Consider the following 57,671-nt stretch of genomic DNA (forward strand, 5'->3'; position numbering starts at 1 on the left):
GCAGCGGTGCCGGATCGTCCCCGTCGCGGTCGTGCGGGAGTGCTCAGTCCTCGGGGTCGTCCACCAGCCAGGTGTCGCCACCGTTGACGAGGTCCTGGAGGGCCGCGTCGTCGTTCGCGCGGCCATCGGTCGCCAGGGCGACCTGCTCGCGGGCGAGGTCGTCGTACGCGGGGGCCTCGACGGAGCGGAAGATCCCGATCGGCGCGCGGTGCAGGACGCCGGAGTCGGTCAGCCGCGAGAGGCCGAAGGCGTACGACGGGTCGGAGATGTGCGCGTCGTGCACGACGAGCGCGTCCACGCCCACCGCGTCCACCTCGACGACCGAGAACTCGCCCGTCCGCGGGTCGCGCACGACGCCGAGACGCTGGCCCTCGCCGAAGCGGATCGGCTCGCCGTGGGTCAGCGGGATGATCGCGTCGGCCGAGGTCTCGCGGTCCTTGACGGCCTCGAAGGCGTTGTCGTTGAAGATCGGGCAGTTCTGGTAGATCTCCACGAACGACGTCCCGCGGTGCGCGGCGGCGGCCGTGAGCACCGAGGTGAGGTGCTTGCGGTCGGAGTCGATCGTGCGCGCGACGAACGTGGCCTCCGCGCCGATGGCGAGCGACACCGGGTTGAAGGGGTTGTCCAGCGAGCCGAACGGCGTGGTCTTGGTGACCTTGCCGAGCTCGGAGGTGGGGGAGTACTGCCCCTTGGTGAGGCCGTAGATCCGGTTGTTGAACAGCAGGATCGTCACGTTGACGTTGCGGCGCAGGATGTGGATCAGGTGGTTGCCACCGATCGACAGCGCGTCGCCGTCACCCGTGATCACGAACACGGCGGCGTCCGGCCGCGCGGTCGCGACGCCGGTGGCGATGGCCGTGGCGCGCCCGTGGATCGAGTGCATGCCGAAGGAGTCGACGTAGTACGGGAACCGGCTCGAGCAGCCGATGCCCGACACGATGACCGTGTTCTCCTTCTTGATGCCGAGGTCCGGCATGAAGCCCTGGAACGCGGCGAGCACGGCGTAGTCGCCGCAGCCGGGGCACCAGCGGACCTCCTGGTCGGAGGTGAAGTCCTTGCGGGTCAGCGGCTCCAGCGACAGCGGGACGCCGGCGAGACCCCCGCTGGTGATGGTCGGTCGGTCGATCGTGGTCACGCGAACGCTCCTTCGAAGGGTGCGGGCTCGGGCAGGGCGTCGATCTCGAGCTCGAGGTCGCGAGCGAGCTCGCTGAGCGAGATCGGGAGGCCGCGCACGCGGGAGTAGCTGTGCACGTCGACCAGGTACTTCCCGCGCAGCAGGAGCGCGAGCTGGCCGAGGTTCATCTCGGGGACGACCACGCGGTCGTAGCTGCGCAGCACCTCCCCGAGGTTGGCGGGGAACGGGTTCAGGTGGCGGAGGTGGGCCTGCGCGACCTGGCGGCCCGAGTTCCGGACGCGGCGGACGGCCGCGGCGATGGGCCCGTACGTCGAGCCCCAGCCGAGCACGAGCGTGCGCGCACGGCTGCCGTCCGGCCCGGTCGGGTCGTCGACCACGACGTCGGGGATGTCGCGGACGATGCCGTCGATCTTGGCCTGGCGGGTCCGGACCATCTCGTCGTGGTTGGCCGGGTCGTACGAGACGGCGCCGGTGTCGCGCGCCTTCTCGATGCCGCCGATCCGGTGCTGCAGGCCCTCGGTGCCGGGGATCGCCCACGGACGCGCGAGGGTCTCCTCGTCGCGCAGGTAGGGCAGGAACAGCGGTTTGCCGGCGGCGTCGGTCGCGTTCGCCTCCGTCGCGAACTGCGGGTCGATCGGCGGGATGGCAGCGACGTCGGGCACCTGCCACGGCTCGGCGCCGTTGGCGATGTAGCCGTCGGACAGCACGATCACCGGCGTGCGGTACTTGATCGCGATCCGCACGGCCTCGATCGCCGTGTCGAAGCAGTCGGCCGGCGTCGAGGCGGCGATGACGGGCACCGGCGACTCGCCGTTGCGCCCGAACATCACCTGCAGCAGGTCGGCCTGCTCGGTCTTGGTCGGCATGCCCGTGCTGGGACCGGCGCGCTGGACGTCGATGATCACGAGCGGCAGCTCGGTCATCACGCCGAGCCCGATCGTCTCGGCCTTGAGCGCCATGCCCGGGCCGGACGTCGTGGTGACGCCGATGTGGCCGGCGAAGCTCGCGCCGAGCGCGGCGCCGACACCGGCGATCTCGTCCTCGGCCTGGAACGTCGTGATGCCGAACCGCTTGTGCTTGCTCAGCTCGTGGAGGATGTCCGACGCCGGCGTGATCGGGTAGCTGCCGAGGAACATCGGCAGCCCCGACTTGCGGGCGGCCGCGACGAGCCCGAGCGACAGGGCCAGGTTGCCCGAGATCTGCCGGTAGCGGCCCGACGGCATCGGGGCGGGGGCGACCTCGTACGAGACCGCGAACACCTCGGTGGTCTCGCCGAACGCGTAGCCGGTCTTGAAAGCGGTGACGTTCGCGTCGCGGATCGCCGGCTTGCTCGCGAACTTCGTCGTGAGGAAGGCCAGCGTGCCCTCGGTCGGGCGGTGGTAGAGCCAGGACAGCAGGCCCAGCGCGAACATGTTCTTGGCCCGGGAGGCGTCCTTGCGGGACAGCCCGAACTCCTTGACGGCGGCGACGGTCATGCCGGTCAGGTCGAGGGCGTGCAGCTGGTAGTCGGCCAGCGAGCCGTCCTCGAGCGGGTTGGCCGCGTAGCCGACCTTGGCCAGGTTGCGGGTGGTGAAGTCGGCGGTGTCGGCGATCACCAGGCCGCCGCGGGGCACGTCGGCGATGTTGGCCTTGAGCGCGGCCGGGTTCATCGCGACCAGCACGTCGGGCCGGTCGCCCGGCGTCATGATGTCGTAGTTGGCGAAGTGGAGCTGGAAGCTCGACACCCCGGGCAGCGTGCCCGCAGGGGCCCGGATCTCGGCGGGGAAGTTCGGCAGGGTCGAGATGTCGTTGCCGAAGACCGCGGAGTCGGCGGTGAACCGGTCGCCGGTGAGCTGCATGCCGTCGCCGGAGTCACCCGCGAAGCGGATGACCACGCGGTCGAGCGTGCGGACCTCAGTCATGCGGTGCAGCCTTCTTCCTTCTAGCGTTCGGGACGCCCGTGCTTCGGGGCCCGCGCGGTCCTTGGATGTCGAGGTGGGCGCCGCGTGTGCCGCGGCGTCGTCCAGGCCGCCGGTCGGGCGCGGGCTCCTGGCGAAGGACCGTCGTCCATGATAAGGGCGCCCTTACCGAGAACCAGGCCCGTTCACGCGCTGAGAGCGGGTGGAGGGCAACGTCACACGCGCGCCGCGCTGCCGGGCCCTCCGCTCGCGCCGAACCACGACCACCCAACCCCCCGCAAGCGGTACGCCTTCCCGGTCGCAGGCCCCCGTGCACCGGGAAGCGGTACCGCTCGCGGGCGTCGCAGGAGGAGATGGAGCCGAGGGCGTTCCTGTGGCGGGTGATGCCATAGCGCTCCTATGGGGCCTCGCGTCAAAAAGCAACGGGACGCGACCTCTAGGCAAGGCCGCCTGAACGTCCTTAGAGTCGAGCTGCCGCCTCTTCAGGATCCCCTCCGCCCCGACGGGACCGACGAGAGCGAGCTCCCCCCGAAGGTGCACCGATGCCGAACCCTCGCCCCCTCCGCGCCCGGACCACACCGTCCCGGCTGATCGCGACGGTCGCCGCCCTCGCCACCGGTCTGGGGGGTCTGGTCGCGCTCGCTCCCGGCGCCGAAGCCGCGCCGCAGGCCGTCCCGTCGGCCTCGCCGACGCCCGCGCCGAGCGCGTCGCCGACCCCGGCCGAGTCTCCGACGCCGTCCCCGACGCCGTCCGCAGCCCCGACGCCCCGGCCGTCGGCCTCGCCCTCGGCGGCGACGTCGGGCTCGCCGACGCCCGAGGCCGACCCTCGGGCCGCCGCGGAGGTCGCTGCTGCCGCCGCCGCACCGGTGCTGTCCGTCCAGCTGGGCGTGGCCCCCGCGACGATCACACGGACGGGTCGGACGCTCACGTACACCGTCACCGTCAGGAACACCGGGAACGGGGCGCTGCGCGACCTGGCCGTCAGCGCCGTCGCGCCGGGCCTCCCGACGCTGGTCTGCGCCCCCGTCGCCCTGGGCGCCACGCTCTACACGTCGACCACCACGACCTGCACCGCCACGCGGACCTCGACGGCGGACGACCTGCGGAGCGCAGGTCAGGACGTCAGCGCGAGCGCGGCCGGGTTCGCCACGGACGGGACGGCGGTCACCGCCAGCGCCTCGGCCCGGACCGCGGTCGCGACCCTCGCGCCCAGGGCCTCGGACGACACCGTCACGGTGCTCTCGAACACCGGTCCGGTGGTCCTGCCGGGCAGCACGAACGACAGCCCCGGCGAGACGGGCGGGCCGGCCGTCGACGGCTCGCGCACCGACCTGCCCCCGGCGTCCGGGACCGGGCCCGCGACCCGGTCCAGGGCCACCGGGCACGGGACCTTCCTGGTCCTCGGGGACGGGTCGCTCCGGTACGCGATCACGCCTCCCGGCTACGACCCGTACACCTCGGGCTGGACCGACACCGTGACCTACCGGACGTACGACCTCGCCGGGAAGAGCTCGACCGCCGTCGCCACGGTGGTCGTGCGCCGACCGCCGGTCGCCGCCCAGGACCCGGTCGCGATCGGCGGCGACCAGCGCGGGACGGTCGACCCCCTGGCCAACGACCGGGCCGGCCAGCGGCTGGACGGCACCGACGCCAGCCTCGACGCCAGCTCGCTCCGCTTCACGGCGAACCCGTCCGGACGGGGGACGACCTCGGCCGACGGCCTCACCCGGACGGTCCCGAACGCCGGCGTCTTCACGCTGGCGGACGGCCTGGTGACCTTCACGCAGACCTTCGAGAACGTCGACCCCGTCAGCGCGCAGTACGCCGTGACCGACACGAGCGGGGTCACCGTCACGGGCAGCGTCGTGGCCGCGGCGTTCGGCGGTGCGCCGGGACCCACCGTCACCCACGACGTGGCCACGACGACCTTCGCCACCCCGGTGCAGCTGCCCGGCGTCCTCGACGACAGCCCGGCGGCGCCCGGCAGCACCGTCTCCTTCGGCGGCTTCATCGGCTCCGACCACGGGACGAACCTCGGGAACACCGTCACCACCCCCCGGGGGACCTGGTCGCTCGTGCCCGACGGGCACGTCCTCTTCACGCCGGCCTGGGGCTTCACGGGTGCGTTCGTGCAGTACTACCTGGCGCGGGACAGCGGGGGCGGCGAGACCGTGTCGGCCCTGACCGCCAAGGTCCAGCCCGGCCCGGTGGCGCGGCCGGACACCCTGGCCACCCGGGTCGGGGCCGACGGCAGCACCGACCCGGCGGCCAACGACACGCCGGGGCTGCGGGTCGACGGGACACCCGGCACGTTCGACCCGCGCTGGGCGGTGTTCCCCGCGAACGGCCAGCCGGTCGGGGCCGTCGTCTCGGGCAACGGCAAGACGCTGACCCTGCCCGGGCGGGGGACGCTGTGGTTCACGAACGGGACCGTCGTGTTCCGTCCGCAGGCCGGCTTCCGCGGGTTCGCCGGAACGGTCGCGTACCAGGTCGAGGACACGTCGCGTCCCGGGGCGCAGCGGGGCATCGCGGTCGTGGGTCGGCTGAGCGTGCTCGTCACCTCCGACGCGCTGACCGCGACCGACGACAGCGCGACGACGGTGCTCAACCAGCCCGTCGTGCTGGCCGCCGCGACGAACGACGACCCGGGATCGACGACCACCGCGCTGCGCCCGACCTTCCCGGCCGAGGGCCAGCCGAACGGCAGCACGCGGTCCACCGACGGGCTCACCCTGACGGTGCCCGGCCAGGGCGTCTGGACGGCGACGTCCACGGCGGCCGCCGTCACCTTCACGCCGGCCGTCAAGTACGCGGGGACGACGGCCCCCGTGACCTACGAGATCAGCGGCGCGGGCGGGGCGACCGCCAGGGCGTCGCTGCAGGTCGGCGTCGCGGCCGGACCCGTCGCGGTGCCGGACGTGGCGACCCGGCTCGAGGGTGACCCCGCGGCCGACGGCTCCATCTCGGTGGACCTGGTGCTCAACGACAACCCCGGGCGGTCGGCGGACGGCCGGCTCGGGACGATCGTCGCGGGCTCGGTGCTGTTCCCGACGACCGGGCAGCCGACGGGGGCGACGATCGGGGACGGTGGCCGCGACCTGCACGTCCCGGCGTCCGGGTCACGGCCGGGCTTCGACGTCGGCAGCGGCACGAACAGCGGCCTGGTCGTCGTCAGGCTCGACAAGAGCTTCCACGGGACCCTCCCGACGATCGCCTACTCGGTCCTCAGCGACGTGGTCGACGCCACCGGCGTCTCCCGCCGGCTCTACACGCGGTCGACGCTGCAGCTCACGATCGTCGGCGGCGACATCGTCACCACCGACGACCACGTCACCGTGCGCTCGGGCCGGACCGCTTCGGTCCCCGGAGCCTCCAACGACAACCCCGCGCCGGGCTTCTTCCCCTTCTCCTTCGACGAGATGAGCTTCTCCGCGACCGGGCAGCCGCCGGGGAGCCAGGTCGTCGACGAGGAGCACGGCCACGACCACGAGTACTCGCTGGTCGTGCCCGACGAGGGGGTCTGGCGGATCAACGGGGGCGGGTACCTGTCGTTCAAGCCCGACGCCGGGTTCGTCGGGACCACGTCGCCCGTGCGCTACACGATCTTCGACTTCGCGTTCCTCCACTTCGGCGAGGGCGCCGAGACCGTGACCGTGCTGCCGCCGGCGGTGCCGAAGGCCGACACCGCCTACACGCCGCAGGGCGTGCCGGTCGTCGTGCGCACCCTGGCCAACGACACCCCGGAGCTCGACCCGGCCGGTCGGCCGTACGACGTCACGGGCACGGTCGCCTTCGACCCGGCCCGCCGACCGAGCGGCTCCACCCTCACCGCCGGCAGCGGGAACACCCAGCTGGTGGTGCCCGGGCAGGGCACCTACACGGTCGACCAGGGGACCGGGGACGTCCGGTTCGTGCCCGACCCGACCTTCCGCGGCAGCGCGACCGCCTTCTACCTCACGGTCCCGGGCGGGGCGTCGAGGTTCCAGGTGATCCTCGCCGACGTGGACCCGAGGTTGAACGCCGACTCCGCCACGACGACGCCGGGGACGAGCAAGCGGGTCCGGGTGCTGCAGAACGACCAGCCGGGTGTGCCGGAGCGACCGCTGGTGCCCGGCAGCGTCCGGATGGCGCCCGGCCCGCTGACGACGCCGCCGAGCACGACGACGGCCGACGGCCAGATCGCGATCCTCCCCGGTCGTGGGCTGTACGCGGTGGCGGGGGACGGCAACATCACCTTCTACCCGCTCGCCGGCGTGACGGGCCCGGCCTTCACCAGCTACACCGTGCTCGACGCCAACGGGACCAAGGAGTTCGCGGGCCTGTCCGTCCGCGTCTCCTGACCCGTCCGCAGCAGGATCCGCACCACCACCCCCAGGAGACACGACATGGTCCCGCTCGCCAGTGCCACGGCCCTCCGCCGGAAGGCCCGTCAGCTCCTGGTCGTGGCGGTCGCCCTCGCCCTGGGGGCGGGGGTCCAGCTCGCCCACCCGTCGACCGCCTCCGCGGCCACGGGGCCGACCGTCGTCGACGGCGGCGGCACCGTCTCGGTGAGCACCTTCGAGGTGCTGCTCCCCGGCGCGCGCGACGACAAGGCCGGTTCGTCCGCGATCAGCTACGGGCTGACGGCGTTCACCGCCACCCAGCCGGCCCCTCTGCCGACGGGCAGCTCGGTCGCCGACAAGGTCGTCTACGACGCGGGCTTCGGCACCTGGAAGATCGGCGGTGACGGACGGATGACGTTCGACACCGCCGGCGTCACGGGGACCCGGTCGGTCCGCTACCGCATCACCGACGCGAGCGGGTTGACGGCCGAGGGGCTGCAGACCGTGGTGGTCACGGCCGGCGCCGGGAACGACAGCTTCGAGACGACGCAGGGCACGCCCGTCACCCTGGACCTGCTCGCGAACGACAGGCCGGGACGCAACGCCGACGGCTCGCTCGGCACCTTCGACCGCTCGTCGCTGCGGTGGCGGCCAACGCAGGGCGCCCCGGTGACGGTGTCGGCGGACGGCCTCGTCGTCACGTTCCCCAAGTTCGGCGTGTTCACGATCGACGCGACGACCCGGCTCGCGACCTTCGCCCCCGACCTCGCGTACGTGACGATCAACGACAGCTACGCGCTCTACTACACGGTGCAGGACACGACCCGGGCCGCGGACGGCAGCGTCCGCCACCAGCCGGTCCAGGGCTTCGTGCGGTGGACCGTCACCGCCGACCGGCTCTCGATCGAGGAGACGGTGAGCCCGGACCTCTTCTTCCACGTCGGCGACACGCTCACCTGGACCACGACCATCACGAACGCCGGGGCGACGCCGCTCGCCGGGCTCAGGCTCACCCACTCGCTCGGCGCCCGCATCCTGACCGAGACCTGCACCCCGGTGGCGCCGGGCGGAAGCCTCCCGGCCCGCACGTCGACGACCTGCACGGCGACCTCGAGGGTCCGGCAGCAGGACTTCGACGCCGACGAGGCCGGCGTGGGCGACCTCGTGGTCGCGACCGCCACCACGACGCAGGGCGGCCAGACCCTCCCGCTCCGGGCCCAGAACGGCACCTCCGCCGGGACGCGGATCACGCAGGGGATGACGGTGACGGGGACGGCCAGCCCCACGACGGTCACCTCGGTCGGCCAGCGGGTCGACTACACCTTCGTCGTGCGGAACAAGGGCAACCGGAGCCTCGTCGACCTGGTCGTCGGCGCCAGCTCCCCGGGCGTCTCGGCCCTCGTCTGCTCCCCGTCCGCGCTGGGCGGCTCGCTCGGTGACAACCGGACGACGACGTGCACGGCGACCCGGACCGTCACCGCCCAGGACCTGAGGGCCACGTCGCTGAGCGCGACGGCGAAGGCGACGGCCGTGCCCGTGACGGGCTTCCCGTACCACGCGGTGGCCGCCAACGCCGCGGCCACGGTCAGCGTCAGGGTCCAGGCCGTCCCGCCCGTCGTCCCACCGTCCTCGACCGGCAGCGGCCCCGTCGCCGCGCCCGACGCCGCCGGCGCCACCGTCGGCCACCCGGTGGTCGTGGACGTCCTGGTCAACGACCGGCCCGGCGCCGCGACCCGTCCGCTCGACGGGTCGAGCGTGCGGCTCCGGACGACGCCGGACCTCCCGTCGGGGTCCGTGCTCTACGGCGACGCCAAGACGCTCAAGGTCGCGGGCCGGGGCGTGTTCCTCGTCTCCGGCACCGGGCAGATCACCTTCGTGCCGCTCGGCAGGGCGACGGGCCCGGTGCCGACCATCGGCTACCAGGTCGCCGACGTCAACGGCCTCACGGCACGGTCGACCCTCTCCGTGACGGTCGGCTGACGTGGAGGACACGACGTCGCGCCGGGCGATGCGCCGGCTGCTCGGCCGGCCGGCCGACCTCACCCTGGCGACGCTGGTCGTGCTGGCCACTGCCGTGGGTCTGCAGGTCGGTCAGGCGCCCACGGCGTCGGCCGCGCCGGCCGCCGCGGGTGACGGTCTGTCCCTGTCGGCCTCGGCCGGCCCGACGACGGTGTCGCGGGTCGGCCAGGCGGTCGCGTACGCGGTGGTGGTCACGAACCGCGGCACGTCCAGCCTCACGAACCTGCTGGTCTCCGACCCGACGTCGGGCCTGTCGGCGCTCGTCTGCTCGCCGGTCGCGCAGGGCGGGACCCTCGCGGGGGGTGCCTCCACGACCTGCCGGGCGACGCGGACGACGACGGCGGCCGACCTGGCCGGCGCCTCGCTGACCGACACGGTCAGGGCGAGCGCGAAGGCGGCCGGGGGTGCCGTCAACGCGGCGACCTCGGTGAGCGTGGCGACCGGTGCTCTCCCGCCGAAGGCGACCGACGACACGGTGGGCGCCGTTGACGGCGGACCGGACGTGCTCCTGGCCGGGGCCTCGAACGACCAGCCCGGTGAGGCGGGCGGTCCGGCGGTCGACCCCTCGCGCACCGTCTTCACCGGTGTGCCGGTCAACGCCGGCGACGACGGCCGGCAGGCCGCCGACGACGGGGGCACCTGGTCGACCCTGCCCGACGGACGCGTCCGGATGACCCCCGGCTACAAGCGCGGCGGCCGGGACTCCACGATCGCCTACACCGTCTACGACGTCGCCGGGCACAGCAGCGTCGGGCACCTGCGGGTCCACGTGCGGCCGGGCCCCGCCCCGGTCGACAACCGGGCGACCACCCCCCAGGGCAAGCCCGTGACCGTCGCCGTGCTGGGCAACGACGACCCGGGCCAGAACGTCGACGGGACGCGCAGCGCGTACGACCCGACCTCGCTCCGGATGTCCGGCTCGGGGCTCCCCGACTACCCGACGACCCTCGACCCGGAGGGGAGGAGCCTGGACCTCGCGGGTGCCGGTCGCTTCGCCGTGGTGGACGGTGCCGTGGTCTTCACCCCGGTGACCGGGTTCGTGGGGACGGCGACGGCGTTCTACGGCGCCCGCACCACCTCCGGGATCCGCGTCGACGCCAAGGTCGTCGTGGACGTGCAGGCCGTCGCCGGGGGGCCCGCTCCCGTCCGGCCCACGCAGCCCGTCGCGACCGACGACCACGTCGTCACCACGACGCAGCTCGCCACGGCCCTGCCCGCGCAGCGCAACGACGTCCCGGGCCCGGACCCCTTCGTCAACTCCAAGCTCACGTTCCCGGGTGACCAGCTGGCCTCGCTCCCCACGGGCAGCACGATCGTCTACTCCGACGGCGTCAGGCTGACGGTGCCCGGGCAGGGCACCTACCTGGCGCGGTTCGGCACCCAGGACGTCCTCTTCACCCCCGCGAAGGGGTTCATCGGTGACGCGGCACCGGTCGACTACCGCGTCACCGACACGGCCGGGCGCACGGCGAGGGCCACGCTCTCGGTCACGGTCCTCCCGGGCATCACGGCCCGGTGGGACTACGCGAAGACCCGGCAGGGCCACCGCGTCCTGACCGACGTCAGGGCCAACGACGACCAGGGGGTCAGCCCGACCACCTGGACCGCCCTGCCCGTCTCGACCCCGCGCCTGACCGCCCGCGGCAACCCGGGCGCGGTCCTGTCCGGGACGTACCAGCAGAAGCTCGTGGTCCCGGGCCAGGGCGTCTTCATGGTCAGCCCCGGGAACGGCGTGGTCACCTTCGACCCCGAGCCCCGGTTCGTCGGGACGTCGGTGGTCACCCTCGGCGTCCAGTACCAGGTGCAGCGACCCGTCGTCGGCACGGAGACCCTGGCCTTCGAGACGAAGCTGTCCGTCACGGTGCTGGCCAGCACGCCGGTCGCCCGCACGGACAGCGCCTCGACCGCCTCCGGCCGGCCGGTCGTGGTGCCGGTCCTGACGAACGACAGCCCCGGCTCCCCGGTGGTGCCGCTCGTCGGCTCGAGCGTCCGGCTCCGGCTGACCGCGGGGCTGCCGACCGGGTCGACGCTCGCCGGCGACGCGAAGACCCTCGTCGTCGCCGGACGGGGGACGTTCCTCGTGGCCGGGACCGGGGACGTCACCTTCGTGCCGCTGGGCGCCTCCACCGGGAAGGTGCCGACTGTCGGCTACCAGGTGGCCGACGCCAACGGCACGACCGCACGCTCGAGCATCACCGTGACGGTCGGCTGACCGTCCCCGTCCGTGGCGGGCGAGGGTCGTCGGAGCGGTCCCGCCCGCGTACGGTGACCCCGTGCGCTGGGTGGACTGGTACGGCGACGGGACGCTGCACGTCCTGGACGTGGCCCTGGCCTGCTGCTCGCTGGAGTTCGACGCGGCGGTGCCGGCGCCGGGCGCGGCGACCGCCTCCCCGGTCGAGCCGCCCGTCGACGGCCGGACCGCGGTCGTGGTCTCCGGGACCGTCACCGACCGGCTCGCGCCCGCCGTCGCGTCCGTGGTCGACGCCGTCCGCGACCGGCAGTCCGTACCCCCGGTCGTCGTCGCGTTCGGGGTCTGCGCCTGCTCCGGCGGGCCCTACTGGGACTCGTACGCCGTGACGAAGGGGGTCGACGCCCTCGTCCCCGTCGACGTCTACGTGCCCGGCTGCCCGCCAACGCCCGCCGCCCTGCGCGAGGTGCTCGACGGGCTCGTCGTGCGGGCCGCGTCGTGAGGGAGGTCCCGCCGGCCCAGTGGCACGACGCCGTGGCCGCGGCGCAGGCGGACGGGCACGACTGGTTCGACTGGCTGGGCTGCGTGGACGAGATCGGGGTCGCCGACGAGCTGCGGGTCGTGCTCTCGCTGCGCCGCCTCGACGACCCCGGGGCGACCGAGCTGCTGCTGGCCTGCCGGGTCCCGCGGGACCGGCCGGAGCTGGCGAGCGTGCGCGACCTGTACGCCGGCGCGGCCTGGCACGAGCGGGAGGCGGCCGAGGAGCTCGGGGTCGTGTTCCTCGGCGGCGACCAGCGCCGGCTGCTGCTCGACGTGGGGGCCGCGGCCACGCCGCTGCGCAAGGACCAGGTCCTCGGCGCGCGCACCGCGGAGCCGTGGCCGGGGGCGAAGGAGCCGGGGGAGGGCGACGCCGGCGTCGGTACGACGGGCGCGGCCTCGCCGAGCCGACGACGGATGGTCCCGCCGGGGGTGCCCGCGCCCGAGGTCTGGGGCGACCGCGACCCGGCGGAGCCGCCCGCGACCGCGGCCGAGGTCGCCGCGGCCGTCACCGGCGGGCGCGTCCGCAGGAGAGGGCGGTGAGCGCCGTGGACGGGTCCGGCCACGGCCGGATCCGCCTGATCGAGCCGGCCTGCACCTCGTGCATGCTCTGCGTCCGCGAGTGCCCGGTCTGGTGCATCAGCCTCGACTCCCACACCGAGCCCGACCCGGACGTCGCGCCCGGCGCACGCGTCCGGCTGGTCAACGTGCTCGACCGGTTCGTCATCGACTGGAACCTCTGCATGTACTGCGGCATCTGCGTCGAGGAGTGCCCGTTCGACGCGCTCGAGTGGGACACCGCCCACCCCGCGGCGGGGACGCGCTCCGACGACCTCCGGCACGGCGTCGCCGACCTGGCCTAGCGGCCCGGGACGCCGTCGTCGGGAGGCCGTCGACGGGTCAGCGGGGCGAGAGGCCCGTGACGAGACCGACGTAGAGGACCACGGCGGCGAAGGGCACCAGCGCCGCCAGCAGCACGTGCGACCCGGCCCGGTCCGTCCGCCGCAGCAGGCTCGCGCTGCCCATGGCGCTCGCGACCGCGAGCAGGCCGCCGAACGCGCCGCCGAGGCCGACGCCGACGACGAGGAGCACCAGGTAGCCCACCCGCACCCAGGCCGGAAGCGGGCGGCCCAGCAGGACGTCCGTGTCACCGACCCGCAGCCGCGGGCCGAACTGGCGCCAGTCGAAGGACGCCTCGACCCGGCGGACGCGGCCGCTGCGGTCCCGGAGCTCGTAACGGCCCTGGGCGTCCTTCGGCAGCTCCTGCCCGCGCACGCTCACGTGGGGTCGACGGGCCCAGAGGCGCGTCACGGCCAGCTCGACACCGTCCACCTGCGCGGTCATGGGCACGGGGGAAGGCTAGGTCATACCCGAGCCTCGACGGTTTGAGGCGTCAGCGCACGAGGTGGGCGTACGGGTCGGGCCGGTCAAGCTCACTACGCAGCACGCAGAGCTCGTTGCCCTCGGGGTCGGCGAGCGTCACCCAGCCGCCGCCGTCGGGCCGCCGGTGGTCGGCGAGCTGCGTCGCGCCCAGGCCCAGGAGCCGCTCGACCTCGGCCTCGCGCGAGGTGTCGGTCGGGACGAGGTCGAGGTGCAGCCGGTTCTTCACGGTCTTGTCCTCGGGTACCTCGATGAACAGCAGCCGCTGGCGTCCGTCCGGCGCGAAGATCATGCACTCCTCGTGGCCGGGCAGGTTGGGGTCCTCGGGGTCCTCCGACCAGCCCAGGGCCGCGGACCACCAGTGCGACTGGGCGTAGGCGTCGTGGCTGTCGACGGTCAGGTGGCTGATGCGGAGGGCCATGGCGTCAGGCGACCAGGTCGGGCCCGAGCTCGTCAAGGGATGCCGCGCCGAGGGAGTGCAGGACCCGCTCGAGCTGGGTGTCGAAGCCGGAGAGCAGCCGCTCGACGCGGGCGTCGCCGCCGGTGGCCAGCGCCCAGAGGACCGGCCGGCCCAGGAACACGGCCCGCGCGCCCAGGCACAGCGCCGCGGCCACGTGCTCCGGCGTGCGCAGGCCGCTGTCGACGTAGACCTCGGCGCGGTCGCCGACCGCCGACGCGACCTCGGGGAGCGCGTCGGCCGAGGTCGTCGACTGCGTGAGGCAGCGACCCCCGTGCGTGGAGACGATCACGCCCGCGGCTCCCGCGTCGACGCACATGACGGCGTCGTCGGCGCGCAGCACGCCCTTGACGACGACAGGGAGCCCGATCAGCCCGCTCAGCCAGCCGATGTCGTCGAGGGACAGGCTCCGGGTCGCGGTGACGAGGTTGCGCCCGGTGTCGTCGCGGAGGTTCGCCTGCATGCCGTAGCGCTCGCTCCACGTCCGCGGCTCGTGCTGCGGCTGGCTCGGGTCGGTGCCGGGCGCGTCGACGGTGAGGATCAGGGCGGAGGCGCCCGCGGCGGCGGCCCGCTGCACGACGTCCGTGGTGATGGTCCGGTCGTCCATGACGTAGACCTGGAACCACCACGGGGCACCGACGGCGGCGATGTCCGCGAACGGGACGCCCGTGTTCGTCGACACCCCCAGGAGGGTGCCGCGACGACTGACGGCCTTTGCGGTCGCGACCTCGCCGTCCGGGTGCGCCGCCCGCTGCTGCGCCATCGGCGCGACCAGCACGGGGCTCGCCACCGGCGTCCCCAGCACGGTGGTCGCCAGGCTCAGGTCACGGGTGTTCCGCAGGACGTGCGGACGGAACCGCACCTGCGACCACCGCTCGGCCTCGGTCGGGATCCCGTACGCCCCGGTCGGGCCGCGGAAGTAGCCGAGGACGTGCGCGGGCAGGACCTCGGCGGCCTCCGCCTCCAGCCCCGCGACGTCGGGCAGCGGCCGGTCGAGGGGCCGCGTGCCGCCCGCCGGTTCGTCGGTCCGCACGCCGGTCAGGCTGACGCGTCCCGCTCGGTCGAGGTCGTTCCGACGGCCTCGGCCACGTCCTGGGGGTCGAGGCCGGCTGCGGCCAGCTCGTCGCCGATGGTCTCGGTCAGGGGCTCGTCGTACGGGTCCACGTCGGTCTCGACGGCCGGCCCGTCGGTGGTGCCGGTCGGGTCGTCCGCGGCCGGTCCGTCCGCCGGGTCCACGTCGTCGGCGTCGACCACCTCGGCGTCGACCACCTCCGCATCGACCTCCTCGGCGTCGAGGTCGACCGGGTCCAGCTCGGCGGCCGCGGGGGGCACGACGTCGCTCGCCCCCGCCGGCTCGGCGACGAGCACCTCCTCCTCGGCGACGTCGGAGTCGTCCGAGTCGTCCTCGGACACCTCGTCCAGGGAGGTCTCGTCGGAGTCCTCGCTGGCGTCGTCCTCGGCCGTCACGTAGCCCGGCTGCACGGCGTCGGTGGTCGAGGAGTCCGGGCCGACGTCGGAGCTCTCGGTCAGCGGAGGCGTCTCGTCGTCGTGCCCGAAGCGCTCCTTGGCGTCGTCGAGGAGGTCGCCGGCCTTGTCGCGGGCGTCGTCGAGGAGGTCGCCGGCCTTGTCACGGGCCTCGTCCAGACCCCCCTTCGCCTTATCGCCCAGCTTTTCGACCTGGTGCTTGAGGTTGTCGAGGATCCCCATGGCTGTTGCTCCCGTGTCTCGTTGGCTCAGCGGTAGTTGGTGAACTGCACGGCGAAGTCGTAGTCGGCGTTCTTGACCAGGGCCTGCGCCGCCTGCAGGTCGTCACGGCTCTTGCTGCTGACGCGCAGCTCCTCGCCCTGGATCTGGGTCTTCACGGTCTTCGGGCCCTCGTCGCGGATCAGCTTGGCGACCTTCTTGGCGTTCTCGGTGCTGATGCCCTCGGTGGTCGTCGCCGTGATCTTGTAGAGCTTGCCCGAGGAGCGCGGCTCGCCGGCGTCCAGCGCCTTGAGGCTCACGCCGCGGCGGACGAGCTTGGACTCGAACACGTCGAGGACCGCCTTCACGCGCTCCTCCGAGACCGCCTCCATCTCGATGGCCTCGCCGGACCACGCGATGGACGCCTCGGTGTTCTTGAAGTCGAACCGTTGCCGGATCTCCTTCGCCGCCTGGTTGAGGGCGTTGTCGACCTCCTGGCGGTCGACCTTGCTGACGATGTCGAACGAGCTCTCCGAAGCCACGCGCCCATCTTGCCGCAACGCCGTCCGGCGTCGGTGGCGCGGGGCCCGTCAGGCCCGGGCGGGCCGGACGACGAGCATCGTGCCCCGCACGTCGCCCCGGGCGATCAGCCGGCCGATGCGTCCCGACTGCCGTTCCGCGGTCCGGAACCGTTCGTCGGAGCCGTGCCGACGCTCGAGCTCGGCCTCGACCGCGGCCGCCTGCTCCTGCCAGAGCGGCGGGGTCCCCGCGAAGTCGGCCAGCTGCCCGCTCTGCTCGACGACGAGACCCGCGTCCGCCAGGAGGCGGCCGAGGCTCTCGGCGGTGGGGAAGTGGTTCCCCTCCGGGGCGTCGCGGACGTCGTCCTGCCCGGCCACGTAGACCAGCAGCCCGAGGCGTCCGTCCGGAGCGAGCACCCGGCGCAGCTCGCGGACGAGGGCGGGCTGGTCCTCGACCGTGCAGAGCACCCCGAGGCACCAGCCCGAGGTGACGGCCGCGTCGCGCACGGGCAGCGCGCTCGCCGCCCGTACGACCGGCAGGTCGAAGAGGCGCCGCGCGGCCCGGCACGCGCCGGCCTGGGGTTCCGTCAGGACGGGACGGACGCCGGCCTCCCGCGCCGCGAAGGCCGCCGGGCCGCCGACGCCGGCGCCCACGTCCAGGAACGTGCTGCCCGGGGCCGGTCGCAGGTGGTCCAGGAACCAGTGCAGGGCCGCCGGACCACCGCTCCCGCGGCACCCCGCGGGCACGTGGTGGTCGGGGCCGAGGGCGAGCGCGACGTCGGCCGTCCAGGCGGCGACGGTGTCGAACTCGGCCGCCATGGCGTCCCCGCGAACGTCGTCGCCAGCGCCGCTGGCGTCGTCAGGGGCGTTGCCGGCTGCCTCGGTCACGACCGCGTCTTACCCGGCCGACCCGTTCGCGGACGGCGCGGCCGGTCGCGGCCTGGACCTCGGCCGCGTCGAGCACGCCGCGGGCCGAGGCCATCCCGGACAGGTTCACGCCGACCACGCCCTCGACGTCGAGCAGCCGTTCCGCCTCGTCCACCGCGGACGCGATGCCCGCCGCCACGGGGTCGTCGGCCGTCACGACCGCCTCGACGCGGGCCGGGTCGATCTCGAGGCCCGGCAGCGCCGAGAGCGCGGCCGCCGACCGGGCGTCCGTGAAGACCGGGACCGAGGCGACGACCGGGACGGTGAGGCCGAGGGCGCGGGCGGCGGTGACGAAGGTACGGACGTCCTCGACGCGGGGCACGTGGTTCAGCACCGCCGCGCCCGCGCCGGCCCGCTGCTTGTGCACGAGCCGCTGCGGCCGCAGCGCGACCGGGCGCGCGGTCGGGGTCTCCGCGACGGCCACGGGCAGCCCGAGCCCGGCGGCGAGCGCGGTGAGGCGGGTGCCGTCGAGGTCGAACACCTGCGTGACGTCGGGACGGACGTCGTACGCACGCCCGTCGCCGGTGACGCACAGCACGGTCGCGAGCCCGTCGAGCGCGAGGGCCCGCAGCTCCTGCTCGAGCGTGACCCGGTTGCGGTCGCGGCAGGCCAGCGTGACCCAGGGGACGCCGCCGGCGGCGTCGATCAGCCGGGCGAGGGTGCTCGGCGGGAAGTCGGGCCGGTCCTGGTGGTCGCCCACGAGCACGGCGTCGCAGGTGGGGGCGAGCAGCTCGACGACCCGGCGCAGGGTGGCGGCGTCGCCCGGCGGGGTGCTGAGGTCCGTCAGCACCAGCGGCACGCGTACAGGGGCTGAGGGCGGGACCGGTTCCGGCGCGGCGGGCCACGACGGCGGGTCCAGGAAGACGCAGGAGGAGGCGACCATCTCGCAGCCGCCGTCGTCGCGCACGCCCCCGCAGGGGCCGTGCACCATGCGCTTCGGGCACCCCTCGCGGGGTCGCTCCTGCACCGTCACCACCGCTTCATGCTCGCAGGCGGCGGGCCGGGTGTCTCAGCGGTTCGCCCTGCCCGTGCGCGCTTGGTAGGGTTTCGCTCCGCCGGGTTCGCCCGGCATGGCAGGTTGCCCGAGTGGCCAAAGGGAGCAGACTGTAAATCTGCCGGCATCGCCTACGTTGGTTCGAACCCAACACCTGCCACCAGCACGACCCGGAGCGACACGAGGCCCGACCGCAGCGGTCGGAAGAACCGCGTCGCTCCGGACAGATCGATCCGGCCCGGTCTCCTCCACGGCCCCCCGCGGGCCTGACCTGGCCCCTTCCTGGCCGAGAACGGCGTGATCGCTGGCCGACGCGGGCCGGGCCCGTTCTGCTGCCGGCCGACGACCCTGCGCCGCCCTCACTCCCGCGCACCACCCCAGCACCCAGCTCCGCTGTCGACCTCGAGCCGTTCAGAACGAAGCGCTCGATGCGGAGAAGGGCGGGTCGACGCCCGGAAACAGCCATCGAGCGCTGCGGATCGAGCGGAGCGCCCGCGCCGACGGGTCGAGGGCCACCCGACCAGCGTCAGGAGCGGCCGCGGAGGAACGAGACCGCCTCGACCAGGGCCCGGTCGGTGAGCTCGGGGTCGTGCCGGGGGCCGACATCGCGCATGAAGGCGTGCTCACCGCCCTCGAAGACGTGCAGCTCGAGGTCCTCGTGCCCCGCCGCGTAGAGGGCCTCGAGCGTGCGGAGCCGCGCCGCCGCCGGCACGTGCGGGTCGGCGCTGCCGAAGATCACCATCAGCCGGCCCTCGATCTCGCCCGCCCGGTCCAGGGAGTCGGCCACGTCGGCCCCGAGCGCGCCGTCGTGCAGCCCGGTGGGGTAGAAGCACACGGTGGCGGACACCCGGGGGTCGAACGCGGCGCGGAAGGCGAGGTGCCCGCCCAGGCAGAACCCGACCGCGGTGATCGTGTCGAGGTCGTCGCGGGCGGCGAGGTACGCCAGCACGGCGGCACGGTCCGCGTCGAACTCCGCGGTGCTGGTGTGCGCCGCCCCCGCGAGGCCCGCCTGCTTCCCGGCGTCGTCGAACTCGAGCGCGACCCCGGCGAGCTCGCGCGGGTAGATCTCCGGCAGGCAGACCAGGAACCCCTCCGCCGCCAGCCGCCGCGCGGTCCGCAGCGTCGACTCCGTGATCTGGAAGATGTCGGTGTAGTAGAGGACGCCGCACCGGGCCGGGGTCCCGACCGGTTCGATGACCACCGCCTGGATCTCGCCGCCCGCCCCCGGGATCGTCACCCGCTGCTCCGTGGTCTTCACGCGCACACGATAGGGCGGACGCGCCGGTCCCTGCCGCACGAGCCGTACGGCCCCGAGGGTGGTCCGTCGTCCGCGGAACCTTTCGGTTCGCCCTGACCCGGGGGTCCCGTGTATCTTTGTGCGCCGGTGCAGGCCCCTCGGGGCAGAGCGCCGGAAGGCCCCTATAGCTCAGTAGGTAGAGCGTCTCCATGGTAAGGAGAAGGTCTGCGGTTCGAATCCGCATGGGGGCTCGGTCTACAGGCTCCGGTGCACACGCGCCGGCGGAACAGCCGCCACCACGTCGGCGTTGTCCGACCGGGCAGCCGGTGGCTGACCACGGCGGGATAGCTCAGGTGGTAGAGCAAGCGGCTCATAATCGCTGTGTCGCGGGTTCAAGTCCCGCTCCCGCTACGCGCAAGACCCGCCTCGCGAGAGGCGGCCAGGGCTCGGGCATCACCCAGTCGGTCCGAGCAACCTCCAGGAAGAAGCACCACCATGGCCAAGTCCTCGGACGTCCGTCCCAAGATCACGCTCGCGTGCACGGAGTGCAAGGAGCGGAACTACATCACCAAGAAGAACCGGCGTAACGACCCCGACCGGCTCGAGCTGAAGAAGTTCTGCCCGCGCGACCGTCGCCACACGATCCACCGCGAGACCCGCTGACCTCGGTCTGATCCGAGCAGCAGCATGAGCAACCCGAACGAGCCGTCCGCCAGCGCGGGCGGCTCGTCCGTCTCCGGGGCCGGTCAGGCGGGCGTGCCCGTCATCGGTCTCGCCCACGGCAGCCGTCACCCGCGCGGGGCCGACGCGATCGAGGCGCTGATGATCGCCGTCGGCGCGGCCGCCGGGGTGCCCGCTCGCGCGGCCTACCTGGACCTCGCGGAGCCCGACCTGGCCGCGGTCGTCGCCGACCTCGCGGCCGAGGGCCACCGCCGCGCCGTGGTGGTCCCGCTCCTCTTCACCGTCGCGTTCCACGCCACGGTCGACGTCCCCGAGGCCGTGACCGAGGCCGCGGAGGCGAGCTGCGTCGAGCTCGTCGTCGCCGACATCATCGGCACGGGCGACGACGTCGCCGCCGTGCTGCGTGGCGCGCTGGACGGCGCCGGCGTGCACGGGGACACCGACGCGGTGCTCTTCGCCGTCGGGTCGTCGCGACCCGAGGCCAACGACGCCGTCGCCGACCTGGCCGCCCGCCTGGCCGACGGGCGCCGGGGCGAGGTGCGGGCCGCGTTCGGCACCTGTGCCCCGCGCGTCAAGGAGGTCGTCGCCGACCTCGACGGGCCCGTGGCCGTCTGGCCCCTGTTCCTGGCCGACGGGCTGCTGCTCGACCCCGTGCGCCGCCTCGCCGACGAGCGTGGCTGGAGCGTCGTCGAACCGCTCGGCGCCCAGGCCGCGCCGCTGGTGCTCTCCCGCTACGCCGCCGCCCGTGACGCCGACCTCGCGCCCCTAGGCTGACCGTCGTGCCGATCACCCCCGACCACGCCGGCAAGTCGTACGCCCCCACGCGTGCGTACGAGGTGACCCACGGCAAGCTCGCGGAGTTCGCGGCCGCGCTGGGCGACCCGCTGGTCGAGGGGAGCGGGCCGGTCGTGGCGCCGCCCACCTTCGGTGCCGTGGTGACCGGGCCCGCCTGGGACGTGCTGTTCACCGACCCCGAGCTCGGGCTGACGCTCAGCCGCGTCGTGCACGCCGACCAGCAGTTCCGCTACCACCGCCCGCTCGAGCCGGGCGACGTCGTCACCGCGACCCTCAGCATCACCAAGGTGCGGGTCCGCGGGACCACCGAGATCATCACGACGTCCGTCGAGGTCCGCGACGCGGTCGAGCAGCCCGTGCTCGTCGCCGACGCCACCTTCGTGCACAGCCGGGAGGAGGCGGCGTGAGCGTCTCCGCCGCGGAGGTCGGGACCACCCTGCCGCCGCTCACCGTCCGGGTCACCCGCGAGACGCTCGTCCGCTACGCCGGCGCCTCGGGCGACTTCAACCCGATCCACTGGTCCGACCACGCCGCCCGGGCGCTCGGGCTGCCCGGCGTCATCGCGCACGGGATGCTCACCATGGGCCTGGCCGCCCGCGCGGTGACGGCCTGGGCCGGTCCCGGTGCGCGGCTCGTCTCGTACGGCGTCCGCTTCACCCGCCCGGTCCCGGTGCCCGACGACGGCGTCGGGGCGGAGCTGCTGGTCGCCGGGGCCGTCACGGCCGTCGACGCGGGCACGGTCACGGTGACCCTCGACGTCACCCGCGACGGCGAGAAGGTGCTGGGCGCCGCCAGGGTCGTGCTCGCGGCGGGCGCGGCGTGAGCGCCCCCGTCCTCGGCGGCCTCCCCGCCCGTCACGACGTGCCGGTCGCGGGCTTCACGACCCTGCGCGTCGGCGGCCCGGCCCGGGACCTCGTCGAGGTCAGGTCCACCAACGAGCTGGTGGAGGTCGTGCGCGCGCTCGACGCGGCGCACGAGCCGGTGCTCGTGCTCGGCGGCGGGTCGAACGTGCTCGTCGGCGACGCGGGCTTCGACGGCACGGTGGTCGTCGTGGCCACGCGCGGCGTGGACCAGGACGTCGCGTCGTGCTCGGGTGCCGTGGTGAACGTCGCCGCCGGCGAGCCCTGGGACCCGTTCGTCGCCCTGACGGTGCAGAACGGCTGGAGCGGCATGGAGGCCCTCTCGGGCATCCCCGGCTCGGTCGGCGCCACCCCGATCCAGAACGTGGGGGCGTACGGCGCCGAGGTCGGCCAGCACGTCACCACCGTCCGCACGCTCGACCGCAGCACCGGCAAGGTCCGGACGCTGTTCGCGGTCGAGTGCGGCTTCGGCTACCGCACCTCGGTCTTCAAGACCCAGCCCGGCCGGTTCGTCGTGCTGGACGTGACCTTCCAGCTGCGGCTCGGGTCGCTGTCGGCACCCGTCCGCTACGCCGAGCTCGCCCGCGTCCTGGGCGTCGAGGTCGGCGCCCGCGTCCCGGCCGTCGAGGTCCGCGAGGCGGTCCTCGCCCTGCGCGGCTCGAAGGGCATGGTGCTGGACGACGACGACCCGGACACCTGGAGCGCCGGCTCCTTCTTCACCAACCCCGTGCTCGACGCCACGGCCGCCGCCACGCTGCCGGAGGGCGCGCCCCGCTACGCCCAGCCCGACGGCCGGGTCAAGACGAGCGCCGCCTGGCTCATCGAGCACGCCGGCATCGGTCGCGGCTGGGGCGACGGGCCGGCCCGGGTGTCGACCAAGCACACCCTGGCGCTGACCAACCGCGGCTCGGCCACCGCCGCCGACGTCCTCGCGCTGGCCCGCTCGGTGCGTAGCGCGGTGCAGCAGACGTTCGGCATCACCCTCGAGCCGGAGCCCGTGCTCGTCGGCTGCGCGCTCTAGCCCCTGCCGACCCCGCAAGACCTGCTCCCCTTCGGGGAAGATCACCGGTACCGTCAGCGCCGTCAACGCCGCCGCCCTGACCAGCATGATCCGTTCCTGACCAGGAGTTACGACGCCGTGAGCATCCCTCAGTTCGCCGTCTGGGCACCCGTGCCCAGCGCGGTGACCCTGCACGTCCGCCCCGTCGGCGGCACCGCCACCACGGTGCCGATGACCCGCGACGAGGAGGGCTGGTGGACCGTCGACGGCCCGCTGCCGTCCGGTCCGTCGGGCGAGCCCGGCGTGGGGGAGTTCGACTACGGCTACGAGCTCGACGGCTCCGGCGAGGTGCGGCCCGACCCGCGCTCCCGGCGCCAGCCCGAGGGCGTCCACGGCTGGTCGCGCACGTACGACCCCTTCGCCTTCGCGTGGACCGACGAGCGCTGGACCGGCCGGCAGCTGCCCGGCGGCGTGATCTACGAGATGCACGTCGGCACGTTCACCGAGGCCGGCACCTTCGACGCGGCGATCGACAAGCTCGACCACCTCGTCGGGCTGGGCATCGACTTCGTCGAGATCATGCCGGTGAACGACTTCAACGGCACCTGGAACTGGGGCTACGACGGCGTCCTGTGGTTCGCCGTGCACGAGGCGTACGGCGGCCCCGAGGGCTACCAGCGCTTCGTCGACGCCTGCCACCACCACGACCTGGGCGTCATCCAGGACGTCGTCTACAACCACATGGGCCCGAGCGGGAACTACCTGCCCGAGTTCGGCCCGTACCTCAACTCCGGCGGCGTGAACACGTGGGGCGAGTCGCCGAACCTCGACGGCGAGGACTCCGACGAGGTCCGCGCGTACATCGTCGACAACGTGCACCAGTGGCTGCGCGACTACCACGTCGACGGCCTGCGGCTGGACGCCGTGCACGCCCTGCACGACACCCGGGCGACGCACATCCTCGAGGAGCTGTCGATCGAGGCCGAGGTGCTCAGCGCCTTCGTCGGCCGTCCGCTCACGCTGATCGCCGAGTCCGACCTCAACGACCCGCGCCTCATCACCTCGCGCGAGGGCGGCGGCTACGGCCTCACCGGTCAGTGGAGCGACGACTTCCACCACGCCCTCTACGTGAGCCTGACCGGCGACACGAGCGGCTACTACGCCGACTTCGACTCCCTCGAGGCGCTGGGCAAGGTGACCGAGGCGGGCTTCTTCCACACGGGCACGCGCAGCACGTTCCGCGGCCGCAGCCACGGCAGCCCGATCGACACCCTCCGTACGCCGACCTGGCGCCTGGTCGTCTGCTCCGACAACCACGACCAGATCGGCAACCGGGCGACCGGCGAGCGGCTCTCGGCGCGGCTCAACGCGGACCAGCTCGCCATCGCCGCGCTCGTGACGCTGCTCAGCCCGTTCACGCCGATGGTCTTCATGGGCGAGGAGTGGGGCGCGAGCACGCCCTGGCGCTTCTTCACCTCGCACCCGGAGCCTGCGCTCGCCGATGCCGTCCGCGAGGGCCGCAAGGAGGAGTTCAAGGCGATGGCCTGGGGCGACGTCGAGGTCCCGGACCCGCAGGACCCGGCCACCTTCACGTCCTCCAAGCTCGACTGGGCCGAGCCCGAGGAGCCGGCCCACGCCGCGCTGCTCGCGCTCTACCGGCAGCTGCTGGAGATCCGGCGGACCGTCCCCGCGTTCACCGACCCGCGCTTCGACACGGGCCACGCCCGTTCCGACGACGACGAGCACTGGCTGGTCCTGACCCGCGACGACGCGGCCATCGTGGTGAACTTCGGCTCCGAGCCCGCCGAGGTGCACCTCGAGCAGAGCGCGACGACCAGCCTGCTCCAGGTCGGTCAGGTCGAGGTCGCCGCCGACGGCACCACCGTCCGGCTCGGCCCGACCAGCGCCCTCGTGACCCACGTCGAGCTCCCGAACCTCCCCACCTCGTTCACCCCGGGCAGCTGAGCCCGTACGCCCTCTGACGCTCGTCGGAGGGCCGCACTGCTACGCCCCCTGAGCTTGTCGAAGGGCCCGGAACGGGTTGGCTCTGCGCGCGCCCTAGGTGCGAGCCGACCTCTTCGAGGCCCTTCGACAGGCTCAGGGGGCGTTCCGGTGCCGACCTCTTCGAGGCCCTTCGGCGGGCTCAGGGGGGGGCGTTCCGGTGCCGACCTCTTCGAGGCCCTTCGACAAGCTCAGGGGGCGTGGTCGCTCAGGCGGTCAGGTGGATCTCGCGCTTGAGGATCTTGCCGGTCGGGCCCTTGGGCACGGCGCCGAAGCGGATGACCCGCGGGTACTTGAACGCGGCGATGCGCTGCGCCACGAAGTCGCGGAGCTCCTCCTCGGTCGCCTCCGCGCCCTCGCGCAGCTGGACGAGGGCGCCGACCTCCTCGCCGCGGAGGGGGTCGGGCACGCCGACGACCGCCGCCTCGGCGACGGCCGGGTGGGCGTACAGGACCTCCTCGACCTCGCGGGGGTAGACGTTGAACCCGTTGCGGATGATCAGGTCCTTGACGCGGTCGACGATGAAGAAGAAGCCGTCGGCGTCGCGCCGGGCGAGGTCGCCGGTGTGGAACCAGCCGCCGCGCACGGCCTCGGCGGTGGCCCCCGGGTCGCCCCAGTAGCCGAGCATCACGTTGTCGCCGCGGACCAGGATCTCCCCGATCGCGTCGGGGTCCTCGTCGAGCAGGTCGACGCTCCCGCGGTCCGTCCCGTCGCCGTCGTCCTCCTGCGGCGGCCGGCCCAGGGCGAGCTCGACGCCGCGGATGGCGATCCCCACCGAACCCGGCTTGCTCGGCCGGTCCGGGTGGTTGAACGACGCCACGGGCGAGGTCTCCGACAGCCCGTAGCCCTCGAGCAGCCGCATCCCGAACGCCTCCTCGACACCGCGGAGGACCTCGACCGGCAGGGACGAGCCGCCGGAGACGCCGAAGCGGACGGAACCGGCCTTCGCCGCCATCGCCGCGTCCTTCTGGACCACCGCGAGCAGGGCCATGTACATGGTCGGCACACCGAGGAAGACGGTCACGCCGTCCCGCGCGACGACCTCGAGCGCCTCGCGCGGGTCGAACTTCGGCAGCAGCGTGAGGGTGGAGCCGCCGGCGACGGAGGCGTTCAGCGCGCAGGTCTGCCCGAAGGAGTGGAAGAGCGGCAGCCCCCCGAACAGCACGTCGTCCGGCCCGTTGAGGAAGAGGGTCTCGACGCAGGCGAGGGTGTTGCTGCGGAGGTTGGCGAAGCTGAGCTCGGCGCCCTTCGGCCGACCCGTGGTGCCCGACGTGTAGAGGATGACGGCGGTGTCGGACGCGTCCCGCTCGAAGATCCCGAGGTCCACGTCGGCAGCGTCGGCCGCGTCGTCGGGCGCACCCGCGTCGTCGGGCCCGACCACCACGACCTGCGTCCCGGTGGTCTCCGCGGCGCTCCGCGCGGTCTCGGCGAACAGCGCGAACACGACGGCCACGCGCGCCCCGCAGTCCTCCCACGTGTACGCGACCTCGCCCGCCTTGAGCAGCGGGTTCATGGGGACCACGACGGCCCCGAGCCGCAGGATCGCGTAGTAGGCGACCGGGAACGCCACCACGTTGGGCGCGACGAGGGCGACCCGGTCGCCCGGGCCGACGCCGAGCCCCCGCAGCCGCGCGGCGAAGGCGGCCGAGGCCGCGTCGAGGTCGGCGTAGGTGAGGGCGACGTCGCCCTGCCGCACCGCGACCGTGTCGGGGCTGGCGGTGGCCCGGTCGTGGACCCAGTGCGCCAGGTTCACCTGCTCGCCGGTCGCCGTTCGGTCGGAGGTCGTCGTCACGGGCCAAGAATGGCAGGGGGACGCCTGCTCCGGCTCGATAGGCTGACCGGCATGCGTCTTGCTGACCTGTCCCACGACGAGCTGCTCGCCCTGCACGCGGAGCAGACGACCGCGTACGAGGCCCTGGTGGCCCGCGGGCTCAAGCTCGACCTGACGCGCGGCAAGCCGTCGTCGGCCCAGCTCGACCTGTCGAACGCGCTGCTCTCCCTGCCGGGGGAGGGGCGCTACACCGACGCGGCCGGTGTCGACTGCCGCAACTACGGCGGCACCCAGGGCCTGGTCGAGATCCGCGAGATCTTCGCCCCGCTGCTCGGCGTGCCCGTGGCCCAGCTCGTCGCCGGCGACAACGCCAGCCTGTCGATCATGCACGACACCCTGGTGTTCAGCCTGCTCAAGGGCACGACCGACGGGCCGCGGTGGGTCGACTCCCCGGTGAAGTTCCTGTGCCCGGTGCCCGGGTACGACCGGCACTTCGCGCTCTGCGAGCAGTTCGGCATCGAGATGGTGCCCGTGCCCCTCGGCGTCGACGGCCCGGACCTCGACGAGGTCCGCCGCCTCGTCGCCGACGACCCGAGCGTCAAGGGCATGTGGGTCGTGCCGACCTACGCCAACCCCGACGGCGCCGTCTACTCCGAGGCCGTCACGAAGGCGCTGGTCGAGATGGAGACCGCGGCGCCCGACTTCCGGATCTTCTGGGACAACGCGTACGCGGTCCACCACCTCACCGAGGACGAGCGTCCCCCGGTCGACGTGCTCGGACTCGCGGCGGAGGCCGGCCACCCCGACCGGGTGTTCGTCTTCGCCTCCAGCTCGAAGATCACCCTGGCCGGCGCGGGCGTGTCCTTCTTCGGCAGCAGCCCGGCGAACGTCGCCTGGTACCTCGAGCACCTGAGCAAGCGGACCATCGGCCCGGACAAGCTGAACCACCTGCGCCACGCGCTGTACCTGCGCGACGCCGAGGGCGTGCGCGAGCTCATGCGCGCCCACCGCGCGATCCTGCGGCCGAAGTTCGACCAGGTCGCCGAGATCCTCACCAAGCGGCTCGGCGAGCTCGACCTGGCCAGCTGGACCGAGCCCGAGGGCGGCTACTTCATCAGCCTCGACGTCCCCGACGGCACCGCCAGCCGCGTCGTCGCGCTGGCCAAGGGCGCCGGGATCGCGATGACGGGCGCGGGAGCCGCGTTCCCGTACGGGCGCGACCCGCGGGACCGCAACATCCGCATCGCCCCCTCGATGCCCGCCCCCTCCGACGTGGCGGACGCCATCGACGGGCTCGCCACGTGCGTCCTCCTCGCCGCGGCCGAGCAGAAGCTGGGCACCGGCCCCGGCAGCAGCACCCGCTGACCCGGTCGGGTCGTCGTCCGACGGCAGTTCGCTCGGGCTGCCGGCCTGGACTACACTCGACCTCTTGGTGGCAGGACCCCTGCTCCGCTGTGCCCGAGATCAAGGGTGCTGCGGCGCGGAGCCGGTCACCGGAGGGCAATAGCTCAACTGGCAGAGCATCGGTCTCCAAAACCGAAGGTTGGGGGTTCAAGTCCCTCTTGCCCTGCACGACGACGGACGACGACCGGGAGGACACGTGGCAGACAAGGACGAGGTGACGCCCTCGGACGCCGACCTCCCTCCCGAGCTCGCTGACGCCGAGCCGACCGACGCCGAGCGCACCGACGGCGAGCCGGCCCCGGCCGAGCTCGAGACCGCCGGTGTCGCCGCCGGCACCCGCGGGACGGGTCGCCCCGCCGCGCGCAAGGCCCCGGTTCCCAAGGGGACGCCGACGGCCAAGCGGGACGTGGAGGACGCCGAGAAGCGCACCACGCCCGTCGCGTTCGTCCAGCAGTCCGTCGGCGAGCTGCGGAAGGTCGTCTACCCGACCGGCCAGCAGCTCGGTAACTACTTCGTGGTCGTGCTCGTCTTCGTGCTGTTCATCATCGCGCTCGTGAGCCTGCTCGACCTGGGCATCGGCAAGCTGGTCTTCGCGATCTTCAGCTGAGCCCCACCCCGACCTCGATAGACCTGGAGAACCCTGACGTGCCCGACACCTTCGACGACGACTCGCGCCCTGAGGCGGGGTCGACGGAAGGCTCCGCCCCCACCTCCGACCCGAGCCCCTCGACGAACGACGCCGACTTCGACATCGACCTGGACTTCGGTGGCTCCAGCACCACGGCCGCCGAGTCCGACGACATCGACCTCGACTTCGGCGGCACGGCCGCTGCGGAGGCCGACGCCCCCGCCGACGACATCGATCTGAACTTCGGTGCGGCGGAGGAGGACGAGGAGGAGGACGACGAGGTCGCCGACGACGAGTCGGACGCCGGTGCGGCCGCGCTCGAGACCTTCCGCACCGAGCTGCGCTCGAAGTTCGGCGACTGGTACGTCATCCACACCTACTCCGGCATGGAGAACAGGGTGCTGCAGAACCTCGAGAACCGCGTGACCTCCCTCAACATGGAGGACTACATCTTCGAGATCGTGGTCCCCACCGAAGAGGTCACCGAGATCCGCAACGGGCAGCGCAAGCAGATCCGTCGCACCGTGCTCCCCGGCTACGTCCTGGTCCGGATGGACCTGACCGACGAGTCCTGGTCGACCGTGCGGCACACGCCTTCGGTGACGGGCTTCGTCGGCCACTCGAACTCGCCGGTGCCGCTCAGCCTCGACGAGGTCGAGAAGATGCTCGCCCCGGCCGTCGTGGCCGCGGCCACCGCCGGTTCGGACACGCCGTCGAAGCGGAAGAAGAAGATCGAGGTCGCCGACTTCGAGGTCGGGGACTCGGTCATGGTCGTGGACGGTCCGTTCGCCGGCGTGCACGCGACCATCACGGAGATCAACGTCAACAACCAGCGCCTCAAGGCCCTGGTCGAGATCCTCGGTCGCGAGACCCCGGTCGACCTGACCTTCCCCCAGATCCAGAAGACGTAGCCGTCCCGCCCACGCACCCCGGGTTCCCGGGGCCGCGTGGTCGGACCGAAGCACCAACCCACTACGAAGGACCCAACCGCAATGCCTCCCAAGAAGAAGGTCGCCGCGCTCGTCAAGGTCGCGCTCAACGCCGGCTCCGCGACGCCCGCCCCGCCCGTCGGTACGGCCCTCGGCCCGCACGGCGTGAACATCATGGAGTTCGTCAAGGCGTACAACGCCGCGACGGACGCCCAGCGTGGCACCGTGATCCCGGTCGAGATCACGATCTACGAGGACCGCTCGTTCACGTTCATCACGAAGACCCCGCCGGCCGCCGAGCTGATCAAGAAGGCCGCCGGCATCGCCAAGGGGTCGGGCGTCCCGCAGACCACCAAGGTCGGTCGCCTGACGCGCAACCAGGTGCGTGAGATCGCCGAGACGAAGCTCCCGGACCTCAACGCGAACGACGTCGACGCCGCGATGAAGATCGTCGAGGGCACCGCCCGTTCGATGGGCGTCACCGTCGACAGCTAGTCTGCGCCCGCTCGCAGGCTCGCGGATCGCGCTCGGACCGCCTGTCCCGCCCTGTCTTCGGAGCTCGCGGTGAACGAAGAACGTGTTCACCCCTCGCTCCTCCAGACACGGCGGGCGGTCCTCGGTGCGGCTCGCGGATGAACGAAGCCCCCGCGGGGGTTGAGCACGACACACATATACGTGGGGGAGCCGGCGCGGCTCTGACCACAACTGGTGAGAGGAACCAGACATGAAGCGCAGCAAGGCTTACAACGAGGTCGCCCAGAAGGTCGACGCCGACAAGCTGTACGGCCCGGTCGAGGCGCTGGAGTTCGCGAAGGCGAACGCCAAGGCCAAGTTCGACGAGACGGTCGACGTCTCGATGCGGCTCGGGATCGACACCCGCAAGGCCGACCAGATGGTGCGCGGCACCGTCAACCTGCCGAACGGCACCGGCAAGACCGCCCGCGTGCTCGTGTTCGCCACGGGCGACCGGGCGCAGCAGGCGCTCGACGCGGGTGCCGACGAGGTCGGCTCGGACGAGCTCATCGCCAAGGTCGCCGGCGGCTACCTCGACTTCGACGCCGTCGTCGCCACCCCGGACCTCATGGGCAAGGTCGGCCGGCTCGGCCGCGTCCTCGGCCCGCGCGGCCTGATGCCGAACCCGAAGACCGGGACCGTGACCGTCGACGTGGCCAAGGCCGTGACCGACATCAAGGGCGGCAAGATCGAGTTCCGGGCCGACCGGCACTCCAACCTCCACTTCATCATCGGCAAGGCGTCCTTCACGCAGGAGCAGCTGCAGGAGAACTACTTCGCCGCGCTCGACGAGGTGCTCCGGCTCAAGCCGAGCGCGTCCAAGGGCCGCTACATCCGCAAGATCACCTTCTCCACGACGATGGGCCCGGGCGTCCCGGTCGACCCCGCCAAGGTGAAGGTGGACGCCGAGCTGTAGGTCCTCCGGACCCACGCACATCACGACGACGAAGGCCGCACCCTGCTCGCGCTGAGCTGGGTCGCGGCCTTCGTCGCTTGTCTGGGGTACGGGGTCGGCTCCGTCCTCCAGTCGGTCGGCGCCCGGCAGACCGCGGAGGTCACCGGCCTCGGCGGGGTCACGCGGATCCTGCGGCAGGTCCCGTACCTCGTCGGCCTGTCCCTGGACGGCGTCGGCTTCCTCGGGAACGTCGTCGCCCTGCAGCGGCTGCCGTTGTTCCTGGTCCAGTCGGTGCTGGTCGGCAGCGTCGGCGTGACCGCCGTGATCGCGGCCCTGCGCGGCCAGCGGCTCGGACGGCGTGACTGGCTCTCGCTCGCGGCGCTCGGCGCCGGCCTGGTGCTGCTCTGCGTGACCGCCGACCCGCGTCCGGCCGCGCCCCTGCTGCCGGCGGGCCAGTGGTGGCTCCTCGTCGCCACAGTGGTCCCGGTCGCCCTCGGCCTCGCCGGCCTGCGGCTGCGCGGGCGTACGTCGGCGGTCGTCCTGGCCGCCTCGGCCGGGCTGGCCTGGACCGGCGTCGCCCTCGCGTCCCGCGCGTTCTCGGCCGAGCCGCTGGCCTGGTCGGCCCTGGTCCACCCCCTCGTCTGGACGGTCGTCGTCCAGGGCGTCCTCGGCACCGTCTTCTTCGCGCTCGCCCTCCAGCGCGGGGCAGTCACGACGGTCACCGCGGTCACGTTCGTCCTCGAGCTTGTCGTGCCGTCGCTGCTCGGGCTCTGGCTCTTCGGCGACGGCGTCCTGCCGGGCCAGGCCCCGCTCGCGGTGCTCGGCTTCGTGCTGGCGGTGGGCGGTACGGTCTCCCTCGTCCGGTTCGCGGAGTAGGACCGGCCCAGGGAGGGTGGAGCAGTGGCGGCAGCCGTCCGGCTCGGCACGACGCAGGGCCGCTGGGTCCTGGCCGCCACGATCGCCGGCTCCGGCATGGCCTTCCTCGACTCGACGGTCGTCAACGTCGCCCTCGCGCAGATCGGCGACGACTTCGACGCCGGCTTCACCGCGCTGCAGTGGATCGTCAACGCCTACACGCTGAGCCTCGCCGCGCTGATCCTGCTCGGCGGCGTGCTCGGCGACCGGCTCGGCCGGCGCCGCGTCTTCCTCGTCGGCGTCGTCTGGTTCGCCGTGGCCTCAGCGCTGTGCGCGCTCAGCCCGTCCGCCGGGTTCCTGATCGCCGCCCGCGCGCTCCAGGGCGTCGGCGGCGCGCTGCTGACCCCGGGCAGCCTCGCCATCATCTCGTCGGCCTTCGCCGCCGAGGACCAGCCGAAGGCCGTGGGCATGTGGGCCGGACTGAGCGGGCTCTCCGGCGCGGTCGGCCCGTTCCTCGGGGGCTGGCTGGTGGCGCTCGACTGGCGGCTCGTGTTCCTGGTGAACCTGCCGATCGCCGCCGTCGTGCTCCTGGGCACGCTCCGCCACGTCCCGGAGACGCGCGACACCCTGGACGCCGAGCGGCGGCTGGACCTGGTGGGGACCGTGGCGATCGTCGCGACCCTGACCGGGCTGACCTGGTCGTTGACCGAGGCCGGTTCCCGCGGCTGGAGCCTCCCGGTGGTCCTCGCGGGGGTCGGCGGGCTGGCGGCGGGCGTCGTCTTCGTGCTGGTGGAGCAGCGGAGCAGCCACCCGCTCGTGCCGCTGCAGATCTTCGCCGACCGGGTGTTCTCCGCGACGAACCTCGCCACGTTCTTCATCTACGGCGCGCTCGGCGTCTACGGCTTCCTGGTCGTGCTCCAGCTCCAGGTGGTCGCGCGCTGGTCACCGCTGGCCGCCGGGACCGCGATGCTGCCGGCGACCGTCCTCATGCTGCTGCTGTCGTCCCGCGTCGGCGCCCTCGCCGTCCGTACGGGCCCGCGCGTCCTGATGACGACCGGCGCCCTCCTGTCGGCGGCCGCCTTCGCGCTGGCCACGCGGATCGGCCCGGACGCCCGCTGGCTCACCGACCTCGCCCCGTCGGCCGTCCTGCTCGGGCTCGGGCTGGCCGCGGCCGTGGCGCCGCTGACCGCGACCGTCCTCGCGGCCGCCCCGGAGCAGCTGTCCGGCGCCGCCTCCGGGGTGAACAACGCCGTGGCCCGGACCGCCGGCCTGCTGTCCGTCGCCGTGATCCCGTCGCTCGCCGGCCTGTCGCGGGCGAGCACCACCGACCCCTCCGCGCTCCAGGACGGCTTCCCGACCGCGATGGTGATCGGTGCGGTGGCCCTGCTCGCGGGCGCGGCCGTCAGCTGGTTCGGGCTGGGGCGCGGGGCCCGGGTTCAGCGCGCGAGCGACGCCAGCGCCGAGCCGGTCAGCCGGTAGGTCGTCCACTCGTCCATCGGGACGGCGCCGATCCGGCGGTAGAAGCCGATCGCCGGCTCGTTCCAGTTGAGCACCGACCACTCCATCCGGGCGTAGCCGCGCTCCTGCGCGATCCGGGCGAGCGCGGTCAGCAGGGCGCGTCCCGCGCCGCTCCCGCGGTGCTGGGGCCGGACGTACAGGTCCTCGAGGTAGATCCCGTGGACGCCCTCCCACGTGGAGAAGTTCAGGAACCACAGCGCGAAGCCCACCGGCTCGTCGCCCTCCTCGGCCACCAGCAGGTAGGCGGCCGGGTGCCCGCCCGGGGCCGCGCCGCCGAACAGGGCCCGGTGCAGCTGGTCGGGCGTGACGCGCACCTGGTCGGCCGCCCGCTCGTACTCCGCGAGCTCGTTGACCATGGCCACGACGAGCTCGACGTCGGCCTCCCGTCCCTCGCGGACGGTGGCGGAGGGGGCGGGGGACGGGTCCGGCGGTGCGCTGCTCACGCCGCTACTGTGCCCGATCCCGCCCCCGTACGCCGGTCCGCGCTGCGCGCGTGCGGTCTACGGGACTTTCACGTAAACGTGAAAGTCCCGTACTGACCACGGCAGATCTGCCGTGGTCAGTACCGGTGTTTCACGTAAACGTGAAAGACCAGTGGCGCGAGGGACGCATCAGCCGGGGCGGCGGGCGCCCTTCCAGGGCATGTACGAGACCTTGGAGTACTCGACGGTCTTGCCCGGCTTGGGCGCGTGGATGATCTTCCCGTCGCCGACGTAGATCGCGACGTGCGAGGGGCCGGAGTAGAAGAAGACGAGGTCTCCGGGGCGGAGGTCCGCCTTCTTGACCTTCTTGCCGATCTTGTACTGCGCGGAGGAGCTGTGCGGCAGCTTCACGCCCGCCTCCGCCCAGGCCTTCATGGTGAGACCCGAGCAGTCCCACTTGCTGGGGCCGGCGGCGCCGTACTTGTACTTCTCGCCGAGCTGCTCCTTGGCGAACGCCAGCGCCACCTCGCCCTTCGTCGCGGCGGGGGTCTCGTCGCCGCCCCCGGAACCGCCGGAGCCCGGTGCCGGCGCTGCGCCACCCGCCTGCAGCGCCGCCCACTCGACGGCGGTCGTCGTCCCCGTGACGGCGAGCCCGGCCTTCGCCTGGAAGTCCTCGACGGCGGCGCGGGTGAGGTCGCCGTACAGCGTGGTGCCGGGCAGCTCGTCGTGGCCGAGGGCCCGCAGCGCCAGCTGCAACCGGCGCACGCTCGTCCCGGTGTCGCCGTGCTCGAGGGTGGGCGTGGAGCCCTGGGCGATCAGTGCGGCCCAGGTCGGCCCGGTGGTCTTCCCGGTGCCCGCGAGCCCGTGCTTCGTCTGGAAGGCCTTGAGCTTCTTGGCGTCCGACGTGGAGAAGGAGCGGTTCTGGCTGGTGGCGTAGCCGGCCTGGTGCAGCAGGCACTCGACCGCGCCGGCCTTGCTGCCCGTCTTGCCGGCCTTGACCGTGGAGTACGTCCCGAACTTCGTCGTGCACCCGGCCGCCGAGGCGGGCGCGGTCGTGCCGACCAGGAAGCCGAGCGACACGGCCGCGGCAGCGGCTCCCACCGCCACACGCGTGAGCAGAACTCTCATCCTTCACTCTTTTCAAGCCGACAGGCCGGGACGTTATCAACGTGAGACCAAGCTGTGAAGAGCCCCGAGAGAGATCACGACGTCGTGATCAAGTCGACACGCCGTGCACATCGCAGAAATCGCCACGGATGTGACAGTCGGGCGGCGGAGATTTGGGCGGCCTCGGGTGGTCCGGGTACTGTGGCCGGTACCGAAGACCGCTGGTCGACGCCTCCTCACCCGGAGGCGTCCGAAGTCCCGCTGAGCCGGGGACCCGCGCAGGTGAGTTCGACAAGCTGGCACGGAGCGTGACGCACCCTGGTGCGACCGCCCGCCTCCCGCTTCCGTGCTTCCTGCGCGTGCCTCCTCCGCGCCGGGCGCGGCCTTCGGAGCGCTGCAGCCGCAGCGCGTGACGAAGGAGAGGAGACCCATGGCGAGGCCTGACAAGGCAGCCGCGGTCGCCGAGCTCACGGACAAGTTCTCGAGCTCCTCGGGCGCCGTGCTCACCGAGTACCGCGGGCTCACCGTGAAGGCGCTGAAGGACCTGCGCCGTTCGCTCGGTGACGACGCCACCTACGCCGTGTCGAAGAACACGCTCACCACGATCGCCGCTCGGCAGGCAGGGGTCCCCGGCGTCGAGCCGCACCTCAGCGGGCCGACCGCGATCGCCTTCATCGAGGGCGACGCCGTCGCCGTCGCGAAGGGGCTGCGCGACTTCGCACGGGCCAACCCGCTCCTGATCATCAAGGGCGGCGTCCTGGACGGCAAGGCCATGTCGGCGGACGAGTTCCGCCAGCTGGCCGACCTGGAGTCCCGCGAGGTGCTCCTGGCCAAGGCCGTCGGTGCGATGCAGGGAGTCCTGCAGAACGCCGTCAGCCTGGTCGCCGCACCGCTCGCCCAGACGGCCCGCCTGCTGGCCGCGCTGGAGCAGGCCGCCACCGAGGACCCGGCGCTCATCGCCGGGGCCGGCACGCCTGCGCCGAGCACCGATCCGGAGCCCGACACCACGGAGGCCGCACCCGCGGCCGACACCGCAGCAGCCGCTGCACCCCAGGCGGACGACTCCGCCGAGACCACGGCAGCTCCCGCTGCGGACGAAAACTAAGAGAGGACTGCCACCATGGCGAAGCTCAGCACCTCCGAGCTCCTGGACGCGTTCAAGGAGCTCACCCTCATCGAGCTCAGCGAGTTCGTGAAGGAGTTCGAGACCACGTTCAACGTGACCGCGGCCGCTCCGGTCGCCGCTGCGGCCCCGGCCGCCGGCGGCGGCGGCGCTGCTGCCGAGGAGGAGGAGGCCTCTGACGAGGTCGACGTCATCCTCGAGGCGGCCGGCGACAAGAAGATCCAGGTCATCAAGGAGGTGCGCACCCTCACCAGCCTCGGTCTCAAGGAGGCCAAGGACCTGGTCGAGGCCGCGCCGAAGGCCGTCCTGGAGAAGGTCACCAAGGAGACCGCGGACAAGGCCAAGGCTGCCCTCGAGGCTGCCGGCGCCACCGTCTCCTACAAGTGATCTGAGCCCCCGGTCCGCCGGGGGTCGCAGCACACGCGCACCGAGGCCCGGTCCCTCCACCCGGAGGGGCCGGGCCTCGGCGCGTCCGGGCCGGTGGTCCCTCCCTCCCCGTCGCGCACGCACGTGGTGAACCGCTGACGCCGGGCCGTGCGGACGCCCGGAATTTGTGTCGGGAGACAGCGTTTTCCGCCTCGTACGGGCGCTCCGGCAGCCGCCCGGACGTCTTTCGCGTGGCTCCTTGTCAGACCCCTCCCGACAGGTATGCTCTTGCCCGAGCCGCGCAGGATTTGTGCGGTTCGGCTTGGCCTGCTCCCGTACCTTGACTTGGTCGGTCGTAGCGGCTATCGTCGGTGTTTGCCCTCGCCATCTCCTTCGACCCGGTTCGGTTTGACTCGGGTCCGTTGGCATGCGCGCGAGGGCGTACCGCTCACACCGAGAGCACTCGGAAGGACATAGCAGTTGGCCGCCTCGCGCAACGCCTCGCAGAACTCGATCAACCCGGTCATCTCGACCACAGGCCGGATCTCCTTCGCGAAGATCGCCGAACCCATGGAAGTCCCCGACCTGCTGGACCTGCAGGTCGACTCGTTCGACTGGCTCGTCGGGAACGGTGACTGGCGCGCGCGCGTCGAGTCCGCCCTCGACGAGGGTCGGACCGACATCAACACCAAGTCCGGGCTGGAGGAGATCTTCGAGGAGATCTCCCCGATCGAGGACTTCAGCGGCACGATGTCGCTGTCCTTCCGCGACCACCGCTTCGAGCCGCCGAAGAACTCGGTCGACGAGTGCAAGGAGCGCGACGTCACGTACGCCGCCCCGCTCTTCGTCACCGCCGAGTTCATGAACAACGAGACCGGCGAGATCAAGAGCCAGACCGTCTTCATGGGCGACTTCCCGCTCATGACCGACAAGGGCACCTTCGTCATCAACGGCACCGAGCGCGTCGTCGTGTCGCAGCTCGTCCGTTCGCCGGGTGTCTACTTCGAGCAGACGACCGACAAGACCTCGGACAAGGACATCTTCACCTGCAAGATGATCCCGAGCCGTGGCGCGTGGCTCGAGTTCGAGATCGACAAGCGCGACATGGTCGGCGTCCGCCTGGACCGCAAGCGCAAGCAGAACGTCACCGTCCTGCTGAAGGCGCTCGGCTGGACCGACGCGCAGATCCTCGAGGAGTTCGGCCAGTACGAGTCCATGCGGCTCACCCTGGAGAAGGACCACGTCACCACCCAGGACGAGGCGCTCCTCGACATCTACCGCAAGCTGCGCCCCGGCGAGCCGCCGACGCGCGAGGCCGCGCAGGCGCTGCTGGAGAACTACTACTTCAACCCGAAGCGCTACGACCTGGCGAAGGTCGGTCGGTACAAGATCAACAAGAAGCTCGGCCTCGACGCGCCGTTCGACCAGCAGGTCCTGCGCACCGAGGACATCGTCGCCGCGATCCGCTACATCGTCGCGCTGCACGACGGCAAGGAGGAGCTCGACTCCCCGCGCGGTGACCTCCTGGTCGAAGAGGACGACATCGACCACTTCGGCAACCGCCGGCTGCGCACCGTGGGCGAGCTGATCCAGAACCAGCTCCGCACGGGTCTCGGCCGCATGGAGCGCGTGGTCCGCGACCGGATGACGACCCAGGACGTCGAGGCCATCACGCCGCAGACCCTGATCAACATCCGGCCGGTCGTCGCGGCGCTGAAGGAGTTCTTCGGTACCTCGCAGCTGAGCCAGTTCATGGACCAGACGAACCCCGTCGCGGGCCTGACGCACAAGCGGCGTCTGAACGCCCTCGGCCCGGGTGGTCTGTCCCGTGACCGCGCCGGCATGGAGGTCCGTGACGTCCACCCGTCGCACTACGGCCGCATGTGCCCGATCGAGACGCCGGAGGGCCCGAACATCGGCCTGATCGGCTCGCTCGCGAGCTTCGCCCGGGTGAACGCGTTCGGCTTCGTCGAGACGCCGTACCGCAAGGTCGTGGACGGCCAGGTGACCGACCAGATCGACTACCTGACCGCCGACGTCGAGGACCGCTACACGATCGCCCAGGCGAACGCGAAGCTGACCGAGGACGGGCACTTCGCGGAGGAGCGCGTGCTCGCGCGCCGTCGCAAGGCCGACCCGGACACCGTGCCGGCGAACGACATCCAGTACATGGACGTCTCGCCGCGCCAGATGGTCTCCGTCGCCACCGCGATGATCCCGTTCCTCGAGCACGACGACGCGTCGCGTGCCCTCATGGGCGCGAACATGCAGCGCCAGGCCGTGCCGCTGCTCCGCTCCGAGGCCCCCTTCGTGGGCACCGGCATGGAGTACCGCGGGGCCGTCGACGCCGGTGACGTGACCGTGGCCAAGAAGCCCGGTGTCGTCACGTCGGTGTCGGGCGACCTGGTCGAGATCGCCGAGGACGAGGGCACGTACACCACGTACCGCCTCTCGAAGTTCAAGCGCTCCAACCAGGGCACCTGCATCAACCAGCGTCCGCTGGTGCGCGAGGGCCAGCGGGTCGAGAAGGGTTCGCCGCTCGCCGACGGCCCCTGCACCGACAACGCCGAGATGGCGCTCGGGCGCAACATGCTGGTCGCGTTCATGCCCTGGGAGGGGCACAACTACGAGGACGCGATCATCCTCAGCCAGCGGATCGTGCAGGACGACATCCTGACCTCGATCCACATCGAGGAGCACGAGGTCGACGCGCGTGACACCAAGCTCGGGGCGGAGGAGATCACCCGCGACATCCCGAACGTCAGCGAGGAGATGCTCGCCGACCTGGACGAGCGCGGCATCATCCGCATCGGCGCCGAGGTCTCCCCGGGCGACATCCTCGTCGGCAAGGTCACGCCCAAGGGCGAGACCGAGCTGACGCCGGAGGAGCGGCTGCTCCGCGCGATCTTCGGTGAGAAGGCGCGCGAGGTCCGCGACACGTCGCTCAAGGTGCCCCACGGCGAGTCCGGCACCGTCATCGGCGTCCGGGTCTTCGACCGCGACTCCGACGACGAGCTGGCCCCCGGGGTCAACCAGCTGGTCCGCGTCTACGTCGCCCAGAAGCGCAAGGTGCAGGACGGCGACAAGCTCGCCGGCCGCCACGGCAACAAGGGCGTCATCAGCAAGATCCTGCCGGTCGAGGACATGCCGTTCATGGAGGACGGCACCCCGGTCGACATCGTCCTCAACCCGCTCGGCGTGCCGAGCCGGATGAACATCGGCCAGGTCCTGGAGACCCACCTCGGGTGGCTCGGCAAGACCGGCTGGGACGTCACGGGTGTGGACGCCGAGTGGGCCGAGCGCCTGCGCGACGTCGGCATCGGCCAGGTCGCCCACGACACCCGCCTCGCCACGCCGGTCTTCGACGGCGCGACGGAGGAGGAGATCACGGGTCTGCTCAGCCACACGCTGCCCAGCCGCGACGGCAACCGCCTGGTCGACGGCAACGGCAAGTCCCGGCTCTTCGACGGCCGCTCCGGCGAGCCGTTCCCCGAGCCGGTGGGCGTGGGCTACATCTACATGCTCAAGCTGCACCACCTGGTCGACGACAAGATCCACGCGCGTTCGACCGGTCCGTACTCGATGATCACGCAGCAGCCGCTGGGTGGTAAGGCGCAGTTCGGTGGTCAGCGGTTCGGTGAGATGGAGGTGTGGGCGCTCGAGGCGTACGGCGCGGCCTGGGCCCTGCAGGAGCTCCTGACCATCAAGTCCGACGACGTGCCCGGCCGCGTGAAGGTGTACGAGGCCATCGTCAAGGGCGAGAACATCCCCGAGCCCGGGATCCCGGAGTCGTTTAAGGTGCTCGTGAAGGAGATGAAGTCCCTCTGCCTGAACGTGGAGGTGCTCTCCTCCGACGGCACCGAGGTCGAGCTCCGCGACTCCGAGGACGACTACCGCAGCAGCGAGGACTTCGGGATCGACCTGTCCCGCCGTCCGGGTGAGGGCTTCGGGGCCGTCGAAGAAGTCTGACCCGCCGAGCCTGTCGGAGCGCCACGGCGCTCCGGCAGGCTCCCGGCACGGTCGGTCCGCACAGCTTGTGAACAACGCGCGTAACGAAAGAAGAGAGACAACAACGTGCTCGATGTGAACTTCTTCGACGAGATCCGTATCGGCCTCGCCACCGCCGACGAGATCCGTCAGTGGTCGCACGGCGAGGTGAAGAAGCCCGAGACCATCAACTACCGCACGCTCAAGCCTGAGCGTGACGGTCTGTTCTGCGAGAAGATCTTCGGTCCCACCCGGGACTGGGAGTGCTACTGCGGCAAGTACAAGCGCGTGCGCTTCAAGGGCATCATCTGCGAGCGCTGCGGCGTCGAGGTGACCCGGAGCAAGGTGCGTCGCGAGCGGATGGGCCACATCGAGCTCGCCGCCCCCGTGACCCACATCTGGTACTTCAAGGGCGTCCCGTCGCGCCTGGGCTACCTGCTCGACATCGCCCCGAAGGACCTGGAGAAGGTCATCTACTTCGCGGCGTACATGATCACGTCCGTCGACGCCGACGCGCGCCACCGCGACCTGTCCTCGCTCGAGGCCAAGATCGACGTGGAGCGCAAGCAGCTCGAGGGTCGCCGGGACTCCGACATCGAGAACCGGATGAAGAAGCTCGAGGAGGACACCGCCGCGCTCGAGGCCGAGGGCGCCAAGTCCGACGCCAAGCGCAAGGTCCGCGAGGGCGCCGAGCGTGAGGTCAAGCAGCTGCGCGACCGTGCGCAGCGCGAGCTCGACCGCCTCGACGCCGTCTGGTCGCGCTTCAAGAACCTCAAGGTCCAGGACCTCGAGGGCGACGAGATCCTCTACCGCGAGATGAAGAACCGCTTCGGGCGGTACTTCGAGGGCTCGATGGGCGCCGACGCGATCCAGAAGCGCCTCGACAGCTTCGACCTCGAGGCCGAGGCCGTGGAGCTGCGCGACACGATCGTGACCGGCAAGGGCCAGCGCAAGACCCGCGCCCTGAAGCGGCTCAAGGTCGTCTCGGCGTTCCTGTCGACCAAGAACAGCCCGACCTGCATGGTGCTGGACGCCGTCCCGGTCATCCCGCCGGACCTGCGCCCGATGGTGCAGCTCGACGGTGGCCGTTTCGCGACGTCCGACCTGAACGACCTGTACCGCCGCGTCATCAACCGGAACAACCGCCTCAAGCGGCTGCTCGACCTGGGCGCGCCCGAGATCATCGTCAACAACGAGAAGCGGATGCTCCAGGAGGCCGTCGACTCGCTGTTCGACAACGGCCGTCGTGGGCGTCCGGTCACCGGCCCGGGCAACCGGCCGCTGAAGTCGATCTCGGACATGCTGAAGGGCAAGCAGGGCCGGTTCCGTCAGAACCTGCTCGGCAAGCGCGTCGACTACTCCGGCCGTTCGGTCATCGTCGTCGGCCCGCAGCTCAAGCTGCACCAGTGCGGCCTGCCCAAGGCGATGGCGCTCGAGCTGTTCAAGCCCTTCGTCATGAAGCGGCTCGACGACCTCAACCACGCGCAGAACATCAAGTCGGCCAAGCGCATGGTCGAGCGTCAGCGTCCCGTCGTCTGGGACGTGCTCGAAGAGGTCATCAGCGAGCACCCGGTGCTGCTGAACCGCGCACCGACCCTGCACCGCCTCGGCATCCAGGCCTTCGAGCCCCAGCTGATCGAGGGCAAGGCCATCCAGATCCACCCGCTCGTCTGCACCGCGTTCAACGCGGACTTCGACGGTGACCAGATGGCCGTGCACCTCCCGCTGTCGGCCGAGGCGCAGGCCGAGGCCCGCATCCTGATGCTGTCGACCAACAACATCCTCAAGCCGGCCGACGGCCGGCCGGTGACCATGCCCACCCAGGACATGATCATCGGGATGTACTACCTGACGATGCAGAACGACGGCGTCGCGGGCGAGGGTCGGGCGTTCGGCTCGGTGTCCGAGGCCGTCATGGCCTTCGACCGCGGCGAGCTGAGCGTGCAGGCGAAGATCAAGCTGCGTCTGACCGGCATCGTGCCCCCCGCGGGCTTCGAGCTGAACGAGCGCGGCGGGATCACGCTGGAGACGACGCTGGGTCGCGCCCTCTTCAACGAGGCGCTGCCGAGCGACTACCCGTTCACCGACTACGAGGTGGGCAAGAAGCAGCTCGGGCAGATCGTCAACGACCTGGCCGAGCGGTACCCCAAGGTCCAGGTGGCCAACTGCCTCGACGCCCTGAAGGACCTCGGTTTCCACTGGGCCACGCGCTCCGGTGTGACCGTGTCCATCGGTGACGTCGAGACCCCGCCGAACAAGGCGGAGCTGCTGGCCGGCTACGAGGACCGCGCGAGCAAGATCGACCGTCAGTACGAGCGCGGTCTGATCACCGAGGACGAGCGTCGCCAGGAGCTCATCGAGATCTGGACCGACGCCACGTCGCGGCTCGGTGCGGCCATGGAGGCGAACTTCTCCAAGACCAACCCGATCTACATGATGGTCCACTCGGGTGCCCGCGGGAACATGGTGCAGATGCGCCAGATCGCCGCCATGCGTGGCCTCGTGGTGAACCCGAAGGGCGAGATCATCGCCCGCCCGATCAAGTCGAACTTCCGTGAGGGCCTCTCGGTCCTGGAGTACTTCATCTCCACGCACGGTGGTCGAAAGGGTCAGGCGGACACCGCCCTCCGTACGGCCGACTCCGGCTACCTGACGCGTCGTCTGGTGGACGTGAGCCAGGACGTCATCGTCCGCGAGGAGGACTGCGGGACCGAGCGGGGTCTGACCAAGGTCATCGGGCAGCAGTCCGACGACGGGGTCGTCCTCGACGAGCACGTGGAGGCGGCGGTCTACGCCCGCACCCTGGCCACCGACGTCCTGGACGCCGACGGCAACGTGCTGCTCCCGGGCGGGGTCGACCTGGGCGACGTCAACATCGGCATCCTGGTCAGCCACGGCGTGACCAAGGTGCGCGTGCGCAGCGTCCTCACCTGCGAGGCCGTCACCGGCACGTGCGCCATGTGCTACGGCCGTTCGCTCGCGACGGGCAAGATCGTCGACGTGGGCGAGGCCGTCGGCATCGTGGCCGCGCAGTCGATCGGCGAGCCCGGCACCCAGCTCACGATGCGTACCTTCCACACCGGTGGTGTGGCGGGTGACGACATCACGCAGGGTCTGCCGCGTGTGGTCGAGCTCTTCGAGGCCCGCCAGCCCAAGGGCAAGGCGCCGATCTCGGAGGCCGCGGGTCGCGTGGCCGTCGAGGACGCGGACCGTTCGCGCAAGATCGTCGTCACCCCCGACGACGGTTCCGAGCCGGCCGAGTTCGTGGTGAGCCGTCGTTCGCGGCTGCTCGTCGAGGACGGCGACCACGTCGAGGTGGGCCAGCAGCTCACCGCCGGCACCCCGGACCCGCAGGACGTCCTGCGGATCCTCGGTGTCCGTCGGGTGCAGGAGCACCTGGTCGACGAGGTCCAGCAGGTCTACCGGACCCAGGGCGCGCCGATCCACGACAAGCACATCGAGATCATCATCCGGCAGATGCTGCGCCGGGTGACGGTCATCGAGTCGGGCGACTCCAACCTGCTCACGGGTGACCTGGTCGACCGCCGCGCGTACGAGGCGGCGAACCGTCAGGTCGTGGCCGAGGGCGGCACGCCGGCCTCGGGTCGTCCGGTGCTGATGGGGATCACGAAGGCCTCGCTGGCCACGGACTCGTGGCTCTCGGCCGCCTCCTTCCAGGAGACGACCAAGGTGCTGACGGACGCGGCCATCAACGGCAAGTCCGACAGCCTCCTGGGGCTGAAGGAGAACGTGATCCTCGGCAAGCTGATCCCGGCCGGCACCGGCCTGGACCGCTACCGCAACATCCGGGTCGAGGCCACGGAGGAGGCGAAGGCGCAGGCGTACTCGATGGTCGGGTACGACACCTTCGACTACGACTTCGGCCAGGCCTCGGGTGCGGCTGTGCCGCTCGAGGAGTTCGACCTCGGTGACTACCGCTAGCCGGTAGGCGCCACCGCACGACTGATCCACCGCGAAGGGCGGGTCCGGCTCCGGCCGGGCCCGCCCTTCGGGCGTTCGCGGGACTCGCCCCGGACACGGCGCCCGGGGGAGCGGGCGGCCGGGGCAGGGGAGGGCGCTAGCGTCGTGGGCGTGAGCCTCGCGGAACGGTTCTGGGACCTGCTGGGGAACTGGTCGGGCGTCGAGGAGCAGGCCGCGTCGCCCTGGGCGCCTGCAGCGGGTGCGCGGGCCGCGCTGACCTTCAAGCTCGACCTCGCCGGGACGGCCGTGCTGCAGGACTACCGTCAGGTCCGCGACGACGGCGGCGAGCTCCTCGCGCACGGCGTCTTCCTGGCCGACGAGGACGACCCCGGCACGGAGCTCTGGTGGCTGTTCGACTCGGTCGACCACGCACCGGAACCGGCGCACGGCGCCTGGTCGGGCCGCACCCTCTCGCTGGTCCGCAGGACCCTGCGGGGGACCGCCTGGCACCGCTTCGACCTCGGGGACGACCGGCTCGCGTACGCGATCGACGTCGCCCTCGGCGATCAGGACCCGGCCCCGTTCCTCCGCGGCCGTTACGAGCGCGTCAGCGGTCACTGAGTCGTCCTTGCGCCCGACCCGAGGGCCCAGCGCAAGCCAGACCTACCGGCTGGCCGCGCGCCGGTACTGGAGGTTCGTCAGGGGCACGAAGACGGCCAGGATGATGACGACCCAGATCAGGGTGTAGACGACGGGGTGCTGCAGCGGCCAGGCGTCGCTGGGGGCGACCAGGGCCGTGTTCCCGAACAGCTCCCGCGCGGCCTGGGTGATCGCGGAGACCGGGTTCCACGCCGCGAACGTCTCCAGCGGGCCGGGCAGCGACTCCAGCGGCACGAAGGTGTTCGCGAGGAAGGTCAGCGGGAAGATGACGATGAACGACGCCTGGTTGAGCACCTCGACGCTCGGGATCAGCAGGCCGACCCACGCCATCACCCAGGAGATGGCGTACGCGAAGAGGAGCAGCAGCAGGTAGCCGCCCAGCGCCTCGGCGACCGACGTGCGGATCCGCCAGCCCACGATCAGCCCCGTCAGCGACATCACGACGAGCACGATCACGTTGTTCACCACGTCGGAGACCGTCCGCCCGGTCAGCACGGCCGACGGCGCCATCGGCAGCGACCGGAACCGATCGATGATGCCCTTCTGCACGTCGTCGGCCAGGCCCGCGCCGGTGGTCGTGGCGCCGAAGATGCCCGTCTGGGCGAAGATCCCGGCCATCAGGAACTCCCGGTACTGCTGGGGGTCGCCACCCGCGATCGCGCCGCCGAAGACGTACGCGAACAGCAGCACGAACATGATGGGCGAGAGCGTGGTGAACACCAGCAGCTCGGGCACCCGGCGGATCTTGATCAGGTTGCGCTTCGCGACGATCAGCCCGTCGGTCAGCGTGGTGGCAGCACTCATGCCGGCGTCTCCTCCGTCTGCTCGCTCGCGTGACCGGTGAGGGTCAGGAACACCTCGTCCAGCGTCGGGCGGCGCAGCCCGACGTCCTCCAGCCCCACACCCGCGTCCGCGAGCCGGCGCAGCGCCTCGGACAGGGCGCCCGCGCCACCCGTGACGGGCACGATCAGCGACCGCGACGCCCGGTCGACGGTCGGCTCGCCGGAGGCGAGGTCGGCGAGCACGGCCAGGGCCGGCTCGAGCTGGTCGCGGTCGAGGACCGTGAGCTCCACCCGCTCGCCGCCGACCTGGGACTTCAGCTCGCCGGCGGTGCCGCGGGCGATGACCTTCCCGTGGTCGATCACCACGATCTCGTCGGCCAGCCGGTCGGCCTCCTCCAGGTACTGCGTGGTCAGCAGCAGGGTCGTCCCCCCGGCCACCAGCGACGCGATGACCTCCCACATGTCCAGGCGGGCCTTGGGGTCGAGCCCGGTCGTCGGCTCGTCGAGGAAGATGACCTCCGGGTCGGCCACGAGGGCGCCCGCCAGGTCCAGGCGCCGGCGCATGCCGCCCGAGTAGGTCTTCGCCGGCCGGTTGGCGGCGTCGCCCAGCCCGAACTGCTCCAGGAGCTCGAGCGCCCGCTCCCGGCTGCGCCGCCGGCCGAGGTGGTAGAGCCGTCCGACCATCTCGAGGTTCTCGTAGCCGGTCAGGTACTCGTCGACGGCTGCGTACTGCCCGGACAGCCCGATGCGGCTCCGCACCCCCGCGGGGTCGGCGAGCACGTCGACGCCCGCGACCCGGGCGCTCCCGCCGTCCGGGACCAGCAGCGTGGTCAGGACCCGCACGGTGGTGGTCTTGCCCGCCCCGTTCGGCCCGAGCAGCCCCAGGACCGTGCCCCGCGGAACGCTGAGGTCGACACCGGCCAGCGCCACCACGTCCTTGTAGCGCTTGGTCAGTCCCTGCGCCTCGATCGCCAGTGCCATGGCCACGACGGTACGGATCCCCTCTGACGGTTCCGGGCCCCCGGCGGGACCGGCAGTCCTCTGGACCGCGACCGGCCCCCGAACTCATCGCCCTCAGCGCGACAGGGCGGCGACCTCGCGGGTGGCCCGGCCCAGGGCGCGGTGCGCGCCCACGAGGAACGCCTGGGTCAGGTGCAGGCGCAGGGTGACGGGGGCCTGCGCGAGAGCGGCCGCGGGGACGGCCAGGCAGCGCACGGCGGTCGTGGCCTGCACGCGGGCCGTGTGCAGCCCTCCCACGGTGAGGGCGGCCTCGCCCAGGCTGGTGCCGGGGGAGAGGGTGGCGAGCCGGCGGCGGTCCCCGCCGCTCGTCGCGGTGGACACCTCGACGTCGCCGGCCAGGAGCAGGAAGACCTGCAGCGCCGGCTCGCCCGCCTCGACCAGCACGTCGCCCGGCCCGAGCTCCAGGGGCCGGGCCAGCGCGGCCAGCGCGGCCAGGTCGTCGGGGTCGAGGCCGGCGCACACGGGGTGGTCGGCGAGCTCCAGGCCGCCGGCCTCCGCGGCCGGGGCGCCGCCCAGCAGCCGGTCCTCGCACCACTCGCGGGCCGCGTCGGGGGAGGCGAGGTGACGTACGCCCACGGCCGTGGCCGTCACCTCGTTCGCCCCCGCCAGGACCAGCTCGTCGCCCGTCCGCGCCAGGCTGCGGGCCAGGCCCGCCAGGATCCGGGCGGCCGCCGGGTCGACGGTCGTCGAGCGGCTCAGGTCCACCAGCACGTAGCGGTGCGGCTCGGCCAGCGCCAGGCGGCTGAGCGCCTCCGCCCCGGCGAAGAGCACGTCCCCCGTGGTCTCGAGCACCAGGCAGCGGTCCGCCCGGGCGTCCAGCCGGTCACGGTCGGCGGGCGGCCGGGAACGCGTCGAGGGCGATTCGCCGAGGGTGCGTCCCACCACGGCGGCGCGGGCGGTGCGGGGCGTGTGCACGAAGTGCAGCCGGAGGTCCTTCGACAGCTGCCGGAACACCGCCACCCCGCGGGTGCTGTTGCCCACGGGGTCCAGCCGGGGCGAGAAGACCGCGATCCCCAGCTGCCCCGGCAGCACGCCGATGACGGCGCCGCTCACCCCGCTCTTGGCCGGGATGCCCACGCCGACCAGCCACTCGCCCGCCGCGTCGTACATCCCGCAGGTCGTCATCACCGAGAGGACCTGGTTGACCGAGGCGTCGCCCAGCGCCTGCTCCCCGGTCAGCGGGTTCAGCCCGCGCGCGGCGAGGGTCGCCGCCATGACGGCCAGGTCGGAGCAGGTGACGGCGACCGAGCACTGCCGGAAGTAGACGTCGAGCGCCCGCTCGGGGTCGCCGTCCAGGCTGCCCACGGCGCGGAGCATGTGGCCGATGGCCCGGTTGCGGTGGCCGGTCTCGCGCTCGGCGGCGTAGACCTCCTCGTCGACCTCCAGCGGCCGGCCCGCCCAGCGCCCGTACGAGGCCAGCACCCGCGCGAAGGGGTCGTCGCCCTCGACGAGGCCGGCGGCCGCGATGGCACCCGCGTTGATCATCGGGTTCTTCGGGCGGCCGGCGGCGTCGAGGCTGATCGAGTTGAACGCGTCCCCGCTGGGCTCGACCCCGATCCGGGCCCGCACCTCCGCGAGGCCGCGGTCCTCGAGGGCGAGCCCGTAGGTGAACGGCTTGGAGACGGACTGGAGGGTGAAGGCGTTCCCCACGTCCCCCACGCCGTAGACCTGGCCGTCCGTGGTCGCGACGGCGATCGCGAACTGCTCGGGGTCGACCGCGCCGAGCGGGGGGATGTAGTCGGCGACGGCCCCGTCCCGCAGGCCGAGGAAGCGGCGGTGCACGCCGTCCAGGTAGTCCTCGACGGGGAGCCGGCCGGCTCGGGAGGGGTGCATCGGCGCTCCGGGGCTCGAAGGGGCACCAGCGTCCCACAGGCCCCGACGCACCGGCGCACGCGCGGAGACGCGGCGACGGGGTCGTCGAGCACTACCCTGGTCGCGTGTCCCAGGTGCTCTCGGTCAACGTCGGTGCCGGTGCGGACAAGCCGTACGCCAAGGTCCGCCTGACGGGCATCGACAAGCGCCCCGCCGACGGCCCCGTGGCCGTCCGGGCGCCGGGTCCCAAGCGGGGCGTGAGCGGCGTCGCGGGCGACTTCATCGGCGACGAGCGGCACCACGGCGGCGACCGGCAGGCGGTGTACGCGTTCCAGCGCGAGGACCTCGACCGCTGGCAGGGCGAGCTGGGCCGCGACCTGCCGAACGGCTGCTTCGGGGAGAACCTCACCACGGTCGGCATCGACCTCGAGCAGGTCCTGGTGGGGGAGCGCTGGACGGTGGGCGACCCCGCGGACGGGGAGGCGCTCGAGCTGGAGGTCACCGACCCGCGGATCCCGTGCCGGACGTTCTCGGGCTTCCTGGCCGAGCGCGGCTGGGTGAAGCGCTTCACCGCGGACGCCCGCCCCGGCACCTACCTCTCGGTCGTGCGCCCCGGGCAGGTGCGGGCCGGCGACGAGGTCCGCCGCACGTTCGTGCCCGACCACGACGTCACCATCGGCCTGCTGTTCCGGGCCACGACCACGCAGCGCGAGCTGCTGCCGCGGCTGCTGGTCGCGCGCGACTACCTGGACGCGGAGACCCGGAGCCTCGTCGAGCGTCGCGAGACGTTCACGCTCGACGACGCCTGAGCGCCCTCACGGACCCTCCCCGGACCCCGGTCCGGAGGGGCGGCCGAGGTCGTCCTTTTGACCGCCTTGCCCAGGCGACGTAATCTGATTCCTTGTGTGTTCGGGCGTGCCCGACCTCTTGCGCGAGCTCTGTGTCTGCGACTCCCGCTCCGACGTCCCTCAGGGGCCGTCCGGGGCGGTCGAGCAGGGCAGGTGGTCGCACACCTGCACCAACGGCGAGAGCCCGCTGGTGCGCGAGGAGCACAGACCACTTCGCTGGACAGAAAGAGAATTGACGCGGTGCCCACCATTCAGCAGCTCGTCCGCAAGGGCCGGCAGGACAAGGTCTCCAAGACCAAGACGCCGGCCCTCAAGGGTTCGCCCCAGCGCCGGGGCGTGTGCACCCGGGTGTACACGACGACCCCGAAGAAGCCGAACTCGGCGCTTCGGAAGGTCGCCCGTGTCCGGCTGAGCTCGGGGGTCGAGGTCACCGCCTACATCCCCGGTGTCGGCCACAACCTGCAGGAGCACTCGATGGTGCTCGTGCGCGGCGGCCGTGTGAAGGACCTGCCGGGCGTTCGCTACAAGATCATCCGCGGCACGCTCGACACCCAGGGTGTCAAGAACCGCAAGCAGGCCCGCAGCCGCTACGGCGCCAAGAAGGAGAAGTAACATGCCCCGCAAGGGTCCCGCCCCGAAGCGGCCGCTCCCGGCCGACCCGGTCTACGGCTCCCCGCTGGTCAGCCAGCTGGTGAGCAAGATCCTGCTCGACGGCAAGAAGACCGTCGCGCAGGGCATCGTCTACACCGCCATGGAAGGCACCCGCACCAAGACGGGTATCGACCCGGTGCAGACCCTGAAGCGTGCGCTCGACAACGTCCGCCCCGCGCTGGAGGTCAAGAGCCGCCGCGTCGGTGGAGCGACCTACCAGGTCCCGATCGAGGTCAAGCCGGCCCGCGCCACCACGCTGGCCATGCGCTGGCTCGTCAGCTTCTCCCGCGCACGTCGCGAGAAGACGATGGCCGAGCGCCTCATGAACGAGATCCTCGACGCCTCGAACGGTCTGGGTGCCGCGGTCAAGCGCCGCGAGGACACCCACAAGATGGCCGAGGCCAACAAGGCGTTCGCGCACTACCGCTGGTAGTCCGCCCCGCGTCCGTACGCCCCCCTTTTTACGTGGTGGAGGGAATCAGCAGCGCTTCTGCGTTGCTGATTCCCTGTATCCACGCACACGAGCACACGAGAGGTTGAGTAGCCACCTTCATGGCTGTCGACATCAAGACCGACCTGTCCAAGGTCCGCAACATCGGGATCATGGCGCACATCGACGCGGGCAAGACCACGACGACCGAGCGCATCCTCTTCTACACCGGCATCAACTACAAGATCGGTGAGGTCCACGAGGGCGCCGCCACGATGGACTGGATGGAGCAGGAGCAGGAGCGCGGCATCACCATCACATCCGCCGCGACGACCTGCCACTGGCACGACCACCAGATCAACATCATCGACACCCCGGGCCACGTCGACTTCACGGTCGAGGTGGAGCGCTCGCTGCGCGTCCTCGACGGTGCCGTCGCCGTCTTCGACGGTGTCGCCGGCGTCGAGCCGCAGAGCCAGACCGTGTGGCGCCAGGCCGACCGCTACGGCGTGCCGCGCATCTGCTTCGTCAATAAGCTGGACCGCACCGGCGCGAGCTTCGACTTCTGCGTCTCCACGATCAAGCAGCGCCTGAACGCGGTCCCCGCGGTCCTGCAGCTGCCGATCGGTTCCGAGGGCGGGTTCCTCGGTGTGGTCGACCTCGTCACCATGAAGGCGCTCACCTGGCGTGGCGAGACCACGATCGGCGAGGACTACGCGGTCGAGGACATCCCGGCCGACATGGTCGACGCCGCCGACGAGGCGCGTCGCGAGCTCGTCGAGCTCATCTCCGACCACGACGACGCGCTGGCCGAGGCCTACCTCGAGGACGCGATCACCCCCGAGCTCCTGCAGGCCGCGATCCGTCGTGGCGTGCTGGCGGCCAAGTTCACCGCCGTGCTCTGCGGCAGCGCGTTCAAGAACAAGGGCGTCCAGCCCCTGCTCGACGCGGTCATCGCCTACCTGCCGTCGCCCCTCGACGTCCCGGCCATCAACGGGTTCAAGCCCGGCGACGAGTCGGTCGTCATCGAGCGTCACCCGGACAGCAGCGACCCGTTCTCTGCGCTCGCGTTCAAGATCGCGGCCGACCCGCACCTGGGTCGCCTCACCTACATCCGGCTCTACTCGGGCAAGCTCGAGGCCGGTTCGACGGTGCTGAACTCGACCAAGGGCCGCAAGGAGCGGATCGGCAAGATCTACCAGATGCACGCGAACAAGCGTGAGGAGATCGCGTCGGTCGGCGCCGGGCAGATCGTCGCCGTGATGGGTCTGAAGGACACCACCACCGGCGAGACGCTGTCCGACCAGGCGAGCCCGGTGCAGCTGGAGTCCATGGACTTCCCGGCGCCGGTCATCGAGCAGGCCATCGAGCCCAAGACGAAGTCCGACCAGGAGAAGCTCGGCACCGCCATCCAGCGGCTCGCCGAGGAGGACCCCACCTTCCGCGTCCACACGGACGAGGAGACCGGTCAGACGATCATCGCGGGCATGGGCGAGCTGCACCTCGAGGTGCTGATCGACCGGATGAAGCGCGAGTTCCGCGTCGAGGCCAACATCGGCAAGCCGCAGGTGGCCTACCGCGAGACGCTGCGTCGCCCGGTCGACAAGGTCGAGTACACCCACAAGAAGCAGTCGGGTGGCTCGGGCCAGTACGCCCGCGTGATCATCAGCCTGGAGCCGCAGGAGGCGGGCTCGGGCTACGAGTTCGTCAACGCGGTCACCGGCGGTCGCATCCCCCGCGAGTACATCCCCGCGGTGGACGAGGGCATTCAGGACGCCATGCAGTTCGGTGTGCTGGCGGGCTACTCGGTCGAGGACATCAAGGTGACCCTGACCGACGGTGCGTACCACGACGTCGACTCCTCGGAGCTGGCGTTCAAGATCGCCGGCTCGATGGTCTTCAAGGAGGCCGCCCGTCGCGCCGACCCGGCTCTGCTCGAGCCGGTCATGGCGGTCGAGGTCACCACGCCCGAGGACTACCTCGGCACGGTGATCGGCGACCTGAACGCCCGTCGCGGTCAGATCCAGTCCATGAACGACATGCACGGCAACAAGGTCGTCGAGGCCCTGGTGCCGCTGTCGGAGATGTTCGGCTACGTCGGCGACCTGCGGTCGAAGACGTCCGGGCAGGCGTCGTACTCGATGGAGTTCCACTCCTACGCCGAGACGCCGAAGTCGATCTCCGACGAGATCATCCAGAAGGCCCGCGGCGAGTGATCGCGCGGCGTCCTTAAGTTGACGCCACCCGCTCCGTACGGCTCGGTTTGACCTGAGCCGTACGGGCGGGAAAACTTGACAGCCGGGTCACCGGCAACCAGTCCGTAACCCAGAAAGCGCCGCGCGAACGCGTGGCGGATCCCAGAAGGAGCCCCAGCAGTGGCCAAGGCCAAGTTCGAGCGGACCAAGCCGCACGTCAACATCGGCACCATCGGGCACATCGACCACGGCAAGACCACGCTGACCGCGGCGATCACGAAGGTGCTGCACGACAAGTACCCGACCCTGAACCAGGCGTCGGCGTTCGACCAGATCGACAAGGCGCCCGAAGAGCGTCAGCGCGGCATCACGATCTCGATCGCGCACGTCGAGTACCAGACCGAGGCGCGTCACTACGCCCACGTCGACTGCCCCGGTCACGCCGACTACATCAAGAACATGATCACCGGTGCGGCCCAGATGGACGGCGCGATCCTCGTGGTCGCCGCCACCGACGGCCCGATGCCGCAGACCCGTGAGCACGTGCTGCTCGCCCGCCAGGTCGGCGTGCCGGCCATCGTCGTGGCGCTCAACAAGTGCGACATGGTCGACGACGAGGAGATCCTGGAGCTCGTCGAGCTCGAGGTCCGCGAGCTGCTCAGCGAGTACGAGTACGACGGCGACGACATCCCCGTCGTCAAGGTCGCCGCGTTCCCGGCGCTGAACGGTGACGCCAAGTGGGGCGAGTCGATCATGGAGCTCATGAGCGCCGTCGACACCTACATCCCGCAGCCGGTCCGCGAGATCGACAAGCCGTTCCTCATGCCCGTCGAGGACGTCTTCACGATCACCGGTCGTGGCACGGTCATCACCGGCCGCATCGAGCGCGGTGTCGTCAAGGTCAACGAGACCGTCGACATCATCGGCATCCGCACCACGAAGCAGACCACGACCGTCACCGGCGTGGAGATGTTCCGCAAGCTGCTCGACGAGGGCCAGGCGGGCGAGAACGTCGGTCTGCTCCTCCGTGGCACCAAGCGCGAGGACGTCGAGCGCGGCATGGTCGTGATCAAGCCGGGCACGACCACCCCGCACACCGACTTCGAGGCGCGCGTCTACATCCTCTCGAAGGAGGAGGGCGGCCGTCACACGCCGTTCTTCAACAACTACCGCCCGCAGTTCTACTTCCGCACCACCGACGTGACCGGTGTGGTGAACCTCCCCGAGGGCACCGACATGGTCATGCCGGGCGACAACACCGACATGAGCGTTCAGCTGATCCAGCCGATCGCCATGGAGGAGGAGCTGAAGTTCGCCATCCGTGAGGGTGGCCGTACGGTCGGCGCCGGTCGCGTCACCAAGATCCTCAAGTGATCTGACGAGTTTCGCGAGCGCCAGCGAGCGGAACTCAGCGCGGGTGTGGTGGTTGTCCCCTTCATGACCCAGCACCACACAGCAAGGCCCCGGGCTCCTGCCCGGGGCCTTTCTGCGTCTTCAGACGTCCGCGCCGCTCGAGTGCGCCCGCATCGCGCGGCACGCCCACGTGTCCCCGCGATCTGAGCGCACCCGCCGAGCGGCACGGGGTGGTCGCGACCGCGGACGGCACCGGGGGTGCGGGGGAGGGTCGCGTAGGGTCGGGTTCCCGGGTGTGGCACCCGGGAATGCGCGTGTGCCCTCAGGAGGTCACCATCAGACGGGTCGTCGGGGTCCTGGTCGCCCTCGTGCTGTGCTTCCTGCCGGCTGCGTGCTCGAGCTCGGGAGGCTCGGGCAGCGCGCCGGAGACGACGCTCGACAAGGTCAAGGCCGCCGGTGTCCTGCGGATCGGGACCGAGGGCACGTACTCGCCCTTCACGTACCACGACCCGACGAACAACCAGCTGACCGGCTACGACGTCGAGGTGATCAACGCGGTCGCCGCCAAGATGGGCGTGCGCACCGAGTTCGTCGAGGCGCCGTTCGACTCGATCTTCGCGAGCCTCCAGTCGGACCGCTTCGACCTGGTCGCCAACCAGGTCACCAAGAACGCCCAGCGCGAGGCCACGTACGCGCTGTCGGAGCCCTACACGGTCTCCGACGGCGTCATCGTCACCCGGACCGACGACGACTCGATCACGAGCCTCGCGGACCTCAAGGGCAAGACCACGGCGCAGAGCTCGACGAGCAACTGGGCGCAGGTCGCGAAGGACGCGGGTGCCAAGGTCGAGGCCGTCGAGGGCTTCACGCAGGCGGTCACGCTGGTCAAGCAGAAGCGCGTCGACGCGACCGTCAACGACAACCTCGCGGTCGCGGAGTACAGCAAGACCACGGGCGACACGACGGTCAAGATCGCGGCCAAGACCGGCGACACCAGCGAGCAGGTGTTCGCGATGCGCCAGGCGGACACGAGCCTGCGCGACGCGGTGAACGTCGCCCTGGGGCAGGTGCGCTCGGACGGCCAGCTCACGCAGATCTCGGAGAAGTACTTCGGCCAGGACGTCAGCCAGGGCGAGGCCTCCCCGGAGCAGCCCGCCGAGGCGGCGGCCGCGCCCCAGTCGACCTGGGACCTGGTCAAGGACACGGCCGGGCCGATGGCGGTCGCCGCGCTGAACCGCACGATCCCGCTCACGGCGATCAGCTTCATCGTCGGCCTGGCCATCGCGCTCGTGGTGGCGCTGATGCGGCTGTCGAAGGTCGGCGTCGTCTCCCAGGTCGCGCGCTTCTACGTCTCCGTCATCCGCGGCACGCCGCTGCTCGTCCAGCTGTTCCTGATCTTCTACGGCCTGCCCGCGATCGGGCTGACGTTCAACCCGTTCACCGCGGCGGTCATCGCGTTCAGCCTGAACGTGGGCGGCTACGCGGCCGAGATCATCCGGGCCGCCATCCTGTCCGTCCCGCGCGGTCAGTGGGAGGCCGCGGAGACGATCGGCATGGGCTACGCGACCACGCTGCGCCGCATCGTCCTGCCGCAGGCCGCGCGGACGGCCGTCCCGCCGCTGTCGAACACCCTGATCTCGCTGGTCAAGGACACGTCGCTGGCCTCGGTGATCCTCGTGACCGAGCTGCTGCGGGTGGCGCAGGTGGCGGCCGCCCCGACCTTCAAGTTCTTCGCGCTGTACGGCGTCGCCGCGGCGTACTACTGGGTGATCTGCCTCGTGCTGTCCTTCGTGCAGGGACGGCTCGAGCACCGGCTGGAGAGGTACGTCGCGCGATGAGCGAGCACCGGGACGAAGCGCGGGCCGCGGAGACGGCCGAGGCCGAGCAGCCGCTGGTGGAGGTGACGAACCTGGCCAAGGCGTTCAGCGGGGTCGAGGTCCTGCGCGACATCGGCTTCGCCGTGCCGTCCGGCTCCGTCACCGTCCTGATCGGTCCCTCCGGGTCGGGCAAGACGACGGTCCTGCGCTGCCTGAACGCCCTCGAGACCGGCGACGCCGGCACCGTCCGGATCGGGGACGTGGGCGTCGACTACTCCGCGAAGCCGGCCAAGCGGTCGCTGGCCCGCCTGCGGTCGCAGAGCGCGATGGTCTTCCAGGCGCACAACCTGTTCCCGCACCTCACCGTCCTCCGGAACATCACGGAGGGCCCGATCGTCGTCCAGGGCCGTCCGGCCGAGGAGGTCGAGGCGGAGGCCCACCGGCTGCTCGAGAGCGTCGGCCTCGCCGGCAAGGCCGACCAGCACCCCTACCAGCTCTCCGGCGGCCAGCAGCAGCGCGTGGGCATCGCCCGGGCGCTGGCGCTCGACCCGCAGCTCCTGCTCTTCGACGAGCCGACGTCCGCCCTCGACCCCGAGCTGGTGGGGGAGGTGCTGGGCGTCATGAAGGACCTGGCGGTCCAGGGCCGCACGATGGTCGTCGTCACGCACGAGATGCGGTTCGCCCAGTCGGTGTCCGACCAGGTGCTCTTCATGGACGGCGGGGTGATCGTCGAGCGCGGCGAGCCGGCGGCGGTGCTCACCGACCCCCGCGAGGCCCGCACGCGGACCTTCCTGCAGCGGGTCCTCAACCCGATCTGAGCCACCCGTGCCGCGACGCCACCCCGGAGGGCGGCGCCGCGGCCCGCGGCCGTCAGGCGGGCAGCAGCAGCGCCACGGGGTAGGTGGCGAGGACGTCGCCGACCTCGACCGCCCCGTCGAACGTGCGCCCGGTCAGGACGTCGACCACCGCGCCCGGCAGGGTGATCGTCGTGTCGTGCCAGCCGCCGGAGGCCTCCAGCGTGACGGGGAGGCGGGTGGCGAGCGTGAGCGCGCCGCCCCGGTCGAACCCGACGAGGTGGTGCGCCACCGGACCGTCCGCGGCCACCGGCTCGTACGTGGTGAACAGGTCCGGGTGCTCCGCGCGGGCCCGCAGCGCCTGCCGCACGACCCAGAGCTTGGCCGCACCGGTCTCGTCGACCGCCGGGGGACCGGCGAGGACGGTCTCCAGCAGACGGCGGTGCTCGGCGAAGTCGACCGGGCGCCGGTTGTCGGGGTCGACCAGGGAGTCCTCCCAGACCTCGGTGCCCTGGTAGACGTCCGGGATCCCTGGCATGGTCAGCTGCACCAGCTTCTGGCCCAGCGAGTTGGTCCGGCCCGGCGTGGTGAGCACCGCGGTGAGCGCGTCCCAGTCCTGCCGCAGCGCGCCCTCGTACGCGGCGTCCACCAGCGCGTGCACCGTCGCCTCAAACGCCTCGTCGGGCTCGGTCCAGGTGGTGCCGTCCGACGCCTCGCGCATCGCCTTCTCCGCGTACGCGTGCATGCGCGAGGCCTCGATCGGACCGGCACCGGCGAGCGTCTGCGCGATCAGGTAGGCGAAGGCCCGGTTCGGCACGGTGCTGACCTCGAGCACCCGCTCCGCGAAGCGGGTCCACTCCTGCGGCACCTCGGCCAGGACCGCGAGCCGGGCCCGGACGTCCTCGCCACGCTTGGTGTCGTGGGTGCTCAGCGCGGTCATGGACTGCGGCTGGCGGACCTGCCGCTGCCCCTGCAGCTCGTGGAACGTGGCGAGCGGGATCCCGAACTCGTCGGGGTTGCCCCCGACCTCGTTCAGCGCGACGAAGCGCGCGTAGCGGTAGTAGGCGGTGTCCTCCACGCCCTTGGCCATGGTGGCGCCCGACAGCTGCTGCATGCGCTTGGCGAGCTCGTCCTCCGGGTCGTGGAGACGGGGGCTGAGGGCGTCGAGCGTCCCGGCCAGCGCCGGCCGGCGCTGCGCGGCGAGGGCGAGGGCCGCGTCGAGGTGCTCGGCGCCGGCG

At 72.0% G+C, this 57,671-nt stretch carries 48 protein-coding genes and 4 tRNA genes (1 of these 52 running past the window's edge); 35 read left to right on the forward strand and 17 right to left on the reverse strand.

The genetic code is table 11. The features are described 5' to 3' along the window. Window positions 1-43: 43 nt before the first annotated feature. Window positions 44-1,135 carry a thiamine pyrophosphate-dependent enzyme gene (locus tag ABD665_RS17880; protein WP_204911018.1) on the reverse strand — a complete coding sequence of 364 codons (1,092 nt, stop codon included), beginning with the start codon at window positions 1,133-1,135 and terminating at the stop codon, window positions 44-46. Next, the gene (locus tag ABD665_RS17885; RefSeq protein WP_204911019.1) at window positions 1,132-3,036 is read right to left on the reverse strand and encodes a 2-oxoacid:acceptor oxidoreductase subunit alpha; all 1,905 of its coding nucleotides are present in this window, start codon (window positions 3,034-3,036) and stop codon (window positions 1,132-1,134) included. The genes ABD665_RS17880 and ABD665_RS17885 overlap by 4 nt, the downstream gene beginning before the upstream one ends. A gap of 539 nt (window positions 3,037-3,575) precedes the next feature. Between ABD665_RS17885 and ABD665_RS17890 the strand changes: the two genes are divergently transcribed. From ABD665_RS17890 to ABD665_RS17915, 6 genes are all read left to right on the forward strand, one after another. Continuing rightward, a complete protein-coding gene (locus ABD665_RS17890; RefSeq protein WP_204911020.1) occupies window positions 3,576-7,373 on the forward strand; it encodes a DUF7507 domain-containing protein in 3,798 nt (1,265 codons plus the stop codon). A gap of 45 nt (window positions 7,374-7,418) precedes the next feature. Further along, window positions 7,419-9,335, forward strand: a complete 1,917-nt coding sequence (locus tag ABD665_RS17895; RefSeq protein ID WP_204911021.1) for a DUF7507 domain-containing protein — start codon at window positions 7,419-7,421, stop codon at window positions 9,333-9,335. Between the two features lies 1 nt (window position 9,336). Next, window positions 9,337-11,586, forward strand: coding sequence for a DUF7507 domain-containing protein (locus ABD665_RS17900; RefSeq protein ID WP_204911022.1), 2,250 nt, complete (start codon window positions 9,337-9,339; stop codon window positions 11,584-11,586). A gap of 61 nt (window positions 11,587-11,647) precedes the next feature. Further along, complete coding sequence (locus tag ABD665_RS17905; protein WP_204911023.1) at window positions 11,648-12,064, forward strand: NADH-quinone oxidoreductase subunit B family protein; 417 nt, start codon at window positions 11,648-11,650, stop codon at window positions 12,062-12,064. Then, the gene (locus ABD665_RS17910) at window positions 12,061-12,642 is read left to right on the forward strand and encodes an NADH-quinone oxidoreductase subunit C (RefSeq protein ID WP_204911024.1); all 582 of its coding nucleotides are present in this window, start codon (window positions 12,061-12,063) and stop codon (window positions 12,640-12,642) included. Before ABD665_RS17905 ends, ABD665_RS17910 begins: the two co-directional genes overlap by 4 nt. Further along, a complete protein-coding gene (locus ABD665_RS17915; RefSeq protein WP_425562185.1) occupies window positions 12,639-12,962 on the forward strand; it encodes an NADH-quinone oxidoreductase subunit I in 324 nt (107 codons plus the stop codon). The genes ABD665_RS17910 and ABD665_RS17915 overlap by 4 nt, the downstream gene beginning before the upstream one ends. 37 nt (window positions 12,963-12,999) lie before the next feature. Here the strand turns inward: ABD665_RS17915 and ABD665_RS17920 are convergent, their stop codons facing one another. From ABD665_RS17920 to ABD665_RS17950, 7 genes are read right to left on the reverse strand one after another with little or no spacing between them, the layout of a single operon-like run. Further along, window positions 13,000-13,449, reverse strand: a complete 450-nt coding sequence (locus ABD665_RS17920; RefSeq protein WP_204911025.1) for a hypothetical protein — start codon at window positions 13,447-13,449, stop codon at window positions 13,000-13,002. A gap of 43 nt (window positions 13,450-13,492) precedes the next feature. Continuing rightward, window positions 13,493-13,900, reverse strand: a complete 408-nt coding sequence (locus ABD665_RS17925; RefSeq protein WP_204911026.1) for a VOC family protein — start codon at window positions 13,898-13,900, stop codon at window positions 13,493-13,495. A gap of 4 nt (window positions 13,901-13,904) precedes the next feature. Further along, window positions 13,905-14,969, reverse strand: coding sequence for an alpha-hydroxy acid oxidase (locus ABD665_RS17930; protein ID WP_344742612.1), 1,065 nt, complete (start codon window positions 14,967-14,969; stop codon window positions 13,905-13,907). A 5-nt stretch (window positions 14,970-14,974) separates the two neighbouring features. Beyond that, window positions 14,975-15,643 carry a hypothetical protein gene (locus tag ABD665_RS17935; RefSeq protein WP_204911027.1) on the reverse strand — a complete coding sequence of 223 codons (669 nt, stop codon included), beginning with the start codon at window positions 15,641-15,643 and terminating at the stop codon, window positions 14,975-14,977. A gap of 26 nt (window positions 15,644-15,669) precedes the next feature. After that, entirely contained in the window at window positions 15,670-16,161 is a 492-nt protein-coding gene (locus tag ABD665_RS17940; RefSeq protein ID WP_204911028.1) for a YajQ family cyclic di-GMP-binding protein, read from the reverse strand. A gap of 48 nt (window positions 16,162-16,209) precedes the next feature. Then, window positions 16,210-17,025: a methyltransferase domain-containing protein gene (locus tag ABD665_RS17945; protein WP_204911029.1), complete on the reverse strand. Its 816-nt coding sequence runs from the start codon at window positions 17,023-17,025 to the stop codon at window positions 16,210-16,212. Beyond that, window positions 16,997-18,040, reverse strand: coding sequence for a methylenetetrahydrofolate reductase (locus tag ABD665_RS17950; RefSeq protein ID WP_204911030.1), 1,044 nt, complete (start codon window positions 18,038-18,040; stop codon window positions 16,997-16,999). The genes ABD665_RS17945 and ABD665_RS17950 overlap by 29 nt, the downstream gene beginning before the upstream one ends. A gap of 96 nt (window positions 18,041-18,136) precedes the next feature. Between ABD665_RS17950 and ABD665_RS17955 the strand changes: the two genes are divergently transcribed. Beyond that, window positions 18,137-18,221 (forward strand) — tRNA-Tyr (locus tag ABD665_RS17955). 363 nt (window positions 18,222-18,584) lie between these two features. On the opposite strand, the gene ABD665_RS17960 is transcribed toward ABD665_RS17955, so the two are convergent. After that, a complete protein-coding gene (locus tag ABD665_RS17960) occupies window positions 18,585-19,316 on the reverse strand; it encodes a dienelactone hydrolase family protein (protein ID WP_204911031.1) in 732 nt (243 codons plus the stop codon). A gap of 157 nt (window positions 19,317-19,473) precedes the next feature. Here ABD665_RS17960 and ABD665_RS17965 point away from each other — a divergent pair. From ABD665_RS17965 to treZ, 8 genes are all read left to right on the forward strand, one after another. Continuing rightward, a tRNA-Thr gene (locus tag ABD665_RS17965) sits at window positions 19,474-19,546 on the forward strand. 87 nt (window positions 19,547-19,633) lie between these two features. After that, window positions 19,634-19,706 (forward strand) — tRNA-Met (locus tag ABD665_RS17970). An 84-nt stretch (window positions 19,707-19,790) separates the two neighbouring features. Further along, entirely contained in the window at window positions 19,791-19,958 is a 168-nt protein-coding gene (gene rpmG, locus ABD665_RS17975; RefSeq protein WP_183341800.1) for a 50S ribosomal protein L33, read from the forward strand. A gap of 24 nt (window positions 19,959-19,982) precedes the next feature. Beyond that, complete coding sequence (locus ABD665_RS17980; RefSeq protein WP_204911032.1) at window positions 19,983-20,750, forward strand: CbiX/SirB N-terminal domain-containing protein; 768 nt, start codon at window positions 19,983-19,985, stop codon at window positions 20,748-20,750. Window positions 20,751-20,755: 5 nt separating this feature from the next. Further along, window positions 20,756-21,178 carry an FAS1-like dehydratase domain-containing protein gene (locus tag ABD665_RS17985; RefSeq protein WP_204911033.1) on the forward strand — a complete coding sequence of 141 codons (423 nt, stop codon included), beginning with the start codon at window positions 20,756-20,758 and terminating at the stop codon, window positions 21,176-21,178. Next, window positions 21,175-21,594, forward strand: coding sequence for a MaoC/PaaZ C-terminal domain-containing protein (locus ABD665_RS17990; RefSeq protein WP_204911034.1), 420 nt, complete (start codon window positions 21,175-21,177; stop codon window positions 21,592-21,594). The genes ABD665_RS17985 and ABD665_RS17990 overlap by 4 nt, the downstream gene beginning before the upstream one ends. Continuing rightward, window positions 21,591-22,652: a UDP-N-acetylmuramate dehydrogenase gene (locus tag ABD665_RS17995; RefSeq protein ID WP_344742623.1), complete on the forward strand. Its 1,062-nt coding sequence runs from the start codon at window positions 21,591-21,593 to the stop codon at window positions 22,650-22,652. Before ABD665_RS17990 ends, ABD665_RS17995 begins: the two co-directional genes overlap by 4 nt. 117 nt (window positions 22,653-22,769) lie before the next feature. Continuing rightward, window positions 22,770-24,596 (forward strand): malto-oligosyltrehalose trehalohydrolase, encoded by a 1,827-nt coding sequence (gene treZ, locus ABD665_RS18000; protein ID WP_344742625.1) that lies wholly within the window; start codon window positions 22,770-22,772, stop codon window positions 24,594-24,596. A 244-nt stretch (window positions 24,597-24,840) separates the two neighbouring features. Here the strand turns inward: treZ and ABD665_RS18005 are convergent, their stop codons facing one another. Beyond that, complete coding sequence (locus ABD665_RS18005) at window positions 24,841-26,424, reverse strand: AMP-binding protein (protein WP_344742627.1); 1,584 nt, start codon at window positions 26,422-26,424, stop codon at window positions 24,841-24,843. 51 nt (window positions 26,425-26,475) lie between these two features. Here ABD665_RS18005 and ABD665_RS18010 point away from each other — a divergent pair, with 51 nt between their 5' ends. From ABD665_RS18010 to ABD665_RS18045, 8 genes are all read left to right on the forward strand, one after another. Then, on the forward strand, window positions 26,476-27,768 hold the full coding sequence (locus tag ABD665_RS18010; RefSeq protein WP_204911035.1) for an aspartate aminotransferase type Ic: 1,293 nt from the start codon (window positions 26,476-26,478) through the stop codon (window positions 27,766-27,768). Window positions 27,769-27,900: 132 nt separating this feature from the next. Further along, window positions 27,901-27,973, forward strand: a tRNA-Trp gene (locus tag ABD665_RS18015). A gap of 30 nt (window positions 27,974-28,003) precedes the next feature. Further along, entirely contained in the window at window positions 28,004-28,414 is a 411-nt protein-coding gene (secE, locus tag ABD665_RS18020; protein ID WP_344742630.1) for a preprotein translocase subunit SecE, read from the forward strand. 143 nt (window positions 28,415-28,557) lie between these two features. Further along, window positions 28,558-29,346: a transcription termination/antitermination protein NusG gene (nusG, locus tag ABD665_RS18025; RefSeq protein WP_344742812.1), complete on the forward strand. Its 789-nt coding sequence runs from the start codon at window positions 28,558-28,560 to the stop codon at window positions 29,344-29,346. Between the two features lie 81 nt (window positions 29,347-29,427). Beyond that, window positions 29,428-29,859: a 50S ribosomal protein L11 gene (rplK, locus tag ABD665_RS18030; RefSeq protein WP_204911037.1), complete on the forward strand. Its 432-nt coding sequence runs from the start codon at window positions 29,428-29,430 to the stop codon at window positions 29,857-29,859. A gap of 229 nt (window positions 29,860-30,088) precedes the next feature. Next, window positions 30,089-30,793 carry a 50S ribosomal protein L1 gene (rplA, locus tag ABD665_RS18035; RefSeq protein ID WP_204911038.1) on the forward strand — a complete coding sequence of 235 codons (705 nt, stop codon included), beginning with the start codon at window positions 30,089-30,091 and terminating at the stop codon, window positions 30,791-30,793. A gap of 252 nt (window positions 30,794-31,045) precedes the next feature. Next, window positions 31,046-31,648: a hypothetical protein gene (locus tag ABD665_RS18040; protein ID WP_204911039.1), complete on the forward strand. Its 603-nt coding sequence runs from the start codon at window positions 31,046-31,048 to the stop codon at window positions 31,646-31,648. Window positions 31,649-31,672: 24 nt separating this feature from the next. After that, window positions 31,673-33,106: an MFS transporter gene (locus tag ABD665_RS18045; RefSeq protein ID WP_344742633.1), complete on the forward strand. Its 1,434-nt coding sequence runs from the start codon at window positions 31,673-31,675 to the stop codon at window positions 33,104-33,106. Here ABD665_RS18045 and ABD665_RS18050 read toward each other — a convergent pair. Both ABD665_RS18050 and ABD665_RS18055 read right to left on the reverse strand, forming a co-directional pair. Next, the gene (locus tag ABD665_RS18050) at window positions 33,064-33,588 is read right to left on the reverse strand and encodes a GNAT family N-acetyltransferase (protein WP_344742635.1); all 525 of its coding nucleotides are present in this window, start codon (window positions 33,586-33,588) and stop codon (window positions 33,064-33,066) included. The genes ABD665_RS18045 and ABD665_RS18050 overlap by 43 nt on opposite strands. Window positions 33,589-33,756: 168 nt before the next feature. Then, entirely contained in the window at window positions 33,757-34,668 is a 912-nt protein-coding gene (locus ABD665_RS18055) for an NlpC/P60 family protein (protein WP_204911040.1), read from the reverse strand. A gap of 436 nt (window positions 34,669-35,104) precedes the next feature. On the opposite strand from ABD665_RS18055, the gene rplJ reads away from it, so the two are divergent. The 5 genes from rplJ (at window position 35,105) to ABD665_RS18080 (ending at window position 44,692) form a co-directional block, all read left to right on the forward strand. Continuing rightward, complete coding sequence (rplJ, locus tag ABD665_RS18060; RefSeq protein ID WP_204911041.1) at window positions 35,105-35,779, forward strand: 50S ribosomal protein L10; 675 nt, start codon at window positions 35,105-35,107, stop codon at window positions 35,777-35,779. A gap of 15 nt (window positions 35,780-35,794) precedes the next feature. Then, entirely contained in the window at window positions 35,795-36,184 is a 390-nt protein-coding gene (rplL, locus tag ABD665_RS18065) for a 50S ribosomal protein L7/L12 (protein ID WP_204911042.1), read from the forward strand. Between the two features lie 459 nt (window positions 36,185-36,643). After that, complete coding sequence (gene rpoB / locus ABD665_RS18070) at window positions 36,644-40,132, forward strand: DNA-directed RNA polymerase subunit beta (protein ID WP_204911043.1); 3,489 nt, start codon at window positions 36,644-36,646, stop codon at window positions 40,130-40,132. A 105-nt stretch (window positions 40,133-40,237) separates the two neighbouring features. Beyond that, entirely contained in the window at window positions 40,238-44,092 is a 3,855-nt protein-coding gene (locus ABD665_RS18075; RefSeq protein ID WP_204911044.1) for a DNA-directed RNA polymerase subunit beta', read from the forward strand. Window positions 44,093-44,242: 150 nt separating this feature from the next. Beyond that, window positions 44,243-44,692 (forward strand): DUF1579 domain-containing protein, encoded by a 450-nt coding sequence (locus ABD665_RS18080; RefSeq protein ID WP_204911045.1) that lies wholly within the window; start codon window positions 44,243-44,245, stop codon window positions 44,690-44,692. Window positions 44,693-44,734: 42 nt separating this feature from the next. Here ABD665_RS18080 and ABD665_RS18085 read toward each other — a convergent pair whose 3' ends face one another. From ABD665_RS18085 to glsA, 3 genes are all read right to left on the reverse strand, one after another. After that, window positions 44,735-45,535 carry an ABC transporter permease gene (locus ABD665_RS18085; RefSeq protein WP_204911046.1) on the reverse strand — a complete coding sequence of 267 codons (801 nt, stop codon included), beginning with the start codon at window positions 45,533-45,535 and terminating at the stop codon, window positions 44,735-44,737. Continuing rightward, window positions 45,532-46,494, reverse strand: a complete 963-nt coding sequence (locus ABD665_RS18090) for an ATP-binding cassette domain-containing protein (protein WP_204911047.1) — start codon at window positions 46,492-46,494, stop codon at window positions 45,532-45,534. The genes ABD665_RS18085 and ABD665_RS18090 overlap by 4 nt, the downstream gene beginning before the upstream one ends. Before the next feature lie 93 nt (window positions 46,495-46,587). Next, on the reverse strand, window positions 46,588-48,366 hold the full coding sequence (gene glsA, locus ABD665_RS18095; RefSeq protein ID WP_204911048.1) for a glutaminase A: 1,779 nt from the start codon (window positions 48,364-48,366) through the stop codon (window positions 46,588-46,590). A gap of 104 nt (window positions 48,367-48,470) precedes the next feature. Here glsA and ABD665_RS18100 point away from each other — a divergent pair, with 104 nt between their 5' ends. From ABD665_RS18100 to ABD665_RS18130, 7 genes are all read left to right on the forward strand, one after another. Then, complete coding sequence (locus ABD665_RS18100; protein WP_204911049.1) at window positions 48,471-49,154, forward strand: MOSC domain-containing protein; 684 nt, start codon at window positions 48,471-48,473, stop codon at window positions 49,152-49,154. Between the two features lie 279 nt (window positions 49,155-49,433). Next, window positions 49,434-49,805 (forward strand): 30S ribosomal protein S12, encoded by a 372-nt coding sequence (gene rpsL / locus ABD665_RS18105; protein WP_091075652.1) that lies wholly within the window; start codon window positions 49,434-49,436, stop codon window positions 49,803-49,805. Between the two features lies 1 nt (window position 49,806). Continuing rightward, window positions 49,807-50,277: a 30S ribosomal protein S7 gene (gene rpsG / locus ABD665_RS18110; RefSeq protein ID WP_183341764.1), complete on the forward strand. Its 471-nt coding sequence runs from the start codon at window positions 49,807-49,809 to the stop codon at window positions 50,275-50,277. A gap of 119 nt (window positions 50,278-50,396) precedes the next feature. Next, window positions 50,397-52,490: an elongation factor G gene (gene fusA / locus ABD665_RS18115; RefSeq protein ID WP_204911050.1), complete on the forward strand. Its 2,094-nt coding sequence runs from the start codon at window positions 50,397-50,399 to the stop codon at window positions 52,488-52,490. Window positions 52,491-52,649: 159 nt separating this feature from the next. After that, on the forward strand, window positions 52,650-53,843 hold the full coding sequence (gene tuf / locus ABD665_RS18120; RefSeq protein WP_204911051.1) for an elongation factor Tu: 1,194 nt from the start codon (window positions 52,650-52,652) through the stop codon (window positions 53,841-53,843). Between the two features lie 293 nt (window positions 53,844-54,136). Then, window positions 54,137-55,660: an ABC transporter permease subunit gene (locus ABD665_RS18125; RefSeq protein ID WP_425562187.1), complete on the forward strand. Its 1,524-nt coding sequence runs from the start codon at window positions 54,137-54,139 to the stop codon at window positions 55,658-55,660. Then, window positions 55,657-56,457, forward strand: a complete 801-nt coding sequence (locus tag ABD665_RS18130) for an amino acid ABC transporter ATP-binding protein (protein ID WP_344742650.1) — start codon at window positions 55,657-55,659, stop codon at window positions 56,455-56,457. The genes ABD665_RS18125 and ABD665_RS18130 overlap by 4 nt, the downstream gene beginning before the upstream one ends. 52 nt (window positions 56,458-56,509) lie before the next feature. On the opposite strand, the gene treY is transcribed toward ABD665_RS18130, so the two are convergent. After that, on the reverse strand, window positions 56,510-57,671 hold the 3' portion of the coding sequence (gene treY, locus ABD665_RS18135; protein WP_344742653.1) for a malto-oligosyltrehalose synthase. Its footprint extends 1,103 nt past the window's final position; the window shows 1,162 of its 2,265 coding nt (coding positions 1,104-2,265); its start codon lies off the right edge, out of view; the stop codon is at window positions 56,510-56,512.

It is taken from the genome of Microlunatus spumicola (assembly GCF_039536445.1).
Taxonomy (GTDB): domain Bacteria; phylum Actinomycetota; class Actinomycetes; order Propionibacteriales; family Propionibacteriaceae; genus Microlunatus; species Microlunatus spumicola.

Coding starts and splice junctions, on each gene's coding strand:
- ABD665_RS17895 (WP_204911021.1), top strand. CDS start 7,419: ATGGTCCCGCTCGCCAGTGCCACGGCCCTCCGCCGGAAGGCCCGTCAG.
- glsA (WP_204911048.1), bottom strand. CDS start 48,366: ATGCACCCCTCCCGAGCCGGCCGGCTCCCCGTCGAGGACTACCTGGAC.
- rplL (WP_204911042.1), top strand. CDS start 35,795: ATGGCGAAGCTCAGCACCTCCGAGCTCCTGGACGCGTTCAAGGAGCTC.
- fusA (WP_204911050.1), top strand. CDS start 50,397: ATGGCTGTCGACATCAAGACCGACCTGTCCAAGGTCCGCAACATCGGG.
- ABD665_RS18090 (WP_204911047.1), bottom strand. CDS start 46,494: ATGGCACTGGCGATCGAGGCGCAGGGACTGACCAAGCGCTACAAGGAC.
- ABD665_RS17885 (WP_204911019.1), bottom strand. CDS start 3,036: ATGACTGAGGTCCGCACGCTCGACCGCGTGGTCATCCGCTTCGCGGGT.
- rplK (WP_204911037.1), top strand. CDS start 29,428: ATGCCTCCCAAGAAGAAGGTCGCCGCGCTCGTCAAGGTCGCGCTCAAC.
- ABD665_RS17980 (WP_204911032.1), top strand. CDS start 19,983: ATGAGCAACCCGAACGAGCCGTCCGCCAGCGCGGGCGGCTCGTCCGTC.
- ABD665_RS18085 (WP_204911046.1), bottom strand. CDS start 45,535: ATGAGTGCTGCCACCACGCTGACCGACGGGCTGATCGTCGCGAAGCGC.
- ABD665_RS17925 (WP_204911026.1), bottom strand. CDS start 13,900: ATGGCCCTCCGCATCAGCCACCTGACCGTCGACAGCCACGACGCCTAC.
- rplJ (WP_204911041.1), top strand. CDS start 35,105: ATGGCGAGGCCTGACAAGGCAGCCGCGGTCGCCGAGCTCACGGACAAG.
- ABD665_RS17890 (WP_204911020.1), top strand. CDS start 3,576: ATGCCGAACCCTCGCCCCCTCCGCGCCCGGACCACACCGTCCCGGCTG.
- rpmG (WP_183341800.1), top strand. CDS start 19,791: ATGGCCAAGTCCTCGGACGTCCGTCCCAAGATCACGCTCGCGTGCACG.
- ABD665_RS17935 (WP_204911027.1), bottom strand. CDS start 15,643: ATGGGGATCCTCGACAACCTCAAGCACCAGGTCGAAAAGCTGGGCGAT.
- ABD665_RS18010 (WP_204911035.1), top strand. CDS start 26,476: ATGCGTCTTGCTGACCTGTCCCACGACGAGCTGCTCGCCCTGCACGCG.
- rplA (WP_204911038.1), top strand. CDS start 30,089: ATGAAGCGCAGCAAGGCTTACAACGAGGTCGCCCAGAAGGTCGACGCC.
- rpsG (WP_183341764.1), top strand. CDS start 49,807: ATGCCCCGCAAGGGTCCCGCCCCGAAGCGGCCGCTCCCGGCCGACCCG.
- ABD665_RS18130 (WP_344742650.1), top strand. CDS start 55,657: ATGAGCGAGCACCGGGACGAAGCGCGGGCCGCGGAGACGGCCGAGGCC.